The following is a 57,671-nucleotide window of genomic DNA, read 5'->3' on the forward strand; positions in this document are numbered from 1 at the left end:
CGTATTATGCGGTGGCGGGGCTTTGGATGGTTGCGGCGGGATGGTTTTGGATATGGTGGCTCACGCCGTCCCATGTCCTCGGTCTGGGGCGATATTGGATCGTGACCGGAGCCATGCTCTGGATTTGGGGGATGCAGCTGTACTTTGTTGTCGTCTTCCTGAAATCCCGCCGCTCTGATGCCCCCGATCCCGTGCCGGGACAGTGGACGTGGCGATGGTCACGACAAAAACCCCCTCGGAACCCTTTTCTGTTGTGCGCAAAACACTCGAAGCGATGCTCGCGCAAGAGTATCCGCATGACACATGGCTGGCCGATGAAGCCCCCGATGCGCAGACCCGCGCCTGGTGCGACGCCCATGGCGTGAGGATTTCGACCCGTCAGGGCATTGCGGACTATCATCGGGCCGAATGGCCACGCCGGACGCGGTGCAAAGAGGGAAATCTGGCCTTTTTCTACGACACATGGGGCTATGACACCTACGATATCGTTTGTCAGCTGGACTCAGATCATGTGCCGCAACCGGGGTATTTGCGGGAAATGTTGCGACCCTTTGCCGATCCAGAGGTCGGCTATGTCCCGCCCCGTCGATCTGTTCCGCCAATGCAAAGGAAAGTTGGGCGGCCCGCACGCGGCTTTATTCCGAGGCCGCGTTTCACGGCGTGTTCCAAGCCGGTTACACGGCGGTGTTTACCCCGATGTGCATCGGCTCGCATTATGCCGTGCGCACCATCGCCCTGATGGAGGCGGGCGGGCTTGGCCCGGAACTGGCCGAGGATCATTCCACCACCATGTTGATGGCTGTGGCGGGATGGCGCGGGGTGCATGCCATGGACGCGATTGCATTGGCGACGGTCCGGCGACCCTGCCCGATCTGGTGACACAGGAATTCCAATGGTCGCGCTCGCTGATGACGCTTTTGCTGCGCCATACGCCGTCGCATCTGCGGCAACTGCCGCTGCGTCTCAAATTTCTCTTTCTGCTGTGCCAAAGCTGGTACGCGTTTTTCACCTCTCCATGGCGATGATGTATGTCTTGCCCATTCTCGCGTGAGCTTTGACATCCGCTTTGCCGATGTCACTTATGCCGGATTTCTGGGCATTTCCTGCCCTCCGTCGCGGTCATGGTGCTCTTTGCCTATATGATGAAACGCGACCGGTTCTTCCGGCCATTGAATGCCAAAGTCCTGTCCTGGGAAAAGGCTTTTTTCGTTCTGTTGCAATGGCCATGGGTGCTCTGGGGCTGTGCGATGTCGGTCTATGACCGGCTCAGTGGAAATTCGTTGATTTCCGCATCACCCCGAAAGGCGAGGCCGCAAGCGCCACCCTGCCGGTGCGGATCATGGCCGTTTACGCCGCCCTCGCGCTCGGGCTTTGGTGCCGGTCTTGCTGGTGTCCGAGCTCAGGGAAGCCCGTGGGTTTTACCTTTTGTCGATCGTGAACGTGGTGCTCTATCTCGCGCTTTTGGCCACCATTTTCATCCGTCATCTGTTGGAAAACCGCCGTCCGGGTTTGATCCGTGAATTGGGGCTCCGCCTGCCGGGCTATGTCTCGGCGATGACCTGTATGGTCGCGCTGACCGTCTGGGGCGTGTCTTTGCGCGGGGTGGAAAGTTTTCAGGCGCTCGCTGTCGGCTTTGAACCCGCGGGCCTCACGAAAGTTGAATACGTTGTGTCCGGCGCCGGCATGGGGCGGCCCGGCGACATCCGGGTGCATTTCGGGATTATTGGGCGCAACTGAGTGCCGCATTTTAAAGGGAGGACAAAACATGAAACAGATCGGGAAAGGATTTTTTGCCGCGCTGTCGGTCGCTCTCGTGATCGCCGGGCCCGAGGCCCGCGCCGCGCCACCCGGAGAGTTGCCCTTTGGCGTCTATGACCCGGACGGGGATTTTAGCGCCGACGGGCAGGTCGTGATCGAACATCTCTTTTTGCCATGGGAAGACGTTTATCTGCCCTCGCTCAACGATGCGGATGCCTATGCGTTAAAACGGGGCCGGGCGCTTTTGGTCACGCTGGAGCCCTGGACATGGTCCCGCAGCGAACGCAACACCGCGCAATATCTGCGCCGTGGCATCGAAGACGGGCGGTATGATGCGAATATGAAAGCGGTCTGTGACGTGCTGGGCACGCTCAAAAGCCCGGTGACCCTACGCTTTGCCCATGAGATGGATGACAGCTCGGGGCAATTCATTTGGGCCGGGTGGAACCCGGACACCTATATCGCCGCCTATCGGCACATGATTGACCTGTGTCGCAAAAGTGCCCCCGCGATCACCGTCATGTGGTCACCCTTGGGTGATGAAGACATGGCAAAATACTACCCCGGTGACGACTACGCCGACCTGATCGGGTTGACGGTTTTTGGACTTCAAGCCTGGGATCAGGCCAAATATGGCCGGGATCGCAGCTTTGATGATGTCTTCATGCCCCGCTACGAACGTGCCGCCGCCTTTGGCAAACCCGTGGTGGTCGCGGAGCTCGGATATGTCGGCAAAGCGGACTATGTCAGCACCTGGGAAAACGCGGTGCGTCAGGAAAAAACCGACTATCCGAGCCTTGTCGGCATTCTCTATTTCAACCAACCCGAGGTCTATCCTTGGCCAGAAGGATTCGGCGCCCCGGATTGGCGGGTTAAGAACCAGATCCTGAAATAGGGCGGGATCGTCCCGGCCCTGTCCCCGCAGCGGCGAAAATTCGCCACCCCGGTTGATCCATTTCAAAACTATGAAAACGCGCAGGAAATATCCTGCGCGTTGTTTTTTACGCGTTGACACAGCTTTGCCCTGTTCTTGCCACGCACAGGTTTTCATTGACCTGTATGCCAATCTTTAACACTTGTGGTGGCCAATAAGGTCTGACGACGGCTTTCGCGAGTGGTCCGAGGCATAAAAAGAGGCTGAGCAAATGTCTGCGACTGTACATCTAAAACGCGCCGCGTCTGCGGCACTGATCTCTTGTGCGCTTGTCGCCGCGGCCCTCCCTGCGAGCGCCGAAAATCAAACGGAGCCGCTGCGTCCGTTCACATCGCCCGCGAAAACCTACGCTGGCAAAGGTGCGACACAGTTTGATTGGCTGAAAAGCCCGAAGACCGCGACGGACACCCGCGTCGTCCTCGCATCCGGCTCCCGTGCCCCTGGGTCTGGCAGCTGGATCTGTTCTCCGGCGGGGTTCGGCACGAAGTCCACATGCCGCATGCGTTAGGTGATCGCGGCGTACCCCCACAGGGGGAATGCTCCGCCTCTCAAGGGGCCCAACCGTTATGTTGCAATGTGCTCAATGGAAACAGACGTGCCCGTTTGTCCCGTTTGAATGGACAGATGCGCCCCTATTTTTGACGCCCGCCGCCGCATCCCCGTCAGGCCATAATGGGGTCTGTCGGCACGTTGAGCGGCATCGACGTCAAACCCAAGACCATCATCGGCAACCGTAACCCGGCGGTGGTCGGCATAGACCCTAATCTTGCTGGCTTGCGCGTGTTTGATCACGTTGGTGATCGCCTCTTGCACGATCCGTGCGATATGCAAATTGTCGGACGGGGTTCCAGAGGACCACAGCGGCTCGTCTTGGATTTGCCACTCAAAGCTGACACCGTGTTTGGCCAAAAGCCCCTCAAGCCGGGTGCGCATCATCCCCAACAGCGTGGCCAGACTGTCTTGGCTTTCGATGCTGTCCATCATCAAGGCCAGATCGCGCAGCGCATCCTCCAAGGCGGTGCGCAGGGTCGGGTCCTCGATGGATTGGCTTTCCATATAGGCCAGCGTGTTGACCAATTGGCCCCCGACCCCATCATGCAATTCCAACAAAATGCGGCTGCGCTCCTGGCTGATCGCTTGCTTCTTTCTCACCATTGCCAGCTCATTGAAACTGGTTTCAAGCTGCGCCGATTTTTCGGCAATCGTGCTGTGCAATGTCGCGGTCAGTTGGGCATGTGCCGACAGGCTGCGGATCAATTGCGACAGGATGAGCCAAAGACAGACCAGCGCGGTCAAAAGCGGCATCAGATGCAGCAAATTCATGCTACGGGCCTGCGAATGGGTCAGCACCAAAAACAGCCCGTCAAAGGCAAGTGCGAGGGCCAGAGACAGCGCCGGAAAAAAGATCAAAAAGTCGATCTTTGGCACGGAATGGCGGTGCTGCCACATGACCGCGACGGTGATGATCCCCGCCACAGCGGCGCATAAATTGACCGCAGAACACGCGGCATCGACGTAGCGCAGGGGCAAGAGAACAGCGATCAGAACACCGCCACAGATCACCCACGGCAGCACCCGCTCGCTGCGCAAAGGCGCGATGCCAAGGAAGCTGCGCACAAATTTGAGCATGAACAAAACATAGCTCGCGACAGAGAGGGAATGCAGGCTTTCAGAGATCCTATAGGTCCCCACGGTGGCATGGGTGGCAAGCAAGGCCAAAAACACACAGGCCGATAAACACGACAGAGCAATCCAAAGAAACATCCGCTCCTTGGTCTGCGCAAGCCAGACGACAAAATACCCCAAGGTGAGCAGGATCATCAGCCCCAAGGCCAACTGCGTCAGCCCCTGCGTGAGCATGAAGCGGTTGTCATAAGGCGCGCTCAGCACCTCTCGGTCGCCGAAATGAAAGGGCTGTAAATCAAGTTGTCCCGGCACAGGGCCTGACAGATCGAACATCACGGTATTTTCGCCCAGCTTCAAAAGGCTTGGCGACACCTCGACCAACAAAGGCGCCATCCAAGGATGTCTTTGATGCGGCAGCGCGTGGACCAAGGCCCCGTTCACCGTGATCTGAAGGTGATGGTTATATTTGGGAATGAAAAACGCCTGCATCTGTGTCGGCACGTCCTGCAAGGAGACCGTGAACTGCAAAACCTGATGCTCGACCCCCGGCGTGTAGCGCGCCGGCGTGGAAAATGGCAAATCCAATGGCACAGGGGCGTCACAGTCAGGCGGCGCGCAAGAGGCGACACGATCAAAGAACATCGTGTGGTCTATCGGGCGAATATCCCCAATATCCACGACAGAGAGCAGGGTCAGCATGGCAAGGATCCATGCCACGACACCGCCATAAACCCGCGCGCCCGCTCCCATCAAATCATGCCGTTCTTGGCCGCTTGCACAACGGCCTCAGTGTTGGAACTGACCTTGAGCTTGCGGTAAATCTGCGTGATGTGATTGCCGACCGTGCCGCCGGAAATGCCAAGTTGATCACCGATTTCGCGGCGTTTGTAGCCACGGGCGATGGCGCGGAGAATTTCCGTTTCCCGCGGCGTCAGCGTCTCCACCCTCCCCGTCGCCATGCCAGATGTCAGGCCCGATGTCAGGCCAGCATGATCACTCAAAAGGTTCAACACATGGCGCGCAATCGCCGGGCTGATCGGACTGCCGCCATCAATCAAGGTTTGGATATCATCACCCACTTGCCCAAGATCGCCGCCCTTCAAGATATAGCCCCGCGCCCCGGCTTGAATGGCCTCCACCACACGGGCCTCATCGCCAAAGACCGAAATGACCAGCGCATCGACCTCCCACTCAGCGGCGGCAACCGCTTTGATCGCTTCAATCCCCGACCCGTCCGGCAGACCAAGATCCACGAGAACAACCCGCGGTTTGAGATCAAAGAGCCGCTGTAACCCGTGATCCAAGGTCCAACACACATCGCCGACGACCAAACTGGCATGCGCCGCCACTGCGGTCTTCAACCGTGTCGCGATGTCTGGCCTGTCTTCGATAATCAGAACGCTATAGGGCTTCATCTGCCGATCAATCCTTGGGTGTGGTCGGGTGAAACTATCATGTTGATTTCTCTTGGCTAGGTGGGATCTAAGGGCATTGTCAGGTTGCCAGTTCTGGCATGTGGGGTCTGATGCCGGAGAGTGCAGAATCCTACTCTAAGCGCTGAGAACCCGTTTCCCGTATCCCCGACAGCATGAACTAGCGGTCGCATTGCGCGAAATCGGCCGGATCGAACGGACGCTCTTTATCATCGATTGGCTGCTGGATGCCGATATGCAACGCCGTGCCCAAATCGGCCTGAATAAGGGCGAAGCGCATCATGCGCTGAAAAACGCCCTGCGCATTGGGCGCCAAGGTGAAATCCGTGATCGAACAGCTCAAGGCCAGCACTTCCGAATGGCCGGGCTGAATCTCCTCGCCGCCATCATCATTTACTGGAACACCAAACATCTCAGTCACGCTGTCGATGGCCGCCGCCGGAATGGAATGGATTGCTCTCCCGACCTGCTGGCGCATACCCCACCTGCCTTTAGGCCGCAAACTCATGCGTTTCTGCGATGGCACGGCATGGCACGGGCGTGGCATAACATGGCACGAGAAAACTAACCCTCTGAAAATAAAGAAAAACAAAGACGGGTGCACGGAAGCCGCAACAACAACCCAAAAAGCCTTTATTTATAAAGGCTTGAGGCTAACGGGCCGCTTGCTGCGTCAGGTGTGTAGACTTCCATCCGGCACGGATGGTCTCAGGAGGGTGAAACGAAGTGCCCTCCCGCTCGAAGACGTAAGCGTTAGCTTCCCTTTTCCCGGCTTCCATCGCTGGGAATCGCGTGCTCGGATTTGTAAAAATGCGACCGCGATCCTGCTGGTCATGACGCCCGCGCTCGCGTGCGCAAACGGGTGGACCGAACTGCGCCCATTGGCCCTCGAACATCCTTCGCTCCCCTCATTCTTGCTTCACGCCCGCATCCTCCATCTGCTCCCGATCGGGCAGGTCGTGTAGGCTCTCCAATCCGAAGGCAACGAGGAACTGTTCGGTGGTGACAAAGGTGTAGGGCGCGCCCCGTCTCGGGGATCGTGGCCCTGTCCCGATCAGCCCGCGCGCGTGCAGGCGCCCGATCAGGTCGCGGCTGATCTCCTTGCCGAAGATCTCCTTGAGCCCGTCGCGCGCAATCGGTTGATGATAGGCGATCGCCGCCAGAACCGCGACGTCGAACCGGTTGAGATCCATCAGTTGATCGCCAACGTCCGCTGCGGCGCGGATCGCGGGCGCGTAGGCGGTCCGCGTCCGGAACATCCAGCCTTCCGCCACTTTGGCAACCTCGAACGCCCGCCCGTCCAGATCGGCCGACACGTCCGCGATCAAAAGATCCACTGAGACCCCCTGCCCCACCACGCGGGTCAGGTCCTCGCGGGCGACCGGCGTGGCGGAGGCAAACAGCACCGCCTCGATCCGGCGCATCCATTCGCGCCAGCGCAATTCTGGCGGCAGGTCGGACAGGTCACGATCAAACTCTTCTGCCATCTTACACCCCGTAAAGCCGGAAGGTGTCGCGGCCGGTCAGTTCGCGCACGGCACCGAGGTCGACCAGCCGGTCGCACAGCCTGCGCGCGGACCGGCCCGGCAAAGGCAAGGCCGAGGCCGCGACCGCATCGCGGTTCAGGAATATTTCGACCGCATCGTCTGCCCCTTTGGCGCGCAATTTTGGCGCAACGGCTTTGAGGCGCGCGGCCGTCCGGGTCAGCTCTAAGGACAGCCGCACCGTCTCAGAGGCCGATGCGGTCACGGCACAATGACACGCCAGCCGCAACGCCTCGCCCTGCTTGCGCAGATCGGCGCGTTTCAGACCCAAAGCCAGCAGCGGCACCAGATGCTCCCAACCGAGCGCCTGCGCCAAAGCCGCATCGGCCAGGATCAGCGCCGCCCCCTCTGCCCTCGGGACATCCGTCATGATGGTTTCCAAAACGGCGGCGGCGCGCGCAACCGGGCCGCCCTGCCCCGCGCCGTGCCCATCGAGCCAGATCGCGATTGTGTCAGGGTCAAACTCTGGCAAGGCGCGGTGGAGCGACTTGAGTGTGGCGGGCCGTTCGACCGCGCAGCGCCAGCGGTGATAGGTCTCTCCCGCCGGTCCCGGCAGGTCGCCCGGGCGCAGGAAATGGAGTGCATCTCGCAACGCCCCGGCCCGTTCGGGCCGCCCTGCGAAGCCCATACAGGCTTCGGCCGCGCGCAGCGCGAGACGATCCCGCAACAAGGCTTGGGGCACTTCCTTGTGTCCCAATACCACATGCAGGTGGTTCAGCGCCGCACCCGACAAAAACGCAACATCTTCAAAGGTTTCAGGACGCGCCGAGGTGACCCAGGCGGGCATCAGGGGTAGAGTGTCCAGATCGTCGATAGGATCATGCCGGGCAAATGTCATGCTTTGAGCCTATATCAACGCGGCGCTTTTATCCAGAAATTTCACTCCAAACCGCCGCAGCTTGCGCGATCTATATATGTCCAATAAGTTTGCATTATCAGACATAGATGGAAATGGCCGGAAACGCTGTCGTGTCGTTTTAGTTTCATGTGTCGGATGGCCGGAATTCATGAGATTCAAGCACTTCCCTGAAAAGCGAGTCGGGGTTCATGAGATTCTGTACCGGTATTTATGAGACTGGATGGTGCGGTATTTGTGAGACTGGCGCTGTCTCGCGGCTTTTTCGGCAGACTGGCGTGCGCTCTCGTCGCGCTCAGCGCGCCAGAACCGGGCCGAGATGCGTCGCCTCAACGAGAGTGGCCATGATCGGAGCGCTTCCCGGACCCGTCCCTGCCCTTCCGCGTCGCTCATGAGCTTGATTGAGATCGCCCATTTGACCGGATCCTCGATGATCCGGTCGATGCCAACCGTCAGCGCGAAGGCCTGTAACAGCGAGCCCTGCGCCAGGGCGTGGAGACCGGGGCGCACCGGCTTGGTAAGGACTGGCGCCACCTGATCGTATTCGGGAACGACGACCGTCAGCGCCTGCCGGAGGATCGGCGTGGTGAGGAAATCATGGTAGTCCCGCCGGGTCTGGAGCGACATCCGCGGTTGCTCGTCGACATTCGGCGGCGAGGCCCGGCGATGCCGCGCCGTCAGAACCTGAAGCACTTCGGGCGCTTCCAGGTCTCCCTGCCCCGCGCTGCGCGCCCAGGCATCCAGATACGCGGCACCGGCCTCGGCATGCCCTTCAAGTTTCTTAAAGCAATCCGCACCGAACCGGTCGGACAGGGTCTCGCCGGTCGCGTCCCGAAACTCCACAGCATGCACCGGGCAACTGAATCGCCACGGCAGCGCGGCGGATTTGCGATGCAGCTCTTCGGGACAGAGCGGACACGTATGCCGGTTCTTCCGCGCGATCATCATGCGCGCCGCAGACCCCAACTCCCGGAAGGTCATGGCCTGCACGGTCTCAGGCGAAAGGCCGGTCCAAGCCGCGATCAGAGCCCCCTGCCCTTCCGAAAGACGCCATTCCAGGTCGAACACGTCGTGCCCCTTCAGGCCAAGCGCTGCAACGAATTCCGAAACCGTCATGGCGTAGAACGGGGCCATGCGCGCGGCCCAGGAAGACAGTCGTTCGTCGACCTCGGGGGCGTAAACAACCGGCAGGCGCCCGCACCCCGTCACACCGGCTCTCCCAGGACCGCCTGCAACCGGTCGCCACCCAGAATATCGCGCGAGAGGATGCGTTCCTCGCCGCTTTCGATGGCGGCGATCGCCAGCTGCGACAGGATCGAAAAGATGCCCGAGGTGATGCCGCCAGTCACCTTGATGATCCGCGCGAGCGCGTGTCCGTCGATCTGGCTTTGGCGCCGAAGCGGCAGCGTGCGCGTGAGCGTGCTCATCAGCCCGTTCAGATCCTCGCCCTCCCGCCAGGGCGGCAATGCGAAGGCCTCGAAGCGACGCACCAGCTGATCATCGGTGCGCAGCGCGTTGCGGGCCTGTGCGGTGCCGACGCAAACCAGCGGGATGCGCAGCTCGTTGCCCAGAAAGCGCAGCATGTTCAGGAATCGCGCCTGTTCGCGGATCGTGCCCGCCTGCAGGCTGTGGATCTCGTCAATCACCAGCATCCCCGGGCGCAATTCGGCGAGCAGTCGCAAGGCCAGACTCTCAAGTACAGATAGTGTCGCCCGCGGCGGCTCGGGGGCTCCAATCGCCGCCAGGATCCGGCGGTAGAAGCGCGACTCGTCGGGCCCCGAGACCATCTGCACCGCAACGACCGGCATATGCAGCCGTCCACTGGCTTCGTCGAAGCTCGACGCGTGATCGCGGGTGAACTTCTCGATGATCATCGTCTTGCCCATGCCGCTGTCACCGACAATGAGCAGGTTCGGCATGCGGGCGCGCTCGGGAAACGACATCAGCGTTTCCAGCTTCTCCAAGGCCGCCTCGGCCCTGGGATAGGAGACCCAGCGGTCGGCGCGAATCCGGTGAATGCGCTCGTCGGCGCTGAGCGCGGCGATCTTGCCGGCTCCCGGGTAGAGATGCGGGAACTCAGTCATCGTCGTACCATTCCTCGACCTTGAAGCCGGGATGGCTGAGGAACGGGCTCCCCTCCCCTTCCAGCGCGGGCAAGGCATCTCGCGCGGCGTCATCCGGTGTCACGTCGATCATGCGCCGGGGTGCCAGATGCGCCCGCCGCGCCTGATGACGCCGCGTGGCCTTGGTCTGCCGTACCGCGGTGTCGACGAGGTCGCGCTGCGCCTCGATCGTCCTGAAAATCAACTCCTCGTCCACAGAATGACGTCCAGCCTCGCGCAGGGCCCGCCGCGCCGCGCGGTGCTCCCAGAGCGTGATCGCAGGCCGTGTCAGATCAGCAGGTCGGGCTTCGATGATCCCACTCTCTGTCAGCACGAAGATGCGCGAGAGATCGCGCGGATCGTATTTGAGCGTGAACTTGCGGCTTTCCCGGCCCATCAGCCAACGCAACTCGTCCGCCCAGTAGCGGATGTGGAAGAGATGCAGGCCGTCGCGCTGCAAAACCCGCTGCTCAGACGGCAGAAAATCGACCAAGAACTGGCGCAGATCGGCGGGTATACGGAGTCTGACTTCGTCCACCCGTGTTGCCCAGGCCGCCGAGGGCGTGATTTCCAACGCGCTATGCACCCGCGCGTGGTAGGAGCCGGTGATTTCCAGCGCCAGCCAGGTTTCCAGCTCGCGCAAGGTCATCACCGCCTCGGCTTCGGCATCGAGATCGCCGCGCTCGAAGATGTTCGAGAAATGCGAGCCCGGCAGCAGGTGAATCGCGCCCATCATCGTGCCGATCAGCCGCTCGATATGCCCGCCATAGCGCGGCGTGCCGGGCGGACGGTACTGCAGGTCGATCTGGTATTCGGAACAGGCAAGCTGAAAAGCCCGGGCATGGAACTCCGCGCCATTGTCCACATAAATCGCGGTCGGGATGCCCCGCGCCAGCCACTCCGTGCTGATCCCGCACGCCGTCAGCCAGTGCATTTTCTCCATCACCGCATGGGTCAGGCAGAGGGCGACGGAGAGCAGCGAGGGCGGTTCCAGGGACAAGTGGAAGCCCAGAACCATGCGGGTATTCACGTCGATCGCGACCGTCAGCGTTGGCCGACCGAGCGGGCGTCGTGTCACCGGATCTACCACTGTCACGTCAGCCTTGGTGTGGTCGATCTGGACGATATCCAGCGGATCGTTGGCGACCAGCCCCCCAGGCGTGGCCAGATAGCGCCGGTCGGCCTTGTCCTTGCCCTCTCGCCGGGCCATCAGCTTAGCCTGGTCATGTTGCTCCAGCCAGCGCCCCAGACGACGGATCGAGGGCGGTGCCAGCCCTTGAGCCCGACAATCGGCGGCGACCTCCCGCCAGAACCGCGTTCTGGTAGGTTTGCGGCGGGTGGCATAAAGCCCCTTGAAGTGGCGGGACACGATTTCTTCCACCGCCGGGTCCAGCGGCTGCATGCCAGGTTTGGGGCCCCGGGTGTCCGGCAGAAGTGCACTGGTCCGCCCGTCCTCGCGGAACTGCTTCACCAGACGAAAAAGCGTGGATCGGCTGACATTTAGCTGACGTATGGCCCAGTCGACATTGCCCTGAGTCAGCTGGGCCGGCAGCTCCGCGAGCACCCGGGCGCGAAACTCCGCCTCTTCCCAATCCTTGTCAGCTGGAAAATTATCGGACATAACTTACTCAGTGCATGGATGCCGGATAGTCTCACCAATGGTGATTCAAATCGGCGTCCAGTCTCACATACCTTGAATCGGTTTCAGAAATGCGACACAGGCAAGCTATTGAAAACACATGGAACGCAGTCTCAAGAATTCCGGCAGACCGACATCATGGGTGGATTCGCCCGAAATCGCCCCTCTCGCCCTCGAAATTTTCATTTAACCGGTGGACGGGCCTTTTGGCCAATCGGTGGACTCACCGCGAAGGAGACCAAATGTTCAACAAGATCAACGATCTTCATAAGCGAGCAGCCGCCTGTTCCAAGACATCCACTCGGTCAGCACTTCGACCACAGTCCAACGATGAACCCATAATCCAGCATTGAAACAAGAACACAACGGGATCAATACGTTAGTGTCCACTCATGGAACAAGAACGACATGCCGCAAAGCCCAAACAACACTGTCGGATTGCCGGAATTCATGAGACTGGCGCGGTCATGCGTCAACAAAATAAGGGTGCGCCCATGATCAGCACATCGCGGATGAAGCCTAAACGCTCGAAATATGGCAATCTGTACGGCTGCGATTCGGTCTCATGAACCTCGACACGTTATCCTGCCAGTCTCAAAAATTCCGGCAGACCGACAAAAACCAAATATCGGAATATAACCTACCGCGCCAGTTGCGCCGCGACGGCCTCTTTAGCTTGGGCCATGACCTTTTGCGCCTGCGCTTGTAACCCGGATTGGGCATAAATCCGAAACTCCGGTGCGTTCCCGGACGGGCGCAGATGCACAACATCACCGCTTTCGAAATCCACCCGCAGACCATCCGTCAAATCTACGCCAGAAATCGCCCCAAAAGGCGCGAAAAAGGCCGCACGCGCCGCAGACTCTTCAATCAACCAAGTCAAAAAACGGCCTGCCTTGTCCCGGTCAATCTCCTGAAGGCGATCCGCTGCGGTAAAGCAGGCCGGCAAATCGGCGCACAACGCACTGAGTGGCTTTCCAGCCTGTTTTGCGGCAAAGAGCGGCGCGATGATGGGCAACATGCAATCGCGTGTCGGCAAGGGAGAAAGTACCCCGTTCAAATGGGCCTCAAAGCCCAGAAGAAACCCGCCATTGGCCTCAAATCCCACGACCTTGGGTTCTGTGGCCTGGGCCTTTTCCATGCCCGCAATGACAAAAGGCGAGCCAATACGGGTCAAATGCACCTCTGTGAACTCTGGCAGGCGCCGCACCATGTCATTTGACGACACCGGCGTGACCACAGCTTTTGCCCCCAACACGCGCGCTGTTAACACCCCAAGCACATCCCCCGGGATCACAGCGCCCGTCGCGTCGGTCAACATTGGACGGTCCGCATCCCCATCGGTCGATGCGATCGCATCCAGACCATGCGCCTGGCACCATTCGGCCAAATCGGCACGTGTCTGCGGATCAACGGCTTCGGTGTCGACGGGAATGAACGTGTCAGAATGAGCCAGCGGCACAATCTGGGCCCCAAGCTCGGTAAAGATCGCTTCCATCGTGTCCCGCGCCACGGACGAGTGCCGATAGACCCCAATCCGCAGGCCCGACAAAGCGCCCGCGCCGAAGGCCTCGACATAGCGCTTCACATAGAGCGGTTCCGCTTGGGTGTTTTGCGTATAGCTGCCGGTCTTTCCGCTCGCGTGGCGGGCCCGCGCGGCATAGGCCGCACCGATCTTGGCCTCATCCGCCTTGGAAATTTCTCCATCGGGCAGGTAGAATTTAAGCCCGTTGCGATCCGCCGGAATATGGCTACCCGTGACCATGATCGCCGCAGCCCCCGCCCCCATCGACGACAGAGACAACGCAGGCGTTCCAAGAGCACCACAATCCACAACCGCGACACCCGCCTCCTGTGCCACACGACAAATCGTTGCGGAAATCTCTGGCGAGGACGGACGCAGATCTTGCCCCACATAGAGCCTGTCACATCCCGGCACTGTCGTCAGAAAGGCATGAACGTAATCCGCCACAAGCGTATCGGTGAGATCGGTCACAAGGCCGCGCAGACCACTGGTGCCAAAAGACGGTGCCATATATCGAAGCCTTTTCGTCAGAAGATGATGGTTCGGAAGGCGCCGTAAGAGGCGCCTTCGCTTGAAATCAATTCACCGCCGAAGCGCCGAGATTGACGATCTGCGGTGTGATTTGGCTCAGCGTCCGATTCCAACGTGTCACAGGTTTCTCAGAGACAAAAACCACATCATTGGGCCGTAATTCAAACCGTGTGGCAAGGACCATATGGGCCACGTTTTTCGCGTTCAAATGCCACGCGGTGACGGAGTCAAACTCCATCGGATCGCTGGACCCCCGCAAAACATAGATTTCGCGCGGATCAGAGGTGTTCACTTTCAACCCACCGGCCCCATCAAACAAAGCATCCGACAAGGTTGCCGTGCGGCCAAAGGGCATGGTGAAGCGCCCGGATTTGACTAGCTCCCCGGTGAGATACACATAGTCCCGCTCAACCGCATCCAACGCGTTCACGGCGGTAAAGTTGCTCCGTGCTTCGCCCAACTGGGCGCGGCGCAACGAAATCTCAGTGCTCAACGCATTCAACGCCGTCACCCGCGACGTTTGCCGGAAACTGGCCAATTGGACCTGCTGTTGGAAATAGGCGGCGGCTTGATCAAGCTCATAGGTCGTATCAACAAAGACGATATCCCCCGACTTCATCAGAATGCGCCGCATCCCTGAACTGGAGTACAACTCAGACAACGGCACCTGGTACAAAGTCCCATCGCGGTACAAACGCACCGTGACATAGTCCATGCTTGGCGCTGTGACGCCGCCTGCGTTTGCAATCACTTCGTCCAGATACAGAGGCGTCAATGTGATGGGCACATTGCCCGGATCAGACACCGCGCCGCCCACGGACACTTTTTGGGAATTGAATACCGAGATTTCGATGCTGAATGTTGGCTCAATCTGAGATTCAACAAGCTTTTGGAACAGGACGGATTCGGCCTCTTCAATTGTCAGCCCGGAAATCGAGATGCGCCCGACATTCGGGATCGCAATCGCCCCGTCATCTTGGACGGTATAGCCTTGCCGATTGTTTTGCGCCGCCAAAAGCCCGGCGAGTTCCTCGACCGAGGAGCCCGAAGGCGTGGCCAGCAACACGACATCCCCGGTCCCAATCCGATATGGTCCAGGCGTCACATCCGCAGGCAGGCGGGTTTCAATCGGAGTGGGCCGGGTTTGTGCCGTATAGGCGGGCTCAGGCAAAGCCCCCGCTCCCATCATCTGCCCCTGAAGCCCAGCGGTTTGGTTGAACACAGCAGGCAAGCTGCGGGGCGTATATGAACTGCGGTTCGCGAGCATAACGCTTTCAGAGGTCATATCCGTGATGCGCACTTTCGTCCCACCGGATGTGCCAGACACCACATGCTGCGAGGGGTAAATTGTACCACACCCCGTCAAAGTTACTGCAAACGCCAAAATGCCGAAAATGTGTCGCACGATCATAAAGCCCATACTGTTTTCGCGACCCCCTTGAGAAGTGTCGTCATGTGGTCGCACCTAGAAATTACACCTGTGCAAAGCCTAAAGGAGCGTCTTTGCGAGAGGATAGACGGTCTATGCCAAAGGCAACAACGAACAATTGCCGATTTATTGCGTGTCGCGACATTTTCGCACTATGGATGGGCAAGAAGGCGCCAAAAATTGCGAAACGAGGCGGTGCTTGTGCGGTGTTGCCTTTGGCATAGCGCCTCTTGACCAGAGCGCGCACTGATGACAGCAAAAGACCTCCCGCCATTGTTAAGGCAGAAGGGCTCCTTAGGATGCTTGGTCTGACAGAAGACTCTCGGACGCGCTCGCGATCACCGGCACATTGTCACGCCCAGACGGATCAACTCAGCGCCTTTGATCCGAAGGATATTCGTTGTGCTATAGCGCGCCTTTTGCATGTACCAATTGCGCACCGGCGAGGGGTAATGCGCCGAAATGACCTTGGACCACGCGTCAAACTCATCTTGGGACAGGCCGGGCCCGCCTCGATACGGCCCATGAAAGCCAAAAGATGTCGTCGGGCTCACACACACATTTTTGGCTCCGAGATACATCGTGCAGCTTGAAAGACAATCGCGACCGCGGATTTCCACCCGCTGGCCCAGCCGATTGATCTGTTGAATCTGGTTGTAGCGTTTGCGCACACTGCCGCCGTAGTCACTGTTCACGACAATCGTGGCACCGGGTTGTTGCGACCCCGGACGCGCCGCCTGTGCAGATGTGCCGCAAAAGAAACTCAAGGTGACAATCGCAAGCACCATCAAAAGCGGAAAACGGACACAAAACGTCACCGCAACGCCCGCATGATGCGCGCGCAGAATGTTCCAAGAAGACATGATTAATCACCCCACGTGATACAGACAGAGGGCATTCTTGCCCCTATCGCCGACCCCCATCGGCTCACTGTGGAGTTAAGCAGCCAAAGCCTAAGAAACTGTTGAGCCCGCGCTCAAAACCCCGCACGGGACACCAATTCGCCTGTGCTTTATCCTTAAAAATAGAGCGGATGTCCCAAAGGCCACCCGCTCTATTGATCGTTGTGTCAGGGGGGGAACGGAATTACCCCTTGGCCCCCTGCCCTCGCGCATAGACATCCTCATAGCGAATGATGTCATCCTCACCGACGTAAGAGCCGGTTTGGACTTCAATCAAAACCATCGGCACTTTTCCGGGGTTTTCCATCCGGTGCACCGCCCCAAGCGGGATATAAACCGACTGGTTTTCCGTGACCAAGCGCACTTCGTCATCTACCGTCACCCGTGCCGTGCCTTCCACCACAATCCAATGCTCGGAACGGTGGAAATGGCTTTGCAGGCTCAGCGCCGCGCCGGGATGCACATGGATGCGTTTCACCTGGAACCGATTGCCAACCACGAGGCTTTCAAACCACCCCCATGGCCGGTGATCTTTCGGGAAATGCGTGGCCTGCGGGGCTTGCTTTGCCTTCAGCGCCGCAACAGCCGTTTTCACATCCTGCGCCCGGCTCATATCGGCGATCAGAACCGCATCATTCATCGCGATCGCGATCACGTTCTCAAGCCCGATTCCCACGACTTCAAGCCGCTCACTGTCCGAGCGCAAAAGCGTGTTGACGCAGTCAATCGCGGTGGCCTCTCCAGAGGTCACAACCCCGGCCGCATCCGGCTCGGCCTCACGCCAAACCGCGTCCCAACCACCAAGATCCGACCAGCCGCCATTGAAGGGCACAACCGCAAGATTGTCGGCACGCTCCATCACCGCATAGTCGATGGAAATGTCATCAGCCGCTCCCCAAGGCTCCGGCGCGAGGCGCAAAAACCCGAGATCTGCCTCAGCGGCGTCAACCGCCGCGCTGACAGGCCGCATCAAATCTGGCGCGTATTGTTGAAAGGCCGCGATGATATCCGCCGCCTTGAACAGGAAAATGCCCGCATTCCACAGGTATGTTCCCGCCGCAAGCATCTCCTCGGCCCGCGCCGCCGATGGCTTTTCCACAAAGGTTTTGAGATCAATCGCCGTGCCAGAGCTGTCCGGCTTTGCCGTCAACTCAAGATAGCCATACCCGGTTTCCGCCCGATCCGGCGTGATCCCAAAGGTGACCAGCTTGCCCTCTGAGAGAGCATCAAGCCCCTTGGCCACCGCCGCATGAAAAGCCGCCGCATCCGGGACCACATGATCAGAAGGGGCCACCAACATCACCGCATCAGGATTTTTTGAGGCCAGATAAAGGGCGGCGGCCAAAACCGCCGGTCCGGTATTGCGGCCCTCTGGTTCAATCAGGATCGCGCCCGGATCAATACCAATTTCTGCCAATTGTTCCGTGACGATAAACCGAAAATCAGAGCCGGTTAAAACGACAGGTTGAGAAAACTGAACGGCCCCGTCACTGCCGCTGAGCCGCTTGGCCGAGGCCTGAAACAAAGTTTCCTCACCCACCAGCGGCACGAATTGTTTAGGGTAAGATTTTCGAGACAGCGGCCAAAGCCGCGTCCCGGATCCACCACAGAGAATAACCGGTGTTATCGATGGCATGGTTTACCTCTAGCTCCATTTAATCCAAATCTTCGCACCTCTTTCGCAGATGTGCTTAACCCTATTATGAACATTGCCTTTTCCAAAAGAACAGGGCCATTCCCCCTCCTGTGGGAAAAAGCGGTGCATGTGTTCATGATTTCAGCGAAAGGCCAAAAATAGCGACCACAATGTTTCGCACGCGAAACATTGACGCTCCAAATTTGACCGGGACAACAGACCCTAAAACCGGCCTCAGTCGGGTTGCGTCAACCAAGCCTCCAAGGCTGCAACAAATTCGGCGTCGATGCCGTCCCCGGTCAGTTCAACCCGGCCCTTCTCTTGGTCATATTCAACCACGATTTGGCGTGGTTGGGTCAGGGAGAGGGGCGCGCAAGGCTGTCGCGATGGCGGAGACGAAAGCGAGGTCACGCGTTCTAAAAGAGCGATCTCCTCTTTGGCTGTCGCGGGGCATTCCTGTGACAGACGCGTGCGGATCACCTCCACATGCGAAGGGGTCTCCTGAAGCCGGCGGACCAGTTCAAGCCCCACCCGCTCACTGATGGCCGCAGGAAACCGCAGATCCTCATCTAGGGTCTCAACAAGCGTCATAAAGCTTTTGATCTTAGAACGTTTCGCGCGCGAAACATTTGCAAAAAGAGTCTGAAGCGCCTGTTTAGGGTCTGTATAGACCCCTGCTCAAGCGCCTTGACCACAATCCGCGCCCGCTCATAAAAACTGATGTCCGCCCGGATTTCATTTTCTTCGACCATGGCGACATAGGCGTCAGACGATGTTTTCGGCTGGCGGACAATGGCCAGAACCTGATCCGCCTCAATTTCCGAAAGCGCCAAAAGACGACGCCAACCGGAAATCAAACCATAGCGGGGCGACACCCCAGTGCCGCGATCGACCACCTCGATCGGCGTTTGCTGTCCGCGCGTCAATAGGCTCGATTTCAGCGCGTCGAGATCCTCAGACTGCACATGAACCCGGTCGCGCACCAGGTGACCTTTGTCCACATCCGACAGAGCCAAAAGCTCGACAATCCGGCCCTCAGCCCGCGCCCGCGCGACGGTTTCCGTCAATTCCGTCAGCGCCGCACTCACCGCCGCCTCTCCGGCCACCTGTGCAATCGGCGGACGGGGGGCAGGGCGCGCCACGCCCAAAGGAAACATGGACTTAGTTTCAGGTGCTTTAGACTCTATTTCGGCTGGATTAGGCTCTACCCCCCCTCCCAAAGAGGTCACGTCAGGACGCGCAGGGGTCAGTCTCTTACGCTTCGCCATGGCTCATCTCCTCCGCTTCTTTTTCATCGCGTCGCCAACTGCCAAGCAAAAGCCGTTTGAAGGCGGCATAGGTCGCATCAAAGGTTTGACGGCCACGCGCATAGGTTTCGCGATTGAAGTCACGATAATCGGCCTCATAAATGCCGTTCACCTGTTCGCCAGCCTGACCGATGAGCGCGGTAAAATCCTGACGATGCGGCGAGAGGGTTTGACCCAGATAGGCCTGCATCAAAGACGCAAGTTCGCCCTGCTGCGCGCCATCATAACGGGTGATCACCGCTCGCACAGCATCCCATTCAAAAGACAACTCGTCACGACCAAGCGCGCGGGCGGCCATGTTTTCACCCTCTTCGATCGACTGAAATGTGGAATGAAGCATGTCAAAGAACCGGCCGGTTGAATCGAATTCCAAAAACGATGCCCCAAGCGGCACCAACAAGATGTCTGCCGCGGCCAAGCCATTTATCGTCAGATAGCCGAGGGCAGGGGGGGTATCGAGGAAAATGACATCATAGTCGTTCAAAACCCCGTCCGCCTCCAAGACATCGGTCAGCGCATCCCAAAGCTTCCACCCCCGCCCCTGCATCCGCCAAACCGGGATTTGGAATTCGGACCAATAGAGATTGAGCTGCGCGCCGATCAGATCAATGTTCGGCCAGTGGGTTGATTGAATGACGTCTTGGGTTTTAACCTTCAATGCCTCTGTCAGCGTCTCATCCAGCGGCACAGGCGCCTCTCCGCGGTCCATCCGAGATTGGTTGGCCTGCCGTTGATGGGTGGCATAGTGACGGGCCAAAAGCGGAAACACGGTGCCCCATTCATCTTCGACTTTTCCACCAAAAATCGAGGTCATCGATCCTTGACTATCAAGATCAATCACCAGAACCTTATAGCCATCGAGAGCGGCGGACATCGCCAAATGTGCCGCAGTCGAGGTTTTGCCAACACCACCTTTGAAATTGGCCACGGCCACGAGTTTTGCAGGCAGACCTTTCGGCCTGTAGGGCAAATACTCTTTGGTCTTTGAACCCTCTGCGGCGAAATGGGCGCGCAGACGCAAAACCTCATCAAGGGAAAACCATTTGGCCCCGGTTTCTGACTCAGAGCGACCTTGTGGCAAATCTGGATTGGACCGAAGAACGCGCCTAAAATGTGGTGTAGCCACAGGAATCAGATAGCGTGTAATCTCCCAAGTAGAAAACAGCCTAAGCTCTTTGCGCCCGGCCTCATTCATCCCCCGCGATGCAAGATCATCGCGACCTCGGGCACAGGTGCCTGCGATTTCAGCAAAGCCTTTGGTGGTGATGGGCTGGCCCAAATCCTTCAAAGCCTGATCGGGATCAATGTTGAAATAGGGTGGCTGTTCTGTGTTGTCTTTGGCCATTCTGACACCCATGTAACGCGTTTTTTTCAGAATACCCTAAAAGGTGGCATATGAAAGAAAAAACCACATGTGGAGAATCAATTCGTTGAAAAATAGGGGATTTTTAGAGCTTGCCTCGTGGGATCTCAGCCGGGGTTGAAAAAAATATATGTGTTAAAATTGAGTTATATATTAGTTAAGGATTTTAGAAAGATTTCTATCTGTATGAAAAAAAACAGAAAAATGTCAATCTTGAAAGCTGCAGTGACTCTGAACCCCCGATAGGGTGACTCTGAACCCACACTCTAGTGACTCTGAACCCCCGACAGAAAGACTGGACCAAAATAAGCGATCCACCTAAGTTGGGTGTCAATAAAACCACGAAACGAGCAGAGTTGGTATCGCCCACAAAAGAGGGGCAGTCAGGGACAGAAATGGCAGGCGCTGTGATGTCTGCGGGGGCAGGGGGGCTTTTGCCTGAACGCTATCCGCAGATTGATTTTTTTCTTTGCGACATTTTCGATGCCATCCCAAAGGATGACCTCGCCACGATGGAGCACCCGGTGTTTTCGTTGTCCACGCGCCCGGACCGGCGGATTCTATCCTATGAGCATAATGGTGCCCGGATCGAAGTGACGCCGTCGGTCAAAGGCTTGGCGACAATCCACGACAAAGACATCCTGATCTTTTGCATCAGCCAATTGATGGCGGCGCTCAACATGGGGCGTGTAGTGAGCCGGACACTGACCCTGCGGGCGCATGATCTTTTGGTGGCGACAAACCGCGAGACCAGCGGCGATTCCTATCGACGTCTGACTGAAGCCTTTGAGCGTCTCGCAGGCACCCGCATCAAGACCAACATCAGCACGGGAGAGGCGGAAGTGACCTCTGGGTTTGGGTTGATCGAGAGTTGGGAGATCGTGCGCAAAACCCGCGGCGGGCGGATGGTCAGCGTGTCGATTACATTGTCGGACTGGCTGTTTCGGGCAGTGATGTCAAAATCTGTTCTGACACTGAGCCGGGATTATTTCCGACTGCGTAAGCCGCTTGAACGGCGGATCTATGAACTGGCCCGAAAACATTGCGGCAAACAAGATCACTGGCGTGTCTCTGTGGAGGTGCTGTTGAAAAAATCCGGCTCGGCCAGCCCGCGTCGGGTGTTTCGTAAGATGATCCGCGACATGATCGCTGCCGACCACCTGCCAGATTATGAAATGGCGGAGGAGACGGGAGATATCATTCGTTTTGCATCCCGGGCGCGGGTTCTCGAGGGGGATGGGCCGACCCTTGGGCCATTGCCGGGTGCGGTGTTTGAGCGGGCACGCGATATTGCGCCGGGATGGGATGTCTATGCGCTTGAGGCGGATTGGCGCGCGTATTGGGCCGAATCTGGTCATCCGCGTTTGCATTCTGCCGAGCACGCCTTTCTTGGATTTGTCAAAATGCGGGTGGCAAAAGGGGCATTGGGCCGCCTTAAGCCGGATTGATTGCTCATTAAGTCAGCAGATCAAACCTTATTTAACTGCCTTTGAGTTTCTATAGTGCGGATACCCAAGCAATATGGTAGTTTCTGATTAATTGGCTGGTTCAGGCGATGGTTTGCCCTGAGCGCCCCCAAAATAGTAATTGTGAAGGAAAGGTCCCGTGATGAATAAGTTGGTTTTGGCTCTGAGTGCAGGGTTTGTCTTGGCTGCTGGCGCAGTCTCGGCTCAAGGTGTCACAAGCGTTGATTGTACGCTTCCAGCAAACGCAGCAGATCCGGCCTGTGTGGTGGTTCCGCCAGCGGGTGACGTGCAGAACTTTGTGCCGTTTATCGCTCCGCTGATTGCAGCCGGTGTGGCTGCGGCGGCGGCGGGCGGCGGCGGCGCGTCGACACCTTCCACCACGAACTAAGAGCTTCGCTCATTTTGAAAAGACAAAAAGCGCCGTAAACCGGCGCTTTTTTCATGCGGTCTTCCGAGTGTGCCCATGGTCGGGGCAGGGCTCAGCTTTGTAGAAACGTCACAGAGTCACCGGCAATCAGTGCCGCGCTCAGCTGTCCTGTTATATAGGCCCCTGTGTCCACGGAAATGATGCCGGGGGTCATTGTCGGGGTGTCCACGATGGTGTGCCCATGAATGATCCAGAGCCCATCAGAGCGGGGAACCGTCCCAAAATCCTTATGGCCCCAAAGCAAGTGCTGGGGCTTTTGCCGCGACATGGGGCGGGCCGGGTCCGCCCCGGCATGCACGGCGGCCAAAGTGCCACTGAGAAAATGACAGGGCAGGGCGCGCAACCAGGCCTCCATCTCTGGCGAAAAGACGCGGCGAAGCTGATCGCGCAGTGCCGTCAGGGACTGTGGGTCATGGCGCAAAGACACCCCTGAGACCCCGTATCCCGCCAAGGTTTGCAACCCTCCGTGTCGCAGCCAGATCGGGCCATTGCGGGCGGGATCGTCGAGAAATCGCAACATCATGTCTTCGTGGTTGCCCTTGAGGCAGATCGCGCCGGCATCGTCTTGCAGGCGTTTCAAGAGTGCAAGCACCTCCGGCACCTGGTCGCCCCGATCGATATAGTCTCCAAGAAACACAAGCTGTGCGTCTGGGGCCTGTGCCGCGCAGGTTTTGAGGAGGGCTTGCAGAGGCGGGAGCGCGCCATGAATGTCCCCAATGACACATATAGTTTGGGCAGTGGTGAGCGGAAGCGGCGTAAAATTGGGCACAACCTGCCGCTTATGCACGAGACGTTTAAGGATTTTTTTCACTTTACCCGGCTTGGCTTGAAGAGGACGCGTCAGGCTGTCAAATCTGTCACAGTGCCTTGCTAAATAGCATGGTCTCCTATCTCGGAATAGTGGCTTTTGCTACCTTTGCCGAAAGTCGTGGAAACAAACGGACATATGGCAGTGCATTTCAAACATCCGGTTATAGCCTGCTCAATCATCGCACTTTGTGGCGCAGCATCGGCGGAGACCCCGATTTCCACCTATGGCACGCCGGGGTTGATCGATATGCCCGTGGCCACGCCGCTTGAAGATGGGCTTTTGGTCCCAACCCTCTCTTATGGTGGGGGGACACTCAAAAACACGCTGTCCTTCCAAATCTCGCCCCGAGTCACGGGAACATTCCGATATTCAACCATCCAAGATTACGATGGCCCCGGCAAAACGCGCTATGACCGCAGTTTCGACATCAATGTTCTGTTGATGGAAGAATCTGGTGTGTGGCCCGCCATTTCGGCCGGGCTGCGTGATTTTGGCGGCACCGGGATTTATTCCTCTGAATATCTCGTGGCGACGAAACATTTTGGGGACAAACTGGCCGTGACCGGGGGGGTGGGCTGGGGCCGTTTGGCGACGCATGGGGCGTTTGAGAACCCTCTCAGTGTGATTTCCGATTATTTTGACACGCGCGGATCAGGCCCAAGCAGCATCAACGAAGTGGGTCGGCTTGAGGCGGATCAGTGGTTTCGGGGTGATGCCGCCCTCTTTGGTGGGGTGGAATATCGTTTCAATGATCGGTTTAGCCTGAGGGCTGAATATTCGTCCGATGCCTATGTAAAGGAATCTGGCAGCGCCGGTTTCGTTCAAAACACCCCAATCAATGTCGCTCTGTCCTATCAGGCCAAAAATGGCGCAAACATCAGTGCCTATGCGCTGCATGGGGCGGAGTTGGGGGTGATGGCCACTTTCCCGCTGCATCCAGAACGGCCGAAAGTTCCGAGCGGTCGAGAAGCGGCACCGGTCCCGATCATGGCGACGCCACAGCGGTCTGATTTGGGGTGGGATAGCTCTTCCACGTCGACCTCTTCCGGGGAAACTGCGCTTGCGGCGGCCTTTGCGGCGGAGGGGCTGGTGTTGGAGGGCCTCACCGTTTCGGGGGATGTCGCAACCGTTCGCATGAGCAATCAGCGTTTTGGCGCACTGCCTCAGGCGCTTGGCCGTGCCTCGCGTCTCTTGGCCAATATGATGCCCGCTGAGGTTGGCACATTCCGCCTTGTGGTCACGGAAAAGGGGATGCCGATTTCGACAACGACGATCAAACGTCGGGATCTGGTCGCGTTGGAACATGATTTGGATGGCAGCTGGAGAATGTTCGCGCGTGCGGATATTGCGGATGCGGTTGGGACAACAGTGCCCGCGTCTCGGGCCTACCCAAAGATGTCTTTTGGTCTGAAACCCTATATTCAGCCGTCGCTGTTCGACCCGGATAGCCCGTTGCGGGCCGATTTAGGGGTGGAAGCCACCGCGGCCTACACGCCTTTTTCAGGGGTGATTTTGTCAGGTGCCGTGCGTCAGCCGGTTGTTGGCAATCTCGACTCGATCACCCGGCTTTCAAATTCCAAAATTAGGCATGTTCGTTCAGACTCAGGGCTCTACGCCACCCAGGCGGATACCGAAATCAAGCACCTGACGGCAGAGTATTTCTTCCGCCCTGGCCGCAACCTCTATGGGCGTCTGACGGCTGGCTATCTTGAAACCATGTACGGGGGTGTCTCAGGCGAATTGCTTTGGTATCCCACGGACAGCCGCCTCGCGCTCGGCGCCGAAGTCAACTATGTCAAACAGCGTGATTTCGATCAGCTGTTTGGGTTTCAAGAATACGAGGTCGCGACTGGGCATCTGAGTGCCTATTACGATTTTGGCGGTGGTTATCTGGGTCAGATTGATGCCGGACGCTATCTTGCCAAAGATTGGGGCACGACAGTGTCTCTGGACCGTGAGTTTGACAACGGCTTCAAGATCGGAGCGTATTTCACGATCACCGATATTCCCTTTAACGATTTTGGCGAAGGGTCATTCGACAAAGGCGTTCGGTTGACCATTCCGGTGAACTGGCTGACGGGGGAACCCTCGAAGGAGGGCGTGTCTATGACGATTCAACCGGTGACCCGCGATGGGGGGGCACGTCTGTTCGTGCGCAATCGGCTATATGGTGTGACGCGCGATGCGCACACAAGCGAGCTTGAAGACCGTTGGGGTCGTTTCTGGCGATGAAAGGGCTTGCAATGACAGGACGTTGGATTGTGGTGGCTGCGGCTTTGATGGTCACGGCGTGTTCTGGCGCGACCTCAAATAAAGTCATGGGGGTGCTCACGGGCACCAAATTGGGTGTGTCGCGGGTGGCGAACCCCACCTTCACCGCGTTGAAACAGGCCGGAGCGCCCCAAAAAACCATTTCTGTACAGGCCCAAAACCTCGCGGCGAATTTCTATCTCTGGACCACGTCAACGGATGGGGTCGGGACCTGGTTGACCGGCAACGGAGCCACGGTTTCGATCAAAGACGGCATGATTGTTGGGACCCGCGGATTTGGTGCCGATGTGCTCGCGGCGGATGTGTCCAAGACGGCGAGCCTCGTGCGGGCTCGGCGTGAAGGCTATGCGGAACGTTTCATGACGCTCCTGTCCGGCAATGACCAAGCATATACCGTGTCTTTCCAATGTCGCGTGAGCAATCAGGGGCCTTGGGATCTTGATCTGGGCGGCGGCGCCAAGAAAAAAACGGTTCTGATGCAAGAAGATTGCCGGGGCTACGGTGAGAGCCCGCGCAATCTGTTCTGGGTCGATGCCAAGACAAATCAGATCGTTCAGTCACGGCAATGGTTGAACACGACAGTTGGCGCCCTGATCACTCGCGATGCGGGTTAAGGGTGACATGACGTTGTTCCTCTTTTATGGGCAGGTTTTAACCACTCATTTGAAGGCTTTGGAACTTGTGTTCATATGTCCGTCTAACATATGGCAGAACGCATAAGAATGTGCTTGGTTTGGGTATGTCTAGGTCAAGCACATGTCGAGAGACAACAAGGAAGCGGTCGTGATGAGTGATGAGAATCTTGAAGATGTACTGAGTTTTGCGCCGCTTTTTCAGGCGATCAAAAACGGCAAGGTGACCATCGCCGTCTGTGTCGGTGCAGCGGCATTGGTCGGCGCCTTTTATGCCTTTCAGGTTGCAACACCTGTGTACCGGGCCACGTCCACGCTGCAACTCAACGTGAAGACCAGCCAAGTCATCAGTTTTGATAATATTGTTGAAGGGTTCTCCGGGACATCCGTTGAACTGAACTCAGAGCTTCAGGTGATCCAAAGCAGGGGCTATCTGGCCGATGTCAGCCGTAAACTCGATCTGATTTCTGACCCCGAATTCAATCCATATCTGCGCGAAAAGGGGCTATTGTCCCGTTTGTTAGCAGGCCAAGATGCCGATGCCAACGCGGTTTCTGAAGCGGTGCAATTGGGGGCGGTTGTGGATGCGCTCTCCAACAAAACCAACGTCCGCAACGTCCCTGACTCGTTTATTTTTGTTGTCTCCGGGTTGAGTAAAGATCCGCAAAAAGCGGCGCTTATCTCCCAAACCGTCAGCGAAACCTACATCGAAAAACAGCGCACGTATAAAGTGGCCGCCACAGAAGAGGCCGCACTTTGGCTCTCTGATCAAGTGCAAGAGCTGCAAAAGGAACTGGAGGCGTCTGAGCAAAGACTGTCTGAGTTTAGTGCCTCGATCAGCCTGCCCGGAGAAGAGGGTCTGGATGCCCTCGAACGTCAGCTGAAAGAAACACGCAACCGGTTGACACTCAACCGCTCCGCCTTTCAGACACTGACGATTGAACAAATTCAACTGCTTGAACTCGAAGCGCTGGTCAACCCGACATACAGTCAGGTGGCTGCGCTCACGTCTGATCGCGATCTCATCCGCTTGATGCGCGAAAGCGAGGACAATTTTTCATCGCCAGAATTTGTCCGTATGCTGCAAAGAATTAAAACGTCATTGAGCCAGAATATTGCGCGTTTGGACCGCGAGTTTGTCGCGTTGACTGAATCCGAGGCGGTTCTCTCCGACAAGCTGAATCAGCAATCAACGGAACTGATCGCACAGCGGCAACTTGAACGCGAAGTGGAGGCGAACCGCCTGCTCTACGAACATTTTCTGACGCGGACGAAAGAGACCTCATCTCAGGAAGGCATACAAACCGCGGACAGCCGGGTGATTTCCAATGCCGAAGTGCCCAACTTCCCGCAATCGCCAAACCGGCCGATGATCATCATTTTCAGTGCATTTCTGGGGGGCGTTGTCAGCCTCGGCTGGCTCTTGCTTGGGGAAAGTTCTCGCCGCAATTTCCGTTCTACGGAAGAGATTGAACAGGCCACGCGCCTGCCGGTGATCGGGGCAACTCACCGGGTGCGTGCCAAATCCCGATCCGATGTTTTGGCGGTCCTGCGGGAGGAACGATCCAGTCCGTTTGCCGAGTCCATCCGAAATTTCAGATCTTCGCTTGAACTGTTGGGATCAGGGAATGCCCATAAGGTCATCATGATGTCATCCTCCTTGCCGGCCGAGGGGAAAACGACAACAAGCATTTCGCTTGCCATGAGCTATGCCCAAATGGGCAAAAAAGTCTTGCTTGTGGAATGCGATCTGAGGCGCGCCAAGTTCCAAGTCTATTTTGACTTGCCGCCGTCTGGCAGTCTCGTGGCTTTGATGCAGGGATCGGGCACGCTTGATGAGGTTGCGACCCCTTGCCCGCAAATTGGCTGTGATGTCATCACGGCCGGGCAAACCGATCAAAGCCCGGCGGATCTTTTTGCACAGACGGATTGGCAAAGCCGCATTGAAGAAATGCGGGCGGCCTACGACATTGTGATTCTGGATACGCCGCCTGTTCTGTTGGTTCCTGACGCGCGGCTTATGGCGCATTATGTGGATTACAATGTGCTCCTCGTGGAGTTTTCAAATACGCCACGTGCAGCGGTCAAACGCGCCATCGCCACCTTCAAATCCTCTGGGCATGATGTGGACGGTATTGTGTTGAGCATGATCGATTCCACAAAAGCGCACGACTATTATGGCGAAGGCTATTATTGAGCCATGGCCCTCAAGACACCCTGTTGGCTCAAAGCCGCTGGGGTGCCTTGTTCCACAACCAAACCTGATGAGTTATTGCAGGGCCCAGGTTTCGGTTTGGTCCAGATTTTCGAGAACCGTCGTTGGCAACAGCGCAAGCTTGTAGAACTTTCCGCCTACTCTTTGATTGTCATTGCTATCCGTAAAAAGGCGAAGATGCTGTGAAGCGGAAAGCGTTCCATTATAGTCACTGGCCGAATACTCTTCGAACCCATCCACTCGCCCCAAAAGCTGGCCACCGGTTGCATTCAAAGCAATGCAATAGGCGTGCAAGGCCCCTCAAATCCCGTGGAAGACTGTCGGCGAAGAGAGGACAGGGCCGTCCCATTAAACCGAAAATTAAAACCATTGGTCTTTGATCCGGCGTCCACTTGAAAACCTGCTGCACTCTCCATCGAAATCAAGGCAGAAAAATTTGACGGAAAGGTTTCGACCGTTGCTGCCATCACGAAAGAAAATGTGGCCGGAACAGGCAGGGTTGCGTGCTCTAAGGTCTGAGTGCTCCCGTCGAAATTCAACCAATGGGACGCACCGTCAGTCCGGTAAATTGGACGCGACAAAGCCACAGACTGCGTCAGGTGATATCCATTGCCAGACTTGTCGAGAACCATCCCGACAGGATCGCCATCCGTGGTCACCGGAACAGTTTGCCCCATGTCCTGAAACAGCGTTGAGAGATCCGAAACATCATACCACGCAAACGCGGACAGTGCGGTGGGGCTCCAAGGCGGAGGGGTATTGCTTGGGCGCGGATTTCTACGCCCCATCAAACCAAAACCAATTGAAAACATGATTTACCCCACGACAAACGCATGAATTCCGGTGGCTGTCGTGCCGGATGCCAAAACGCGGCGGGTGCCAACGGGGAGAATCGAAAAATCCGTCATGTTGACAGATCGCGTCTCACCACTTTGCGCGACAAACGACAGGCTGCCAGCCGTTTCCACAAACAGAGCTACAGCGACAGCCGGGAGGTCCAGCGCATCGGATGGCACAACGGGCAGAAGATCCGTCGCCGGACCATTGAGATTGGGGACGCGGGACTTAAACGGGTCTTGCATGCTGTCATCCTTTTCATCGTGTGTGATGAAAAGGCTTATAAAACGATCCCTCTAAGAGGGTCTTAGCCCAGAGTACGCTGCACCGGTGTCAGCTTTGCAACACCTGCATATAAGTGTCGAACAACGCCTTTTGATGCGCCTCAGGCGTGTAGCTGGGGACATAGGTCTTGATCCGTTCAAAAACGGGATGTGTGTCCTCGCAGAGATCCTTGATGGCCGCGGCAAAAGTCTCAGCGTCAGGTGTCTCGATCAAAAGTCCCGTGCGATCATGGTCAACCGTCTCACAGGCGGCCGTCCACCGTCCGGCAATCACCGGAACCCCCAAATGGATCGCTTCCAAAGGCACCAGCCCAAGAGGCTCCGGCCACAAGCTTGCAAACACAACACACCGCGCGGTCTTGATCAGCTCCTGCACTTCGGCAGGGGATTTCCAACCCAATATCTGCGCGCTTGGATTGGCTGCCAGAACCTGATCCCGATCTTGACCATCGCCCACAAAAACCGCCTGGACCCCCGCCATCTGGGCAGCTTGAGCGAATAGGACAGCGCCCTTTTCCGGGTTCAGCCGACCGATAAAGAGAAACCTGTCGCTGTGGCGCGGGTCCCCCTTGGGATCGGGCGACACCTCCACAGGGTTGGGCACGTGATACAATCCACACCCTGCCGACAGGTAAGGCGCCATGATATTTTTCTGAAATTCGGAAATATAGATGATGTGTTTCAGACCGCGGGGCAGGGCACCGGCGGTTTGGCTGATGGCCTGACGCACGACCCGCCACGCCTTATGACTGGCTTTGCGCACATCACATTGTGTGGTCAGGCAAGACACCCCCATGGCCCGCCGGGTACAAATTTCGTCCTTCTGGTAGTCGTAAAACCCACCATTTGGGCAGGCCAGAAAATAATCATGCATCGTAAAGACGTTTTTCAAAGCACCGCGGGCCAAAACCGGGCCAATGGCGGGCGAGATCGCTTTGACGTAGCTGTGGACATGCATGACCGTCGTGGCCGGATCCAACGTGTCCATCACCTCGGATAAGGCACGCACGGCCTCTGCGTTCCAAATTCCCTGAAGCGCCGCTTTCACCCGGCTTTTGGCATGAAGGATGTCAGACTGGTCCAAACAGACCACGGTGATGTTGGGATGTGTCAGCTCGGGCGCAACAGGGCCAACCGGCGCGAAAAACGTGACCTCTAACCCAGCTTCAGCCGCCAAACGCGCGCCATCAATCGCAACCTTTGCCCCCCGCCGTTGATACAGGCGAAATCGCTGACAACCAAAACGGATCGCAGGGGGTTCTCTAATTCGTTCACGTTGGGACCTTCATCTGTCGTTCCACTCATGCGGTGGCTGCCGTTTTTCAATCTCAAACAAACTCCCACGGTCCCGGACCAACTGCAAGGTACGGGGGTAATCGTCGCCAACCAGGTCCAAGATTCGTGCGCGGGCGACATCACTCAAGGGCGGCTTTGGCGTCTCTTTTGAATTCAGACGGTGGAACCAAGTGCGCACAAAGTTACGCAACTTACGTGGTGTGATTTGATTCACCAAAGGCTTGATGGGCAGCGTGTGATAAAACGCCAAAAGCCTTGATGCGGCTTGCGAACGTGGTGCCCGAAAGGAATTTTTAGGGCCATCTATGGCATTCGTATATGAGAGCGGTACGGAGAGAAATTCCTCTAAATCCTTCAAGATCATCGGTAAATTTTGGGTCACATCCGCAAAGTGATAAATCCGAACGTTGGCCGGGCCAAACACATCCAGATAACTTTTCACGGCATCAAAATAGAGGGATTGGCGCACAAAGGAATATTGCAACGCACTTGGCTGTTCCCCCAGGGCTTGAATTTCTTGCTGCTCAATTTCTAAAGCCTCTTCCAAGGGTTCGGGCACCGCCCCCCAACGGTTCATCATCAAATAATGTGAATAAGCGCGGGCCACGGGCTCTCGTAAAACCGCAATGATTTTGGCGTCAGGATTGGCGTCAAAAATCCGTTTGGCTGTATTTCGCCCGTGCAATTGGTTGGCAGAAGCATCGATGGCAAAGGCTTCCTCTCTCCACTCTTTAAAAAGGGCCATATAGGCGTTTTTATTATACGCCTGCTCAATCACCGGGATATTTTTCCCCGCGCTATAGGCAAAGCGGTCTGGGGCAAAAACGAAAAATTGCGGCTCCTTAATCACCGGCCCAAATATGTGGCGTGATTGTACAAGTGCGGCCTGAAGAAATGTCGTGCCGCATTTCGGGGGGCCAACAAGAAAAAGATTAGGTATATCGCGTGAGTGCAAGGCGGATCAATCCCATAATTTTTCGCGGGAATATGTTGTTCTTTCCGCTTATGTGCCCGTTGATAGTGCCAGCTTCACCACAATGAACCAAGGCATTTGTCCCGATGTCACGCTATTGCAAAAAAATGGGGCATCTGTGCCAGCCGTTTTTCCCACATGGTCTAAATTTTGGCGTTTCAATTGCGGTTAAATCATAATCTATGCAAACAGTGCGGGAGACTAAGTCAGACAGATCAGAAAATTCTGTTTTGCCATCCTCACATTGGGGCTTCCCCAACTGCCCCAATCCCTTAACCTGAGCGGGGCAGGAATCAAAAAACAGCGATCGAAAGTGTTCCCATGGTCAACATCATCCGCGAAGCGGACAAGTTTGTTTTCGTCCACATTCCAAAGTGCGGCGGCTCTTCTATCGCAATCGGGCTCACGGCAGCTTTGGATCCGCCGCTCCCGGGCGAGATCCGCTATACCGGCCTGAAACTCGACACCCGTGAAGGTCTCGGCACATATATGGACGCGCACAAACCATTGTGGATGTTGCGTGACTATTTTCCCGATGAACTTGCCGCCTATCGCAACTGTGCCTGTTTTGCCGTCGCGCGCGATCCGTTCAAAAGGTTCATTTCAGCGGTCCAACAACATATCCGTGAGTTTGGCAACTCCAACATTGCCGAAATGTCCGATGCTGAGGTCAATCAGACGCTCGATCACATCATGGATCACATCACGACACACCGGGACAATGTGGGCGGGGAATATGTCCACTTTATCCCACAATACGACTATGTTTTCCTGGACGGTGAACGCATTGTTGAACATGTGTACCCCCTTGAAAACCTCGATGCGATGGCGACCCATATTGCCACGGTGATCAAACGCTTTGGCAAACCGCTCCGCAAAGTCATGCCCTCTGGTCTCTATTGGTCCGTCAAAAGCTTTGTCATCAAATCCATGACAAAATACCTGCCGGACAACTCCCTGGATGCGTTGCACAGCGATCGGGTGCGCGCCTTTGTCAAAGAGTACTATGCAAATGACACTTGGCTTTATGACGAAGCGCGCCAGATGATCGCATCCCAAACGGCACAGGCCTCATAGCTCCAGCGGCCTGTCCGAGTGTGGCTCTGAGGCGATGCAGACCGATAGAAAACACCGGGCGCTCCAATCGACCCCAAACTGATTTAAAAATTAGCATCGCTCTCAAAGAGGCCCCTTAAAAGGATAAAACTCTCGATCAACACGGCCTTTTCTGCGTATAAAAAGCCATGCCTATCACCGGGCTCTTGGATGTGATCAAGATATGTTAGGGACGTGATGGCGACGAATATTGGGCAGCTTCTTGAAAGATCTAAATCCCGTAAAATCATCGTCGTAACGGGCCCTCCCAGAAGTGGTACAACGCCCGTGGGTGATATCATTGCCCATATGCCTGGGGCGGTGTCGATCTATGAACCTTGGGGCCCCACCGGAGATGTGCGCATCAACGAAGAGTTTCCCATCGTTGGGGCGGGATCTCTGACACAAGACGTGTTTGTGACGTGGTTGGACCATCTGAGTCGCTTAAAATTGCAGCTTGGTCAGCAAAGCCGACCATCACATAAAAAGGCGTCGCTTCTGCGCCAGATGATGTTGAAAATCGGCGGCAGTCGCAGCCTGCACTCCTATCGGCTTGCACGGTTGCAGCCCTTTGCCGACACCATCATCTGGAAAGATCCTCACGCCTTTCTCTCCCTGCCGTCTTTGCTCGATCAGGGATTGCCGGTCGTGGTAACGCTCAGATCGCCTTTCGCGGGGGCGGCCAGCTATAAACGGATGGGTTGGGTCACAAAATTAGAGCCGATCTACGCCCGCTACAAAGCGCGATATGGGGCGGATGCCATTCTTGAAGAGAGTGTAAAAATGCCGCCCTGTGCGGTGCGCAGCGCGGCCTCCGTTTGGCGGATGGGCGCCCTTTTGGTTCAGAAACATCAAACCTCCCCTCACCTTTTTATCGTCTGCTCGACAGAGCTCGAGACCAACGAAACCGCCGTTTATGAGGCGTTGTTTTCTTGGCTTGGCGTCGCGGCAGAAAAGCCCATGGCCTATCTGGCCCAGCAACAAAGCAAACGCTCCGTCGGGAAAAAAGCACCCAACGCGACCCATGACTGGACCCGCTCTCTGGCGCAGACAAATCAATATTGGAAAGAGGCGTTGACGCCAGAGGAGGTGGAGATTGTCTCGACTTTGGCTGGTGATCTAGCGCAGGAGCTATTAGGGACATCGTGAGCCCTCTATGACCCCGCGGTCTCCAAAAAAGGTTAGCCTCTTGTTCAAGAAGTCATTGTTTGTGATGGGTGTGCGGATCACGACGCTCGTTGTGAAATTCGCCCTCACATTGTTTATCGCAAGGTTTCTTGGCCTTGCGGATCTGGGGTGGTTCGGCCTTGTGTCCTCGGCCGCGATCGCCGCCGCCCCCCTGCTTGGAATGGGCACGATGCAAGTCCTGGCGCGCACCGCGGTGCGCGCCGAAAAAGGCGATCTCATCGCCCCTCTGGTCCATTATCTGGTCTATGTGGTGTGCCTCTATCTCGTCATCCTCGGCGTGCTCTTGGCGCTCTCCCTTGCCAATCCGCTCCTCGTGTTCTTGGTTTGGTGCGTGGTGCTGATGGAGCATCTGGGCACCGAAAGCTACCAACTCCTCGTCAGCCGCGCGATGCCCATATGGGCCAACCTTCTCCATTTCATTCGAGCCGGGCTCTGGGCCTTGCTCTATATCCCTCTGGCCTATGCGTTCCCTGCGCTGCGCAACATAGACGCCCTGCTGTTCTTTTGGTTTATCGGCGCCACAATTGCCTTTTTCGGCGTCATTGTCGCCCTGCGGGACTGGCCATGGCTTAAAACAGGGGTGCGTCTACGCGAGGGCATCACATCCACATTCAGGACCACACGGGCCGCGCGGCCGCTGTATATTTCCTCCGTATGTGAAACGCTCTCGGTGCAATCGGATCGGTTTATCATCACCGCCCTGCTTGGCGTCGAAGCCACCGGTATTTACGTGTTTTTCCTACAAATCGGCTCAGCCTTGGCCAATTTGCATTACTCCGGCGTGGTGCAAATGTCGCGGCCCGCGTTCGTGCGGACAGCCGCCGAAAACCCCGCCCGCCTCTCACATTTGTTTTGGTCCACCACTCGCATGGCAACCCTGTCCACCGTCTTGTTTTCGGTCGCGGCTCTGGTCGGCATAACCTATCTTTTGCCGCTCATCGGCAAAGAAGCCTTGAGCGCATGGCAAGTGATTTTCTACTTTGTGCTGGTCAATTTTAACCTCAACGTGTTTGCTGAGCTACAAAAAATGGCCATGTACTCACTGCATGCAGATCAAGCCATAATGCGCCTCACAATCATTAACTTTGTGATCGCACTTCCGGTGCTTACCTTAGTTATTTCCGTGTTTGGCCTGATTGGTGCCGGAATCTCGCTTGTTTGCATCGCAACAATCCGAGTTCTTATGCAGCTTGCATGGCTGAAAGCTTATAAAGCTACACCCTCGAAGGATTTGTAAAAGGAAAAAGTTGGTGAAAATACTTCATATACTTGCCGTAATTCTACCGCGCCCTATCAAAATTATGATATATCGCCGCACCATGCGTGCCGAAATCGAGGCGAACGTGAAAATTGGCATGTCTTACATCCATGTCAAAAAACTTGTCCTGAAAGAAGGAAGCGTAATAAAAAACTGGAGTGTGTTACGGAATCTAGAGCGGCTAGAGCTTGGTAAGAATGCACGGATTGGGAATAGGGTGTATGCAACGGCCATTCCCTTAGGATCTAAAAAACATTTCAGCCACCGAGTGGATCGCGTTCCCGCTTTGCTTATGGGAGAAGGTGCTGCACTCACTGGGAATCATTTTCTGGATTGTAATGATAAAATTACAATTGGTGACTTTTCGCTCTTTGCTGGCCGTAACACATTTATTTACACGCATGGGATTGACATTATGGATGCAAGACAAGATTGCGCACCGATCACGATCGGGAAACACTGCATGATTGCGACACGCTCTTTATTACTGAAAGGAGCAAAATTGCCTGACAACTCGGTACTTGGAGCACAGTCCGTGCTGACAAAAGCCTATCTAGACACACATACACTCTATGCAGGAAACCCCGCAAAACCCGTAAAGTGCCTTTCATCAGATGCCGCATTTTTCAAGCGAAAGAGCTGGTATGTTGAGTGATTGAATGGAATTCTTGGCCTCTTTAAAAACATCGCCGGCACAAAGTTAGAGAAGCCATGACGCGCGTCCGTTTTCAAAATTATCGACTGATGAGCTATCCAGAACGGATTGTGGCCTATCTTTGCCTTGCGGGTTTTAGCACAAAACTTGTCTTTGAACTTGGTCTGGGCCTGTGGTGGTACAAGCTCAGCACAACGACTTTGCTCATCTTTCTTGTGTTATTGGCCCTAGATCACGCCGTCTGGCTGGCAAAAGGCCAGTTCAGAGGTCTCCCGTCGGATCGTCCTATCTTGGTGCTGATTGTCTTTTGGTTTTTGTTGAACCTGCACGGTGTGCTCATCGGCAAGCTACAGGGGCAATCCATTGCGAGCATCATCAATGACTCGGTTCCGACGCTTTTGTGCCTTTTGTCCCTGATCCGATTTGGCCTCATGCCAAAAGTGGATTTCACCGCTGCCTTTCGCCGGATCAAAGGCATCATCTATGCCACCGCCATAGGCTGTGTTGTGGTGGGAACCATTGCCGTTACGCTTGGCCTGCCCTCACGCGCATCTCCCGGCACACATATTTTTGCGATGCTGGCCGCACTCCAATTCGTCGCGTTGGCCAAAGGCAAATTTAATCTGCGGTTCTGGGGCGAAACACTCATCTTCTGGTTCGTCTTTGTCGCCTCCGTCGAGGACATCAACCGCTCGACCTTGGCCTCTATTGGTGGCGTGTTTGTTATTGCCCTCATCATGCGACTGCGCTTCGACATTCGCGGGGGGCTCACCGGGCTTTTGATGGTTGCCCTGTTTCCCTTTGTTCTGCTTGCCACCGTCCCAGAGGGCAGCAAAACATATGTCCGCATCTACAACATCATAAACGGTGAGGAGGGCGGGGAATCTATTTCATTGAACTCGCGCAAACTCGAAAAACAACAGATCGGGTCACAGCTTCAGCGCAATGGGTTTACCACAGAGCTTCTCGGACTGGGCCATGGCGCCACCTATGAATATTCTGTGTATGGGAAAACAGAACTCGACCACGGTCACGCCCATTATGCCACGGCTTACATGCAATTGCGCTACGGCGCCGTTGGCACGCTCTATGTTTACGCCCTCGCCGCATCCGTTCTCTTGGGGGGGCTGATTGCCCTCAAGAACGGATCAAGTATGGCGCTGTTTATGGGTGCGCTGAATCTGACCGCCTTTGTCTATCTCTTCACTTGGGTGAATTTTTTCTTTTATTTTATGGGTCTGACCTACCTCATCTACTCCAGTGGCCTGAGGCATTGGAAAGACACAAAAGAGCGGTCAGCGCAGGTTGTCGACGAATTCGGACAACTCACGGCGAAAGCGCTCTGAGGCAAACGACTTTGCATGAGCCGCAATGGTTTCTTCCGAAAACCCTGCCGCGTTCGCCTCAAAGGCTTCGATCGCTTGCAACAGCGACGGCACCGTTTGGTCGTCAAAATGCACGCCCGTCGGCTGTGCATGTGATAGCCCTCTCACCGTTTCCGCCGTACCGCCATGCGACAGAGCAATCACCGGCGTGCCGCAAGCCTGAGCTTCGACAGGCACAATCCCGAAATCTTCCTTGGCGGCAAAAACAAACGCTTTAGCGCGCTGCATATGATCGCGCATATCCTCAAAAGACGCGTGCCCCAAAAACGTGACATTGGGCCCGGCTGCCGCACGAATGCGCGGCATTTCCGGCCCGTCACCCGACACGATCAACCGAAGATCTGGCCGCTCTTTGAACGTTTCAACGATGAGTTGGATTTGTTTGTAAGGCACCATGCGCGAGGCCGTGAAATAAAAGTCCTCGCGCGGTTTTTCGGAGATTGTAAACGCATCCGTGTCCACCGGCGGATAGATGACCGTGGCCTCGCGACGATAGGTTTTCCATATCCGCTTTTTGATGAATTCGGAGTTGGCAATCAGATGATCAATCTGTGGCGTTGAACGCATGTCCCAAAGCCGGAACTTATGCATCATCTCCCGCGCGATCTTTTGTTTCAACCAAGCGCCCGTGCCCCCGATTGAGCCGATATATTCATGGGTCAGATCCCAGGCATAGCGCGCCGGGCTGTGCATGTAGCACACATGAAGCTGATCCGGGGAGGTCAGAACCCCTTTGGACAGCGAGGCCGACGAACTCAGCACAAGATCATGATGGGTGACATCGAACTCCTCAATCGCCCGCGTGCTTTGCAAAATCAGATAGCGATAATATTTCTTCACCCCCGGCCAGTCGTTTAGTCGGCTCGTTTCAACGGGCCGCCCCAGAGACACCTGGGCCCGCTCCTCGGGTGAGAGAAAATCAAACAACGTGTAAATCGTCGCCTGCGGGTAGACCCGCACCATTTGTTCGACAACTTTCTCCGCGCCGCCAAGGACGGGGAGCCAATCGTGGACCAAGGCCACATCGAGCGTTTCATTCGTCTTGTTCGAAGAATTCATATTCGGGCCACCCTTGGTACAACTGTCGTCACTACATACGCAGTAATGCTTTTGAAGGGTCACGATTTCAACCGCTGGCCTGATGGCAGAGGGCTTTTTTCACATATGTCACAAGCCGATGTTACAAATGCATCAAAATGTGCAGGCCGCCCCACAATTCCAGACGCTTCAGACCTGAGCCCCACGTGTCACACGTCGTAATATTGCCGATACCAGCCGACAAATTTAGCCACGCCGTCTTTGACATCGGTTTTGGGCGCGTATCCGGTGAGCTTGTGCAACAGATCGGCATTGGCCCAGGTCGCGGGCACGTCACCCGCTTGCATTGGCATCAGATTACGGGTGGCTTTTTTGCCCGTGGCGGCCTCGATGGCTTCGATGAAGGCCACCAATTGCACCGCGTCAGAATTGCCAATGTTCACCACCCGGAAGGGCGCAACCGGGGACAGGCTATCACCCTCTACCACCACGCCATCTTCGGGCCGCACAGGCACCGCGTCGATCAACAGGCGGATGGCATGCACGAGATCTTCGACATAGGTGAAATCGCGCTTCATATCGCCGAAATTGTAAACGTCGATCGGTTTGTCATCCAAAATCGCCTTGGTGAATTTGAACAGCGCCATATCCGGGCGACCCCAAGGGCCGTAAACGGTGAAAAATCGGAACATGGTGATCGGCAGGCCAAACAAATGCGCGTAGGAATGCGCCATGTTCTCCGTGGATTTCTTGGTCGCGGCATAGAACGACATCTGATGGTCTGCCTTATCGGTCTCGCAATAGGGCATGTCGGTGTTGGCGCCATAGGCCGATGAGGTGGACGCCAACAGCATGTGTTTGGGCGGATAGGCCCGCGCCGCTTCCAACAGCTCAAAGGTGCCGATGATGTTGCTTTCAAGGTAAGAGCGCGGGTTCTCGATCGAATACCGCACCCCTGCCTGTGCCGCGAGGTGGATCACCACATCGGGCTTTTCTTCTTCGAACAGCGCCCGCAAAAGACCCGGCGTCTCGACCTTATCATGTACAGACCGGTAGTCCTCATAGGCCAAAAGCGTGTCTTCGCGCCGCTCTTTCAGCGCCACGTCGTAATAATCTGACAGGCAATCCAACCCGATGACGCGCAAGCCATCTTCCAAAAGGGTCCGACAGACAAAAGAGCCAATGAACCCGGCGGCGCCGGTGACGAGAGCTGTGGGCATAGGGTCTGTCCTCAATCCGCGCCAAACAGGTCGCGGGTGAAAATTTTCTCAGAAACATCTGAGATATCATCGGTGACGCGGTTGGCGACGATCACATCAGCCTCCGCTTTGAACGCCGCCAAATCATTGACCACGCGCGATCCAAAAAATTCGCTCTCCTCCATCACCGGTTCATAGACGATGACCTCGATGCCCTTGGCCTTGATCCGTTTCATGATGCCCTGGATCGAGGATTGGCGGAAATTGTCAGAACCCGCTTTCATCACCAAACGGTAAACACCCACCACTTTCGGATGCTGCGCGATGATCCGATCGGACAGGAAATCTTTGCGGGTGTGATTGGCATCCACAATGGCGCGGATGAGGTTTTGCGGCACTTCCGAGTAGTTCGCCAAGAGTTGTTTGGTGTCTTTCGGCAGGCAATAGCCGCCATAGCCAAAGCTCGGGTTGTTGTAATGTGACCCAATACGTGGGTCCAAACCGATGCCTTCAATGATCTGGCGTGAATTCATCCCACCCGCCATGGCATAGCTGTCCAATTCGTTAAAAAACGCCACCCGCATCGCGAGATAGGTGTTGGCAAACAGCTTGATCGCCTCGGCCTCATCCGCGTCCGTGAATAGGATTTCGACGTCCTTTTTGACGGCGCCCTCAAGCAGCAAATCCGCAAAGACGCGCGCGCGATCCGAACGTTCGCCCACGATGATCCGCGAGGGATGAAGGTTGTCGTACAGAGCGCGGCCTTCGCGCAGAAACTCAGGGGAGAAAATCACCTGATCCGTGTCAAATTCGTCTCTAATCCGGCTGACAAAGCCCACGGGAATGGTCGATTTCACCACGATCGTCGCCGTTTCATTGACGGCGAGCACCTGTAAAATGACCTTCTCCACGCTCGACGTGTCGAAATAATTGCTCTTGGCGTCATAGTTCGTCGGCGTCGCCACGATCACAAAATCAGCATCCGTATAGGCCGCTGTGCTATCCATTGTCGCCCGCAACTTCAGGGGCTTATGCGCCAGAAACTCTTCAAGTTCGGCATCGACGATGGGGGATTTGCGCGCATTGAGCATCTCAACCCGAGAGGGGGAAATATCCACCGCCACAACATCATGGTTTTGCGCCAACAAAACCGCGTTCGACAAACCAACATAACCGATACCGGCCACTGCGATCTTCATGGGTTAGCCTCTCTCATTTCGCCCCAAAGACACCATGCACCTTTGCCCACCTCAATGCCACGCTTTCGCGACAAACCGCATAGCCCCTTCTCAGTATCAACAACCCCTCTCCAACAAAAGCGGTGAAATACTCAAGACCTGCGGCCCGAATTGGGACTGTTCGAAATAAGCTCTCCGCTTTGGGCCTAGAACGCGATGGAATAGGCCAAGCCCACGCCAAAGCTCTCATAGTCTGACGCCCCGATCCCGTCATAAAATCCGGTCAGTGCCAGGTTTGATCCGCCGTCAAAGGCATAGCTCAGACCCAAATCCACACGGCCCCGCCATCCGTCAGAACTTGGCTCAAGGCTGCTTGCCGCGCCGGAGCCTTCACTGTGCGACCAGATCGCTGAGACCCCGCCATTGATCCGCAAATCGGCGTTTGTCAGCGGCACGTCATGCTCAAAGTCCAGCCCAAGCGCCGCCTGAGCGAGGCCAAACCTTTGCTCGGGGATGATATTGCCCAGCCCATCTTGATAGCTCAGTTGCGTGTCTGAGGTATAAGACAGATCAACATTCGGGCGCAGGGTGGTTGGGCCATACGCCATTTTTCCGGCCAATTTCGCCTGAAGCAACCACCGCTTTGTGTCAAACTGATCGGTGTACGTGCCATAGGGAGAAATGTCGTTTGAGCTCCGCCCATAGAGCGCCCGCCCCTCAAAATAGAGCGGATGATTGGGACTGCGCGCAATGACATAGGGACCGGTCAACCACCCCTGTCCCGTCACTCGCGCCGGGCCATCTGTTTGATCTGCGTAATCAAATTGCAGCATGGCCCCAACCATCATATTCGGGGACAGGGTGGCATGGCTGCCCAAAGCGCCAAAGACATAGCGCGTCTCGGCCCCCGCTTGCTCCGACCATGAGCCGGTCAAAGCCATCCAGACCGGCTGTCCGGCTGGGCTTGCGATGTCAAAATGGCCCGTGCCGCGGCTGACCTGTGCATTGAACCTGCCGCGATTTTGGCCCATCAGGAAGGGGATCAAATCCGGTTGGTTGGCCAGCAATTGCGTGGCCCGCGACTGAAGAAACGTGGCGATCTGTTCTTGGGTGTCGGCCACCGTTGTGTCAGAAATGGTCACTCTGTTGGAGGCGGTGCTGAGATTGCCCGCCGTGTCTTGTGCGGCCCCCTCCGGCACCGACGCAGACGCATCCCCTGTCCCGGTTAGGGTCACCAACGCCGTGTAGACCGCCGGCCCCCCCGTGACCGAGGCCACTGTGGCGTTTGAGAGGCTGATGTCCGAGACCTCAAAGCCGGTCACATCCTCGGAGAAGGTAAAGGTCAAAAGGGTTGTATCCCCGAACCCTGCCGTCTCTGTCGCGCCGCTGATCACAAGGCTCGGCGCGATCAAATCGGTCTCCACCTCAACCGTGGCCGCAGGGGACACATTGCCCGCCGCATCCATGACCGTGACCCGAACCGTGCCGCTGGGCTGTCCAAGGGGGGAGGTCACATCAAAGGTTCCGCTGCTCAACAGGACGGTTTGGTATGATCCATCCGGGAAGGTAATCGTGGCCGTGGCCCCCATTTCACCAGAGCCGGAAATAGAAATCGACGCACCGAAGTTGACCACCGTGGTCGCGATGATTGGCATCTCCGGCGCGGTCACATCGGTTACGGCCACCAGAAAACTGACCTGCGCCGCCGCATTGCCTGCGCTGTCGGTGGCATCCATCGTCACCGTGGTGTCGCCAATGGGGAAATCATAGGACCCGGTCAAAACAGTCGCACCAATCGCATAGGTGATCGCCGGGACCTCGCCGGAATTGTCGGTCACAGACCCCAAAGAGGTCACGTCAAATGCGGCGGTGTTCAGCCCCGCATCGGTGTCTACATTCTGGGTCGCGGGGGCGGTGATCACCGGAGCTTCGGCGTCATTCACCGTCACGGTAAAGCTCACCTGCGTCGCGGCATTGCCCGCACTGTCTTCGGCGTCGATCGTCACCGTGGTCACGCCCGATGGGAAATCATAGGGGCTGCTGATCACCGTGCTGCCGATTTTGAACACCGGCACGAGACCTGTGTCGCTGTTGTCCGACACCGTGGCCGCAAAACTCACCGAAGCGGTTGAAACACCGGCATCCGCCGCCTGCGCAATATTGGCGGGCGCAGTGATCACCGGCGCTTCGTCGTCGCTCACCGTCACGGTAAAGCTCACCTGCGTCGCGGCGTTGCCTGACGTGTCCGCCGCATCCATCGTCACCGTCGTTTCACCAATGGGGAAATCATAAGAGCCGCTCAAAACGGTCGACCCCACCTTATAGATGATCGCAGGGACCTCGCCGGAATTGTCGGACACAGACCCCAAAGCGGTCACATCCAATGCGGCGGTGTTCAGGCCTGCATCGGCATTGGCGACTTGATCCGTTGGGGCGCTCAGAACCGGCGCTTCAGTATCGAGCACCGTGATAAAGGCCGATTTTGTTTCCGTTCCGCTACAGCCATCGAGATCGTTCGCCATGAGCGAGACAGTATACGAGCCGGGTGCGGTGAACGTATGCGCCGCGGAGGAGAAACTTGTAGAGGTTACACCATCACCAAACGCCCATGCCATGCCGGTGAGAGGCGCACTGCCGATTGTGCTGGAGGTGAAAGCCACAGCGAGAGGCGCGTCGCCAGAGGTGACATCCGCCGAAAAATCCACCTTAGGTCCTAGCGCTTGTACGGCGCTGGCAATTGTACGCGTGTCGGTTGCGCCAAGGGCGGTGGTGACGGTCAAACGAACGGTGGCCGTGATATTTGAGAAACTGTGGGTCGGGTTTTGCACTGTCGAGGTCGTGCCATCACCAAAATCCCACAACCAATTCGTGATCACTCCTGTGGTGCCTGCCGTGGAGGCATCTGTGAAACTGACCGTTATCGGGCTACAGCCAAAGCCACCGGCGGAAACGATGAAATTCGCGACGGGTTTGGCGGAATCACTCACCGTCACGGTAAAGCTCACTTGGGTGGCCACATTGCCAACGCTATCCGTGGCATCCATCGTCACCGTGGTGTTCCCGATCGGGAAGGCGTAATTTCCCGTCAGAACCGTGGTGCCCACCTTATAGGTGATCGCGGGAACCTCGCCGGAATTGTCCGTGACCGACCCCAACCCGGTCACATCCAACGTCGCCGTCGAAACCCCGGCGTCTGACGGCGCGGTCTGCGTGGCCGGGGGCGTGATCACCGGGGCTGTCAGATCAATGTTCAACGCATTTGCGCTGGATTGATAGGTGGTCGTGATCCCGTCAAAAATCGACGCACAAATATAGTTGCCGTTGTTGGTTTCTGATGTGATCGAAAACGACACGCCGGACGAGAAAGCGATCGACGGCGCATCGCTGGCGTTACAGGTGGCATCGGCGCTAAAGCCATATTTCGCGATGGAAAGCTGGCCACTGTCCGGGTCCGTCGTGGTGATGGTGATCTGGTCGCTGGTGGTCGCACTGGCTGAGACATCATCGGTAAAGGACAGGCTTGGGGCGGTGTTGGTGCCTTCACTGATGTAATAGGTGTAAAACCCGGCGCTCATTGACCCTGCGGTCGACAGAAGCCGAAACGAAAAGCCCATAAAATTTTCGTCGGCATAGGGAAGCTGTGCGCCGTCTTGTACGAAATCTGCGATATTCGCCTCTGTCGTTCCAAGGCAATTTGCAAGGTAGAGAAGGGTAATCGCGGGGCCAGAAGAAATCCCCGGTGTAGCGCCCGCCGTGACGTAGTTGCCCCCCGCATAGCCATAGGACCCAAGACCATCAACGAAGACAGCGGCCGTTATCCCGCTGTCTTCGGTTGTGGTTGCCGTGACATTGCAGGACCCGATCATGGGTGTTGAGCGATACTTGGTGTCACCGCCTCCAACAAAGGCCGAGGCCCCCTGAGATCCCAAGACAAAAGCCAAAATCGCCATCACAGCGCAGCGGATCGCCGTTCCGCGCCAACCTGCACCGAGACGATGGCGGATGCCATTTGTTTTGAGTGTCATGACATCCATCCTTAAAATTAACGCTTTCGCTCCTGCATAGCCGACTTCACCTGTCACTCTATGTGTGAATCCACACATGTGGCGCAAAAAGCACACATGAATGATCCGCGCCAAACCGCGCCTAAATCCTTATTTTTAATGCGCAAAAATACTCAAATGCCCTCGTTTGAGCGAAAAGATTTGCGCCGATTTTTGACGTCCGCCGCCGCATCCCCATCAGAAATTGGTGCCACGTTAAGCCCTGCTCCCTGCCGCATGCCTTTCAACCGTTTACTGGACAAATCCCGTTGATCAGACCGCGCCAAATTCGGCCGCGCATTTTCCCACAGGATGTGATATGATCAACGCTGTCACGATCCATTCCAATGGTCTTTCCGGGCGCTTCCGAAAGACCAAAATCATCAGCACGTCATCTGTTGTGCTGACTTGAGTGTATTTGGGAGGGTGATCATGACGGCAATCCATTTGGACTTATCATGGGGCAAAGCCACGCGAGAGTGGCGGGGTCTGAGGCACGGCTGCGCAGGGGTTGTGATGGCCCTTTGTTGCGCCTCTGCGGGCTTTGCCCAGCAAGCCTCACCGCCGGTCAGCGAAACGGCCATGCAACTGATCTATGGGGCCGATGGGGTCGCCCAAGATATTCCCGCAGGTCTGGCCATGCTCAAGGACGCATCCGCAGACGGCGACCTCGCAGCACAGCGGACCCTGGGTGAACAACTGATCGGTGGCTGGGTGACACAGCGCGACAGCGACGCGGGTCTCCCCCTTTTGAGGGCGGCTGCACAGGCCGGAGACACCAAGGCGCAACTCTCTCTCGGGACGTTCCTCTTGTATGGGATTGGCGTGCCAAAAGACATGCGCGCGGCGCGCGATCTCTTTGAACAGATGGCCGACCGCGGCGATCCGACCGGGCTACAGCTCTACGGCGAGGCGCTGATGTGGAGTTTGAAAGACCCAAATGCGGCCCAAACCTATCTCATCCGTGCGGGCGAGATGGGACGGGGCGCGGCTTGGGCCATTCTCGCCGAAGGGGCCATGTATGGTTATCTTGGCGATGGGAAAACCTCGCGTGCCAAATTCGACGGCTTTGCCAAACGCGCGCGGGCCACGGGCAATGAACGGATCGAAGTGCTCGACGCGACGCGGCAAATGTGGGGGATTTCCATGCGCGCGAACGGTCCGGCAACGCTTGCCAAACTGGAAACGGCAGCAGATGCCGGCAATACCGAAGCCGCCCGGTTCCTGATTGCTCTGGTGCGCGACGGCAACGGGATGAACATCCGCAAGGACACGCCCCACGCCATGGAGCTGCTCCAACGCTACGCGGATCTGTTGAGCCCACAGGAGCAGTGGCGCTTTGAGTTCACAATCGCGGCGGCCAAAACCCGTCAGTTGCACAACTATTCAGGACTTCAAGACCGCTTTATGGCCGCGCCGGGACCGCTGGATGCGGCATTTGGCAGTGATCTCTATAAGGCCAACCCGAATTTCGCGATCTACCTGTTGCAGGCCCGCATGAAACAGGACGGTCTCTACCCTGGCAAGTTGGACGGTTTGGCCGGCACAGCGACGGTGCAGGGCCTGTCACAGGTCTGCCGCGTCACCTTGGATCGGGCGGATTGCGCCGAAACAGCTCTGCGCCCGGACGTGGTCGGGGCCTTAATCGCCGATAGAAATTCCTGACCGAATGGTAAGACCGATTCGGACCTTTTTATGTCTTTCGAGGGCTCGGCGCATTTTGGAAAGGCATGGGGATATGGGATTTTTCACGCGATGGCGCCCTCTGTTCGCGCGATTGCAGCGCAGCAGGGGGCATTCGAAAACTGGTAAATAAAATGTTAAAACAAGACACTCCAAGATTGCCGCGATGCAGAACAAAAAGGCGGCAACACGACCAAGGCGCCGCGCCGGTGACCTGTCCAAATAGACAGGTGTCGCGATGTCTGATTTCGTATTCTAATTTTACCATGAGAGGACCGACCCTGTCTGAGCAGTGAGGTAGCTGTCCCTCGACATGAACGTCTTATGCACCTTCTACGTCAGCTAATACGTTCATTTTTTTGATCTTATACGATTTCGAGATGCAGCCTCGCGTCATGCGCAGGCTTGGGAGCCGTTTGCTTTTTTGATGTGCTCGCATCTCAAAGGGGGGGAACTATGACGAAGGCTTGCACATACACGCCCGCATTTGCGGGCGTGCCCGCTGGGGCATCAGCATCACCATCACAGTCACCATCACAGTCAAACAATTCACGTACTATTTTGATTGCCGGAGGGGCCGGATTTATCGGCTCGAACCTGTCGCGACGGCTGATTGCGCGGGGCGATCGGGTGATCTGTCTCGACAATCTGCAAACCGGACGCAGCGAGAATATCGCGGCGCTGATCCAACATCCGAATTTCGCCTTTATCCTGCATGACGTGGTCACGCCATTCCGTCTGCGCGGTCCCATCGACCAGATTTACAATCTCGCCTGTCCGGCTTCGCCACCAAAATACCAAAACGATCCGTTGCATACATTCAAGACCTGTATTTTCGGAGGCATGAACCTCTTGGCCCTGGCCCGCGAAAAAGGGGCCCGAATTTTGCAAAGCTCGACCTCCGAGGTCTATGGTGATCCCGATTGCGCGATGCAATCCGAGACCTATCGCGGGCTGGTCAACACCGTGGGCCCGAGATCGTGCTACGACGAAGGCAAACGCGCCGCCGAGACGTTGTTTTACGAGACCCATCGCCAGGACGGGGTCGATGTCCGCATCGCGCGCATTTTCAACACCTATGGGCCGCGGATGGACCCGAAAGACGGGCGTGTGGTGTCGAATTTCGTCGTACAGGCGCTCAGTGGTGTTCCGATCACCATCTATGGCGAAGGCCTGCAAACCCGGTCCTTCTGTTTCATCAACGATCTGCTCGACGGGTTGATGGCCCTGATGGAGGCCGACACCGATCTCGACACGGTGAATGACCCTGTCAATCTCGGAAATCCCGGTGAGTTCACAATGCTCGAACTCGCGCAACTCGTCCTTCAGATGACAGAGTCGAGATCAAGATTGACCTTTCGGGACCTCCCCAAAGATGACCCACGCCAACGCCGCCCCGATATCACACGGGCCAAGGCCTTGCTCGACTGGGCGCCAAAAATCGCGCTGGCGGAGGGGCTCCTCCCAACCATCGCCTATTTCGGCAAGGAGTTGAGCCAGATGCAAACCGCGCAACTCGGTGCCACTCAGAACCTGCAGTCGGCGGGGGGGTATCTACAATGACCCTGCCGCAACGCATCATGGTCACGGGCGGCGCAGGCTATATCGGGTCACATTGCTGCAAAGCCCTGTCACAACATGGGATCGAACCCGTCACCTTTGACAACCTGTCACGCGGCCACCGCGCGGCCGTGAAATGGGGGCCACTCGAAGTCGCCGATCTGCGCGACAGGGGCGCGGTGGTGCGCGCCCTGACACGGCATAAAATTGACGCCGTCATCCATTTTGCGGCGCTGGCCTATGTCGGTGAGAGCATGGTGATGCCGACGCTCTATTATGACAACAATCTCGATGGCATGACCTCGCTTCTCGGGGCCATGGCCGGAGTCGGTGTGACCAAAATCGTCTTTTCATCGAGTTGCGCCACCTACGGCGTGCCCGATGCCCTGCCGATCAACGAGATGTCGCCACAAGTCCCGATCAACCCCTATGGCCGCAGCAAGTTGTTTTGCGAATGGATGTTGCGCGATGCGGCGGCGGCAAGTGATCTGCGCTATGTCGCGCTGCGGTATTTCAACGCGGCAGGGGCGGACCATGATGGCGAGATCGGCGAGGATCACACCCCCGAAACCCATCTCATCCCGCTGGCGCTTCAGGCCGCCTACGGGACAGGTCCGGCGCTCAAAGTGTTCGGGACGGATTACCCAACCCCCGATGGCACCTGCATCCGCGATTATATCCATGTCGAGGATCTGGCCCGCGCTCATTTGCGTGCGCTCGCCTATCTGGACGAGGGCAGAGACAGTCTTGCCGTCAATCTCGGGACCGGACGGGGCGCTTCGGTGCGCGATGTCATTGCCGCCGTGGAAAAGGTCACCGGACGCAAAGTGCCGGTTGTCTATGAGGATCGGCGGGCCGGTGATCCCGCGGAATTGACCGCCGATCCACGGCTTGCCGCCACACGCCTGGGATTTCGGGCCAAACACCGCAGGCTTGACCGGATGGTCGCTGATGCCGCCCCGTGGTTTGCCCCCGAACAGGAGGCGATCGTGAGATGACCAAATCCATGCCGCGCCACCCCGCAACGCAGCCGCGTCCCTATCTGGTGCCGATCCTGACCGGACGGCGCGCGGTTTCGTATTATGCGGTGGCGGGGCTTTGGATGGTTGCGGCGGGATGGTTTTGGATATGGTGGCTCACGCCGTCCCATGTCCTCGGTCTGGGGCGATATTGGATCGTGACCGGAGCCATGCTCTGGATTTGGGGGATGCAGCTGTACTTTGTTGTCGTCTTCCTGAAATCCCGCCGCTCTGATGCCCCCGATCCCGTGCCGGGACAGTGGGACGTGGCGATGGTCACGACAAAAACCCCCTCGGAACCCTTTTCTGTTGTGCGCAAAACACTCGAAGCGATGCTCGCGCAAGAGTATCCGCATGACACATGGCTGGCCGATGAAGCCCCCGATGCGCAGACCCGCGCCTGGTGCGACGCCCATGGCGTGAGGATTTCGACCCGTCAGGGCATTGCGGACTATCATCGGGCCGAATGGCCACGCCGGACGCGGTGCAAAGAGGGAAATCTGGCCTTTTTCTACGACACATGGGGCTATGACACCTACGATATCGTTTGTCAGCTGGACTCAGATCATGTGCCGCAACCGGGGTATTTGCGGGAAATGTTGCGACCCTTTGCCGATCCAGAGGTCGGCTATGTCTCCGCCCCGTCGATCTGTTCCGCCAATGCAAAGGAAAGTTGGGCGGCCCGCACGCGGCTTTATTCCGAGGCCGCGTTTCACGGCGTGTTCCAAGCCGGTTACACGGCGGTGTTTACCCCGATGTGCATCGGCTCGCATTATGCCGTGCGCACCATCGCCCTGATGGAGGCGGGCGGGCTTGGCCCGGAACTGGCCGAGGATCATTCCACCACCATGTTGATGGCTGTGGCGGGATGGCGCGGGGTGCATGCCATGGACGCGATTGCCATTGGCGACGGTCCGGCGACCCTGCCCGATCTGGTGACACAGGAATTCCAATGGTCGCGCTCGCTGATGACGCTTTTGCTGCGCCATACGCCGTCGCATCTGCGGCAACTGCCGCTGCGTCTCAAATTTCTCTTTCTGCTGTGCCAAAGCTGGTACGCGTTTTTCACCCTCTCCATGGCGATGATGTATGTCTTGCCCATTCTCGCGGTGAGCTTTGACATCCGCTTTGCCGATGTCACTTATGCCGGATTTCTGGGGCATTTCCTGCCCTCCGTCGCGGTCATGGTGCTCTTTGCCTATATGATGAAACGCGACCGGTTCTTCCGGCCATTGAATGCCAAAGTCCTGTCCTGGGAAAAGGCTTTTTTCGTTCTGTTGCAATGGCCATGGGTGCTCTGGGGCTGTGCGATGTCGGTCTATGACCGGCTCAGTGGGAAATTCGTTGATTTCCGCATCACCCCGAAAGGCGAGGCCGCAAGCGCCACCCTGCCGGTGCGGATCATGGCCGTTTACGCCGCCCTCGCGCTCGGGGCTTTGGTGCCGGTCTTGCTGGTGTCCGAGCTCAGGGAAGCCCGTGGGTTTTACCTTTTGTCGATCGTGAACGTGGTGCTCTATCTCGCGCTTTTGGCCACCATTTTCATCCGTCATCTGTTGGAAAACCGCCGTCCGGGTTTGATCCGTGAATTGGGGCTCCGCCTGCCGGGCTATGTCTCGGCGATGACCTGTATGGTCGCGCTGACCGTCTGGGGCGTGTCTTTGCGCGGGGTGGAAAGTTTTCAGGCGCTCGCTGTCGGCTTTGAACCCGCGGGCCTCACGAAAGTTGAATACGTTGTGTCCGGCGCCGGCATGGGGCGGCCCGGCGACATCCGGGTGCATTTCGGGATTATTGGGCGCAACTGAGTGCCGCATTTTAAAGGGAGGACAAAACATGAAACAGATCGGGAAAGGATTTTTTGCCGCGCTGTCGGTCGCTCTCGTGATCGCCGGGCCCGAGGCCCGCGCCGCGCCACCCGGAGAGTTGCCCTTTGGCGTCTATGACCCGGACGGGGATTTTAGCGCCGACGGGCAGGTCGTGATCGAACATCTCTTTTTGCCATGGGAAGACGTTTATCTGCCCTCGCTCAACGATGCGGATGCCTATGCGTTAAAACGGGGCCGGGCGCTTTTGGTCACGCTGGAGCCCTGGACATGGTCCCGCAGCGAACGCAACACCGCGCAATATCTGCGCCGTGGCATCGAAGACGGGCGGTATGATGCGAATATGAAAGCGGTCTGTGACGTGCTGGGCACGCTCAAAAGCCCGGTGACCCTACGCTTTGCCCATGAGATGGATGACAGCTCGGGGCAATTCATTTGGGCCGGGTGGAACCCGGACACCTATATCGCCGCCTATCGGCACATGATTGACCTGTGTCGCAAAAGTGCCCCCGCGATCACCGTCATGTGGTCACCCTTGGGTGATGAAGACATGGCAAAATACTACCCCGGTGACGACTACGCCGACCTGATCGGGTTGACGGTTTTTGGACTTCAAGCCTGGGATCAGGCCAAATATGGCCGGGATCGCAGCTTTGATGATGTCTTCATGCCCCGCTACGAACGTGCCGCCGCCTTTGGCAAACCCGTGGTGGTCGCGGAGCTCGGATATGTCGGCAAAGCGGACTATGTCAGCACCTGGGAAAACGCGGTGCGTCAGGAAAAAACCGACTATCCGAGCCTTGTCGGCATTCTCTATTTCAACCAACCCGAGGTCTATCCTTGGCCAGAAGGATTCGGCGCCCCGGATTGGCGGGTTAAGAACCAGATCCTGAAATAGGGCGGGATCGTCCCGGCCCTGTCCCCGCAGCGGCGAAAATTCGCCACCCCGGTTGATCCATTTCAAAACTATGAAAACGCGCAGGAAATATCCTGCGCGTTGTTTTTTACGCGTTGACACAGCTTTGCCCTGTTCTTGCCACGCACAGGTTTTCATTGACCTGTATGCCAATCTTTAACACTTGTGGTGGCCAATAAGGTCTGACGACGGCTTTCGCGAGTGGTCCGAGGCATAAAAAGAGGCTGAGCAAATGTCTGCGACTGTACATCTAAAACGCGCCGCGTCTGCGGCACTGATCTCTTGTGCGCTTGTCGCCGCGGCCCTCCCTGCGAGCGCCGAAAATCAAACGGAGCCGCTGCGTCCGTTCACATCGCCCGCGAAAACCTACGCTGGCAAAGGTGCGACACAGTTTGATTGGCTGAAAAGCCCGAAGACCGCGACGGACACCCGCGTCGTCCTCGCATCCGGCTCCCGTGCCCCTGGGTCTGGCAGCTGGATCTGTTCTCCGGCGGGGTTCGGCACGAAGTCCACATGCCGCATGCGTTAGGTGATCGCGGCGTACCCCCACAGGGGGAATGCTCCGCCTCTCAAGGGGCCCAACCGTTATGTTGCAATGTGCTCAATGGAAACAGACGTGCCCGTTTGTCCCGTTTGAATGGACAGATGCGCCCCTATTTTTGACGCCCGCCGCCGCATCCCCGTCAGGCCATAATGGGGTCTGTCGGCACGTTGAGCGGCATCGACGTCAAACCCAAGACCATCATCGGCAACCGTAACCCGGCGGTGGTCGGCATAGACCCTAATCTTGCTGGCTTGCGCGTGTTTGATCACGTTGGTGATCGCCTCTTGCACGATCCGTGCGATATGCAAATTGTCGGACGGGGTTCCAGAGGACCACAGCGGCTCGTCTTGGATTTGCCACTCAAAGCTGACACCGTGTTTGGCCAAAAGCCCCTCAAGCCGGGTGCGCATCATCCCCAACAGCGTGGCCAGACTGTCTTGGCTTTCGATGCTGTCCATCATCAAGGCCAGATCGCGCAGCGCATCCTCCAAGGCGGTGCGCAGGGTCGGGTCCTCGATGGATTGGCTTTCCATATAGGCCAGCGTGTTGACCAATTGGCCCCCGACCCCATCATGCAATTCCAACAAAATGCGGCTGCGCTCCTGGCTGATCGCTTGCTTCTTTCTCACCATTGCCAGCTCATTGAAACTGGTTTCAAGCTGCGCCGATTTTTCGGCAATCGTGCTGTGCAATGTCGCGGTCAGTTGGGCATGTGCCGACAGGCTGCGGATCAATTGCGACAGGATGAGCCAAAGACAGACCAGCGCGGTCAAAAGCGGCATCAGATGCAGCAAATTCATGCTACGGGCCTGCGAATGGGTCAGCACCAAAAACAGCCCGTCAAAGGCAAGTGCGAGGGCCAGAGACAGCGCCGGAAAAAAGATCAAAAAGTCGATCTTTGGCACGGAATGGCGGTGCTGCCACATGACCGCGACGGTGATGATCCCCGCCACAGCGGCGCATAAATTGACCGCAGAACACGCGGCATCGACGTAGCGCAGGGGCAAGAGAACAGCGATCAGAACACCGCCACAGATCACCCACGGCAGCACCCGCTCGCTGCGCAAAGGCGCGATGCCAAGGAAGCTGCGCACAAATTTGAGCATGAACAAAACATAGCTCGCGACAGAGAGGGAATGCAGGCTTTCAGAGATCCTATAGGTCCCCACGGTGGCATGGGTGGCAAGCAAGGCCAAAAACACACAGGCCGATAAACACGACAGAGCAATCCAAAGAAACATCCGCTCCTTGGTCTGCGCAAGCCAGACGACAAAATACCCCAAGGTGAGCAGGATCATCAGCCCCAAGGCCAACTGCGTCAGCCCCTGCGTGAGCATGAAGCGGTTGTCATAAGGCGCGCTCAGCACCTCTCGGTCGCCGAAATGAAAGGGCTGTAAATCAAGTTGTCCCGGCACAGGGCCTGACAGATCGAACATCACGGTATTTTCGCCCAGCTTCAAAAGGCTTGGCGACACCTCGACCAACAAAGGCGCCATCCAAGGATGTCTTTGATGCGGCAGCGCGTGGACCAAGGCCCCGTTCACCGTGATCTGAAGGTGATGGTTATATTTGGGAATGAAAAACGCCTGCATCTGTGTCGGCACGTCCTGCAAGGAGACCGTGAACTGCAAAACCTGATGCTCGACCCCCGGCGTGTAGCGCGCCGGCGTGGAAAATGGCAAATCCAATGGCACAGGGGCGTCACAGTCAGGCGGCGCGCAAGAGGCGACACGATCAAAGAACATCGTGTGGTCTATCGGGCGAATATCCCCAATATCCACGACAGAGAGCAGGGTCAGCATGGCAAGGATCCATGCCACGACACCGCCATAAACCCGCGCGCCCGCTCCCATCAAATCATGCCGTTCTTGGCCGCTTGCACAACGGCCTCAGTGTTGGAACTGACCTTGAGCTTGCGGTAAATCTGCGTGATGTGATTGCCGACCGTGCCGCCGGAAATGCCAAGTTGATCACCGATTTCGCGGCGTTTGTAGCCACGGGCGATGGCGCGGAGAATTTCCGTTTCCCGCGGCGTCAGCGTCTCCACCCTCCCCGTCGCCATGCCAGATGTCAGGCCCGATGTCAGGCCAGCATGATCACTCAAAAGGTTCAACACATGGCGCGCAATCGCCGGGCTGATCGGACTGCCGCCATCAATCAAGGTTTGGATATCATCACCCACTTGCCCAAGATCGCCGCCCTTCAAGATATAGCCCCGCGCCCCGGCTTGAATGGCCTCCACCACACGGGCCTCATCGCCAAAGACCGAAATGACCAGCGCATCGACCTCCCACTCAGCGGCGGCAACCGCTTTGATCGCTTCAATCCCCGACCCGTCCGGCAGACCAAGATCCACGAGAACAACCCGCGGTTTGAGATCAAAGAGCCGCTGTAACCCGTGATCCAAGGTCCAACACACATCGCCGACGACCAAACTGGCATGCGCCGCCACTGCGGTCTTCAACCGTGTCGCGATGTCTGGCCTGTCTTCGATAATCAGAACGCTATAGGGCTTCATCTGCCGATCAATCCTTGGGTGTGGTCGGGTGAAACTATCATGTTGATTTCTCTTGGCTAGGTGGGATCTAAGGGCATTGTCAGGTTGCCAGTTCTGGCATGTGGGGTCTGATGCCGGAGAGTGCAGAATCCTACTCTAAGCGCTGAGAACCCGTTTCCCGTATCCCCGACAGCATGAACTAGCGGTCGCATTGCGCGAAATCGGCCGGATCGAACGGACGCTCTTTATCATCGATTGGCTGCTGGATGCCGATATGCAACGCCGTGCCCAAATCGGCCTGAATAAGGGCGAAGCGCATCATGCGCTGAAAAACGCCCTGCGCATTGGGCGCCAAGGTGAAATCCGTGATCGAACAGCTCAAGGCCAGCACTTCCGAATGGCCGGGCTGAATCTCCTCGCCGCCATCATCATTTACTGGAACACCAAACATCTCAGTCACGCTGTCGATGGCCGCCGCCGGAATGGAATGGATTGCTCTCCCGACCTGCTGGCGCATACCCCACCTGCCTTTAGGCCGCAAACTCATGCGTTTCTGCGATGGCACGGCATGGCACGGGCGTGGCATAACATGGCACGAGAAAACTAACCCTCTGAAAATAAAGAAAAACAAAGACGGGTGCACGGAAGCCGCAACAACAACCCAAAAAGCCTTTATTTATAAAGGCTTGAGGCTAACGGGCCGCTTGCTGCGTCAGGTGTGTAGACTTCCATCCGGCACGGATGGTCTCAGGAGGGTGAAACGAAGTGCCCTCCCGCTCGAAGACGTAAGCGTTAGCTTCCCTTTTCCCGGCTTCCATCGCTGGGAATCGCGTGCTCGGATTTGTAAAAATGCGACCGCGATCCTGCTGGTCATGACGCCCGCGCTCGCGTGCGCAAACGGGTGGACCGAACTGCGCCCATTGGCCCTCGAACATCCTTCGCTCCCCTCATTCTTGCTTCACGCCCGCATCCTCCATCTGCTCCCGATCGGGCAGGTCGTGTAGGCTCTCCAATCCGAAGGCAACGAGGAACTGTTCGGTGGTGACAAAGGTGTAGGGCGCGCCCCGTCTCGGGGATCGTGGCCCTGTCCCGATCAGCCCGCGCGCGTGCAGGCGCCCGATCAGGTCGCGGCTGATCTCCTTGCCGAAGATCTCCTTGAGCCCGTCGCGCGCAATCGGTTGATGATAGGCGATCGCCGCCAGAACCGCGACGTCGAACCGGTTGAGATCCATCAGTTGATCGCCAACGTCCGCTGCGGCGCGGATCGCGGGCGCGTAGGCGGTCCGCGTCCGGAACATCCAGCCTTCCGCCACTTTGGCAACCTCGAACGCCCGCCCGTCCAGATCGGCCGACACGTCCGCGATCAAAAGATCCACTGAGACCCCCTGCCCCACCACGCGGGTCAGGTCCTCGCGGGCGACCGGCGTGGCGGAGGCAAACAGCACCGCCTCGATCCGGCGCATCCATTCGCGCCAGCGCAATTCTGGCGGCAGGTCGGACAGGTCACGATCAAACTCTTCTGCCATCTTACACCCCGTAAAGCCGGAAGGTGTCGCGGCCGGTCAGTTCGCGCACGGCACCGAGGTCGACCAGCCGGTCGCACAGCCTGCGCGCGGACCGGCCCGGCAAAGGCAAGGCCGAGGCCGCGACCGCATCGCGGTTCAGGAATATTTCGACCGCATCGTCTGCCCCTTTGGCGCGCAATTTTGGCGCAACGGCTTTGAGGCGCGCGGCCGTCCGGGTCAGCTCTAAGGACAGCCGCACCGTCTCAGAGGCCGATGCGGTCACGGCACAATGACACGCCAGCCGCAACGCCTCGCCCTGCTTGCGCAGATCGGCGCGTTTCAGACCCAAAGCCAGCAGCGGCACCAGATGCTCCCAACCGAGCGCCTGCGCCAAAGCCGCATCGGCCAGGATCAGCGCCGCCCCCTCTGCCCTCGGGACATCCGTCATGATGGTTTCCAAAACGGCGGCGGCGCGCGCAACCGGGCCGCCCTGCCCCGCGCCGTGCCCATCGAGCCAGATCGCGATTGTGTCAGGGTCAAACTCTGGCAAGGCGCGGTGGAGCGACTTGAGTGTGGCGGGCCGTTCGACCGCGCAGCGCCAGCGGTGATAGGTCTCTCCCGCCGGTCCCGGCAGGTCGCCCGGGCGCAGGAAATGGAGTGCATCTCGCAACGCCCCGGCCCGTTCGGGCCGCCCTGCGAAGCCCATACAGGCTTCGGCCGCGCGCAGCGCGAGACGATCCCGCAACAAGGCTTGGGGCACTTCCTTGTGTCCCAATACCACATGCAGGTGGTTCAGCGCCGCACCCGACAAAAACGCAACATCTTCAAAGGTTTCAGGACGCGCCGAGGTGACCCAGGCGGGCATCAGGGGTAGAGTGTCCAGATCGTCGATAGGATCATGCCGGGCAAATGTCATGCTTTGAGCCTATATCAACGCGGCGCTTTTATCCAGAAATTTCACTCCAAACCGCCGCAGCTTGCGCGATCTATATATGTCCAATAAGTTTGCATTATCAGACATAGATGGAAATGGCCGGAAACGCTGTCGTGTCGTTTTAGTTTCATGTGTCGGATGGCCGGAATTCATGAGATTCAAGCACTTCCCTGAAAAGCGAGTCGGGGTTCATGAGATTCTGTACCGGTATTTATGAGACTGGATGGTGCGGTATTTGTGAGACTGGCGCTGTCTCGCGGCTTTTTCGGCAGACTGGCGTGCGCTCTCGTCGCGCTCAGCGCGCCAGAACCGGGCCGAGATGCGTCGCCTCAACGAGAGTGGCCATGATCGGAGCGC

General features: G+C 57.2%; 48 protein-coding genes and 2 pseudogenes (1 of these 50 running past the window's edge). 22 read left to right on the top strand and 28 right to left on the bottom strand.

Annotated elements, in window-relative coordinates:
- The first annotated feature begins 489 nt into the window (after positions 1–489).
- The 3 genes from DA792_RS23360 (at position 490) to DA792_RS21265 (ending at position 2,653) form a co-directional block, all read left to right on the top strand.
- A complete protein-coding gene (locus tag DA792_RS23360; protein ID WP_368074517.1) occupies positions 490–879 on the top strand; it encodes a glycosyltransferase in 390 nt (129 codons plus the stop codon).
- A gap of 510 nt (positions 880–1,389) precedes the next feature.
- Positions 1,390–1,737, top strand: coding sequence for a hypothetical protein (locus tag DA792_RS22955; RefSeq protein ID WP_254679754.1), 348 nt, complete (start codon positions 1,390–1,392; stop codon positions 1,735–1,737).
- 28 nt (positions 1,738–1,765) lie between these two features.
- Positions 1,766–2,653 (top strand): glycoside hydrolase family 26 protein, encoded by an 888-nt coding sequence (locus tag DA792_RS21265; RefSeq protein WP_107722817.1) that lies wholly within the window; start codon positions 1,766–1,768, stop codon positions 2,651–2,653.
- A 603-nt stretch (positions 2,654–3,256) separates the two neighbouring features.
- Here DA792_RS21265 and DA792_RS21275 read toward each other — a convergent pair.
- Positions 3,257–5,017, bottom strand: a complete 1,761-nt coding sequence (locus tag DA792_RS21275) for a sensor histidine kinase (protein WP_217621096.1) — start codon at positions 5,015–5,017, stop codon at positions 3,257–3,259.
- Between the two features lie 50 nt (positions 5,018–5,067).
- Complete coding sequence (locus DA792_RS21280; protein ID WP_107722820.1) at positions 5,068–5,733, bottom strand: LuxR C-terminal-related transcriptional regulator; 666 nt, start codon at positions 5,731–5,733, stop codon at positions 5,068–5,070.
- Between the two features lie 142 nt (positions 5,734–5,875).
- Between DA792_RS21280 and DA792_RS21285 the strand changes: the two are divergent.
- Positions 5,876–6,319: pseudogene (locus DA792_RS21285) on the top strand (Tn3 family transposase); the annotation flags it as partial.
- Positions 6,320–6,659: 340 nt separating this feature from the next.
- Here DA792_RS21285 and scpB (DA792_RS21295) read toward each other — a convergent pair.
- The 12 genes from scpB (DA792_RS21295) to DA792_RS21355 all read right to left on the bottom strand — a co-directional run bounded on the left by scpB (DA792_RS21295) (position 6,660) and on the right by DA792_RS21355 (position 20,567).
- Positions 6,660–7,238, bottom strand: coding sequence for an SMC-Scp complex subunit ScpB (gene scpB, locus DA792_RS21295; protein ID WP_107717395.1), 579 nt, complete (start codon positions 7,236–7,238; stop codon positions 6,660–6,662).
- 1 nt (position 7,239) lies between these two features.
- Positions 7,240–8,133, bottom strand: coding sequence for a DUF1403 family protein (locus DA792_RS21300; protein WP_107717393.1), 894 nt, complete (start codon positions 8,131–8,133; stop codon positions 7,240–7,242).
- Positions 8,134–8,340: 207 nt separating this feature from the next.
- Positions 8,341–9,285: a TniQ family protein gene (locus DA792_RS21305; protein WP_245708054.1), complete on the bottom strand. Its 945-nt coding sequence runs from the start codon at positions 9,283–9,285 to the stop codon at positions 8,341–8,343.
- 71 nt (positions 9,286–9,356) lie between these two features.
- Entirely contained in the window at positions 9,357–10,235 is an 879-nt protein-coding gene (locus tag DA792_RS21310; RefSeq protein WP_074646627.1) for a TniB family NTP-binding protein, read from the bottom strand.
- On the bottom strand, positions 10,228–11,874 hold the full coding sequence (locus DA792_RS21315; protein WP_074646626.1) for a Mu transposase C-terminal domain-containing protein: 1,647 nt from the start codon (positions 11,872–11,874) through the stop codon (positions 10,228–10,230). The genes DA792_RS21310 and DA792_RS21315 overlap by 8 nt, the downstream gene beginning before the upstream one ends.
- Positions 11,875–12,532: 658 nt before the next feature.
- On the bottom strand, positions 12,533–13,927 hold the full coding sequence (locus DA792_RS21320; RefSeq protein ID WP_107722821.1) for a phosphomannomutase: 1,395 nt from the start codon (positions 13,925–13,927) through the stop codon (positions 12,533–12,535).
- A 67-nt stretch (positions 13,928–13,994) separates the two neighbouring features.
- Positions 13,995–15,368, bottom strand: coding sequence for a polysaccharide biosynthesis/export family protein (locus DA792_RS21325; protein WP_254679755.1), 1,374 nt, complete (start codon positions 15,366–15,368; stop codon positions 13,995–13,997).
- 347 nt (positions 15,369–15,715) lie between these two features.
- Positions 15,716–16,240, bottom strand: a complete 525-nt coding sequence (locus tag DA792_RS21335) for a hypothetical protein (RefSeq protein ID WP_107722823.1) — start codon at positions 16,238–16,240, stop codon at positions 15,716–15,718.
- Between the two features lie 223 nt (positions 16,241–16,463).
- Positions 16,464–17,915, bottom strand: coding sequence for a mannose-1-phosphate guanylyltransferase/mannose-6-phosphate isomerase (locus DA792_RS21340; protein WP_107722824.1), 1,452 nt, complete (start codon positions 17,913–17,915; stop codon positions 16,464–16,466).
- Positions 17,916–18,149: 234 nt separating this feature from the next.
- Entirely contained in the window at positions 18,150–18,506 is a 357-nt protein-coding gene (locus DA792_RS21345) for a hypothetical protein (RefSeq protein WP_107722825.1), read from the bottom strand.
- Entirely contained in the window at positions 18,503–19,072 is a 570-nt protein-coding gene (locus DA792_RS21350; protein ID WP_159075354.1) for a ParB/RepB/Spo0J family partition protein, read from the bottom strand. The genes DA792_RS21345 and DA792_RS21350 overlap by 4 nt, the downstream gene beginning before the upstream one ends.
- A 97-nt stretch (positions 19,073–19,169) precedes the next feature.
- Positions 19,170–20,567 (bottom strand): AAA family ATPase, encoded by a 1,398-nt coding sequence (locus tag DA792_RS21355; RefSeq protein WP_199908214.1) that lies wholly within the window; start codon positions 20,565–20,567, stop codon positions 19,170–19,172.
- A gap of 413 nt (positions 20,568–20,980) precedes the next feature.
- Here DA792_RS21355 and DA792_RS21360 point away from each other — a divergent pair, with 413 nt between their 5' ends.
- Positions 20,981–22,033, top strand: coding sequence for a replication initiator protein A (locus DA792_RS21360; protein WP_107722828.1), 1,053 nt, complete (start codon positions 20,981–20,983; stop codon positions 22,031–22,033).
- A 160-nt stretch (positions 22,034–22,193) separates the two neighbouring features.
- A complete protein-coding gene (locus tag DA792_RS21365; RefSeq protein WP_107722829.1) occupies positions 22,194–22,439 on the top strand; it encodes a hypothetical protein in 246 nt (81 codons plus the stop codon).
- Positions 22,440–22,530: 91 nt separating this feature from the next.
- On the opposite strand, the gene DA792_RS21370 is transcribed toward DA792_RS21365, so the two are convergent.
- Entirely contained in the window at positions 22,531–23,289 is a 759-nt protein-coding gene (locus tag DA792_RS21370; protein WP_254679756.1) for a metallophosphoesterase family protein, read from the bottom strand.
- 135 nt (positions 23,290–23,424) lie between these two features.
- Here DA792_RS21370 and DA792_RS21375 point away from each other — a divergent pair, with 135 nt between their 5' ends.
- The 4 genes from DA792_RS21375 (at position 23,425) to DA792_RS21390 (ending at position 28,593) form a co-directional block, all read left to right on the top strand.
- Positions 23,425–25,521 carry a YjbH domain-containing protein gene (locus tag DA792_RS21375; RefSeq protein ID WP_107722830.1) on the top strand — a complete coding sequence of 699 codons (2,097 nt, stop codon included), beginning with the start codon at positions 23,425–23,427 and terminating at the stop codon, positions 25,519–25,521.
- An 11-nt stretch (positions 25,522–25,532) separates the two neighbouring features.
- Entirely contained in the window at positions 25,533–26,174 is a 642-nt protein-coding gene (locus DA792_RS21380; protein ID WP_159075355.1) for a YjbF family lipoprotein, read from the top strand.
- Positions 26,175–26,346: 172 nt separating this feature from the next.
- Complete coding sequence (locus tag DA792_RS21385) at positions 26,347–28,389, top strand: GumC family protein (RefSeq protein ID WP_159075356.1); 2,043 nt, start codon at positions 26,347–26,349, stop codon at positions 28,387–28,389.
- A gap of 3 nt (positions 28,390–28,392) precedes the next feature.
- Entirely contained in the window at positions 28,393–28,593 is a 201-nt protein-coding gene (locus DA792_RS21390) for a hypothetical protein (RefSeq protein ID WP_107722833.1), read from the top strand.
- An 83-nt stretch (positions 28,594–28,676) separates the two neighbouring features.
- Here the strand turns inward: DA792_RS21390 and DA792_RS21395 are convergent, their stop codons facing one another.
- The 4 genes from DA792_RS21395 to DA792_RS21410 all read right to left on the bottom strand — a co-directional run bounded on the left by DA792_RS21395 (position 28,677) and on the right by DA792_RS21410 (position 31,779).
- Positions 28,677–29,084 (bottom strand): hypothetical protein, encoded by a 408-nt coding sequence (locus DA792_RS21395; RefSeq protein WP_159075357.1) that lies wholly within the window; start codon positions 29,082–29,084, stop codon positions 28,677–28,679.
- Between the two features lie 138 nt (positions 29,085–29,222).
- Positions 29,223–29,489 carry a spike base protein, RCAP_Rcc01079 family gene (locus DA792_RS21400; RefSeq protein ID WP_107722835.1) on the bottom strand — a complete coding sequence of 89 codons (267 nt, stop codon included), beginning with the start codon at positions 29,487–29,489 and terminating at the stop codon, positions 29,223–29,225.
- 88 nt (positions 29,490–29,577) lie between these two features.
- Complete coding sequence (locus DA792_RS21405) at positions 29,578–30,705, bottom strand: glycosyltransferase family 4 protein (RefSeq protein WP_107722836.1); 1,128 nt, start codon at positions 30,703–30,705, stop codon at positions 29,578–29,580.
- Between the two features lie 108 nt (positions 30,706–30,813).
- Positions 30,814–31,779 carry a sulfotransferase domain-containing protein gene (locus tag DA792_RS21410; protein ID WP_107722837.1) on the bottom strand — a complete coding sequence of 322 codons (966 nt, stop codon included), beginning with the start codon at positions 31,777–31,779 and terminating at the stop codon, positions 30,814–30,816.
- A gap of 339 nt (positions 31,780–32,118) precedes the next feature.
- Here DA792_RS21410 and DA792_RS21415 point away from each other — a divergent pair, with 339 nt between their 5' ends.
- The 5 genes from DA792_RS21415 (at position 32,119) to DA792_RS21440 (ending at position 37,339) form a co-directional block, all read left to right on the top strand.
- Positions 32,119–32,874, top strand: coding sequence for a sulfotransferase family 2 domain-containing protein (locus DA792_RS21415; RefSeq protein WP_107722838.1), 756 nt, complete (start codon positions 32,119–32,121; stop codon positions 32,872–32,874).
- 306 nt (positions 32,875–33,180) lie between these two features.
- Complete coding sequence (locus DA792_RS21425; protein ID WP_107722840.1) at positions 33,181–34,041, top strand: hypothetical protein; 861 nt, start codon at positions 33,181–33,183, stop codon at positions 34,039–34,041.
- A gap of 40 nt (positions 34,042–34,081) precedes the next feature.
- Positions 34,082–35,317 (top strand): lipopolysaccharide biosynthesis protein, encoded by a 1,236-nt coding sequence (locus tag DA792_RS21430; protein WP_159075358.1) that lies wholly within the window; start codon positions 34,082–34,084, stop codon positions 35,315–35,317.
- 13 nt (positions 35,318–35,330) lie between these two features.
- Positions 35,331–35,993, top strand: coding sequence for an acyltransferase (locus DA792_RS21435; protein WP_107722842.1), 663 nt, complete (start codon positions 35,331–35,333; stop codon positions 35,991–35,993).
- A gap of 56 nt (positions 35,994–36,049) precedes the next feature.
- The gene (locus tag DA792_RS21440) at positions 36,050–37,339 is read left to right on the top strand and encodes a hypothetical protein (protein ID WP_107722843.1); all 1,290 of its coding nucleotides are present in this window, start codon (positions 36,050–36,052) and stop codon (positions 37,337–37,339) included.
- Here DA792_RS21440 and DA792_RS21445 read toward each other — a convergent pair.
- The 4 genes from DA792_RS21445 to DA792_RS21460 form a co-directional block, all read right to left on the bottom strand.
- Positions 37,289–38,437 carry a glycosyltransferase gene (locus tag DA792_RS21445; protein WP_107722844.1) on the bottom strand — a complete coding sequence of 383 codons (1,149 nt, stop codon included), beginning with the start codon at positions 38,435–38,437 and terminating at the stop codon, positions 37,289–37,291. The two genes, DA792_RS21440 and DA792_RS21445, sit on opposite strands and share 51 nt — an antisense overlap.
- Positions 38,438–38,625: 188 nt before the next feature.
- Positions 38,626–39,636 carry an NAD-dependent epimerase/dehydratase family protein gene (locus DA792_RS21450; protein ID WP_107722845.1) on the bottom strand — a complete coding sequence of 337 codons (1,011 nt, stop codon included), beginning with the start codon at positions 39,634–39,636 and terminating at the stop codon, positions 38,626–38,628.
- Positions 39,637–39,647: 11 nt separating this feature from the next.
- Positions 39,648–40,814: a nucleotide sugar dehydrogenase gene (locus DA792_RS21455; protein ID WP_107722846.1), complete on the bottom strand. Its 1,167-nt coding sequence runs from the start codon at positions 40,812–40,814 to the stop codon at positions 39,648–39,650.
- A 185-nt stretch (positions 40,815–40,999) separates the two neighbouring features.
- On the bottom strand, positions 41,000–44,818 hold the full coding sequence (locus DA792_RS21460; protein ID WP_159075359.1) for an HYR domain-containing protein: 3,819 nt from the start codon (positions 44,816–44,818) through the stop codon (positions 41,000–41,002).
- A 96-nt stretch (positions 44,819–44,914) separates the two neighbouring features.
- Between DA792_RS21460 and DA792_RS22530 the strand changes: the two genes are divergently transcribed.
- The 6 genes from DA792_RS22530 (at position 44,915) to DA792_RS21485 (ending at position 51,816) form a co-directional block, all read left to right on the top strand.
- A complete protein-coding gene (locus DA792_RS22530) occupies positions 44,915–45,109 on the top strand; it encodes a hypothetical protein (protein WP_217621095.1) in 195 nt (64 codons plus the stop codon).
- A gap of 243 nt (positions 45,110–45,352) precedes the next feature.
- A complete protein-coding gene (locus DA792_RS21465) occupies positions 45,353–46,501 on the top strand; it encodes a tetratricopeptide repeat protein (protein WP_159075360.1) in 1,149 nt (382 codons plus the stop codon).
- A 474-nt stretch (positions 46,502–46,975) separates the two neighbouring features.
- Positions 46,976–48,082, top strand: coding sequence for a UDP-glucuronic acid decarboxylase family protein (locus DA792_RS21470; protein ID WP_107722849.1), 1,107 nt, complete (start codon positions 46,976–46,978; stop codon positions 48,080–48,082).
- A gap of 2 nt (positions 48,083–48,084) precedes the next feature.
- A complete protein-coding gene (gene galE / locus DA792_RS21475) occupies positions 48,085–49,077 on the top strand; it encodes a UDP-glucose 4-epimerase GalE (protein WP_199908215.1) in 993 nt (330 codons plus the stop codon).
- Positions 49,074–50,900, top strand: a complete 1,827-nt coding sequence (locus tag DA792_RS21480) for a glycosyltransferase family 2 protein (protein WP_107722851.1) — start codon at positions 49,074–49,076, stop codon at positions 50,898–50,900. Before galE ends, DA792_RS21480 begins: the two co-directional genes overlap by 4 nt.
- 28 nt (positions 50,901–50,928) lie before the next feature.
- Positions 50,929–51,816, top strand: a complete 888-nt coding sequence (locus tag DA792_RS21485; protein ID WP_107722817.1) for a glycoside hydrolase family 26 protein — start codon at positions 50,929–50,931, stop codon at positions 51,814–51,816.
- A 603-nt stretch (positions 51,817–52,419) separates the two neighbouring features.
- Here the strand turns inward: DA792_RS21485 and DA792_RS21495 are convergent.
- Entirely contained in the window at positions 52,420–54,180 is a 1,761-nt protein-coding gene (locus DA792_RS21495) for a sensor histidine kinase (protein WP_217621096.1), read from the bottom strand.
- Between the two features lie 50 nt (positions 54,181–54,230).
- Positions 54,231–54,896 (bottom strand): LuxR C-terminal-related transcriptional regulator, encoded by a 666-nt coding sequence (locus DA792_RS21500; RefSeq protein WP_107722820.1) that lies wholly within the window; start codon positions 54,894–54,896, stop codon positions 54,231–54,233.
- A gap of 142 nt (positions 54,897–55,038) precedes the next feature.
- Between DA792_RS21500 and DA792_RS21505 the strand changes: the two are divergent.
- A pseudogene (locus DA792_RS21505) lies at positions 55,039–55,482 on the top strand (Tn3 family transposase); the annotation flags it as partial.
- Between the two features lie 340 nt (positions 55,483–55,822).
- On the opposite strand, the gene scpB (DA792_RS21515) reads toward DA792_RS21505, so the two are convergent.
- The 3 genes from scpB (DA792_RS21515) to DA792_RS21525 all read right to left on the bottom strand — a co-directional run.
- Positions 55,823–56,401, bottom strand: a complete 579-nt coding sequence (gene scpB, locus DA792_RS21515; RefSeq protein ID WP_107717395.1) for an SMC-Scp complex subunit ScpB — start codon at positions 56,399–56,401, stop codon at positions 55,823–55,825.
- Between the two features lies 1 nt (position 56,402).
- On the bottom strand, positions 56,403–57,296 hold the full coding sequence (locus DA792_RS21520) for a DUF1403 family protein (protein WP_107717393.1): 894 nt from the start codon (positions 57,294–57,296) through the stop codon (positions 56,403–56,405).
- A gap of 207 nt (positions 57,297–57,503) precedes the next feature.
- A protein-coding gene (locus DA792_RS21525; protein WP_245708054.1) for a TniQ family protein crosses the window boundary here: on the bottom strand, positions 57,504–57,671 show its final stretch. 777 nt of this gene lie beyond the right edge of the window; only the last 168 of its 945 coding nucleotides appear in the window; the start codon falls outside the window, past its right edge; the stop codon is at positions 57,504–57,506.

It is taken from the genome of Celeribacter baekdonensis, assembly GCF_003047105.1.
Taxonomy (GTDB): domain Bacteria; phylum Pseudomonadota; class Alphaproteobacteria; order Rhodobacterales; family Rhodobacteraceae; genus Celeribacter; species Celeribacter baekdonensis_B.

Coding starts and splice junctions, on each gene's coding strand:
- DA792_RS21440 (WP_107722843.1), top strand. CDS start 36,050: ATGACGCGCGTCCGTTTTCAAAATTATCGACTGATGAGCTATCCAGAA.
- DA792_RS21340 (WP_107722824.1), bottom strand. CDS start 17,915: ATGCCATCGATAACACCGGTTATTCTCTGTGGTGGATCCGGGACGCGG.
- DA792_RS21450 (WP_107722845.1), bottom strand. CDS start 39,636: ATGCCCACAGCTCTCGTCACCGGCGCCGCCGGGTTCATTGGCTCTTTT.
- scpB (WP_107717395.1), bottom strand. CDS start 56,401: ATGGCAGAAGAGTTTGATCGTGACCTGTCCGACCTGCCGCCAGAATTG.
- DA792_RS21320 (WP_107722821.1), bottom strand. CDS start 13,927: ATGGCACCGTCTTTTGGCACCAGTGGTCTGCGCGGCCTTGTGACCGAT.
- DA792_RS21465 (WP_159075360.1), top strand. CDS start 45,353: ATGGCCCTTTGTTGCGCCTCTGCGGGCTTTGCCCAGCAAGCCTCACCG.
- DA792_RS21350 (WP_159075354.1), bottom strand. CDS start 19,072: ATGTTTCCTTTGGGCGTGGCGCGCCCTGCCCCCCGTCCGCCGATTGCA.
- DA792_RS21460 (WP_159075359.1), bottom strand. CDS start 44,818: ATGACACTCAAAACAAATGGCATCCGCCATCGTCTCGGTGCAGGTTGG.
- DA792_RS21310 (WP_074646627.1), bottom strand. CDS start 10,235: ATGACTGAGTTCCCGCATCTCTACCCGGGAGCCGGCAAGATCGCCGCG.
- scpB (WP_107717395.1), bottom strand. CDS start 7,238: ATGGCAGAAGAGTTTGATCGTGACCTGTCCGACCTGCCGCCAGAATTG.
- DA792_RS21305 (WP_245708054.1), bottom strand. CDS start 9,285: ATGGCCCCGTTCTACGCCATGACGGTTTCGGAATTCGTTGCAGCGCTT.
- DA792_RS21375 (WP_107722830.1), top strand. CDS start 23,425: ATGGCAGTGCATTTCAAACATCCGGTTATAGCCTGCTCAATCATCGCA.
- DA792_RS21520 (WP_107717393.1), bottom strand. CDS start 57,296: ATGACATTTGCCCGGCATGATCCTATCGACGATCTGGACACTCTACCC.
- DA792_RS21455 (WP_107722846.1), bottom strand. CDS start 40,814: ATGAAGATCGCAGTGGCCGGTATCGGTTATGTTGGTTTGTCGAACGCG.
- DA792_RS21445 (WP_107722844.1), bottom strand. CDS start 38,437: ATGAATTCTTCGAACAAGACGAATGAAACGCTCGATGTGGCCTTGGTC.
- DA792_RS21395 (WP_159075357.1), bottom strand. CDS start 29,084: ATGGGGCAAACTGTTCCGGTGACCACGGATGGCGATCCTGTCGGGATG.
- DA792_RS21325 (WP_254679755.1), bottom strand. CDS start 15,368: ATGGGCTTTATGATCGTGCGACACATTTTCGGCATTTTGGCGTTTGCA.
- DA792_RS21385 (WP_159075356.1), top strand. CDS start 26,347: ATGAGTGATGAGAATCTTGAAGATGTACTGAGTTTTGCGCCGCTTTTT.
- DA792_RS21365 (WP_107722829.1), top strand. CDS start 22,194: ATGAATAAGTTGGTTTTGGCTCTGAGTGCAGGGTTTGTCTTGGCTGCT.
- DA792_RS21500 (WP_107722820.1), bottom strand. CDS start 54,896: ATGAAGCCCTATAGCGTTCTGATTATCGAAGACAGGCCAGACATCGCG.
- DA792_RS21300 (WP_107717393.1), bottom strand. CDS start 8,133: ATGACATTTGCCCGGCATGATCCTATCGACGATCTGGACACTCTACCC.
- DA792_RS21335 (WP_107722823.1), bottom strand. CDS start 16,240: ATGTCTTCTTGGAACATTCTGCGCGCGCATCATGCGGGCGTTGCGGTG.
- DA792_RS21415 (WP_107722838.1), top strand. CDS start 32,119: ATGGTCAACATCATCCGCGAAGCGGACAAGTTTGTTTTCGTCCACATT.
- DA792_RS21390 (WP_107722833.1), top strand. CDS start 28,393: ATGGCCCTCAAGACACCCTGTTGGCTCAAAGCCGCTGGGGTGCCTTGT.
- DA792_RS21315 (WP_074646626.1), bottom strand. CDS start 11,874: ATGTCCGATAATTTTCCAGCTGACAAGGATTGGGAAGAGGCGGAGTTT.
- DA792_RS21345 (WP_107722825.1), bottom strand. CDS start 18,506: ATGACGCTTGTTGAGACCCTAGATGAGGATCTGCGGTTTCCTGCGGCC.
- DA792_RS21495 (WP_217621096.1), bottom strand. CDS start 54,180: ATGCTGACCCTGCTCTCTGTCGTGGATATTGGGGATATTCGCCCGATA.
- DA792_RS21275 (WP_217621096.1), bottom strand. CDS start 5,017: ATGCTGACCCTGCTCTCTGTCGTGGATATTGGGGATATTCGCCCGATA.
- DA792_RS21280 (WP_107722820.1), bottom strand. CDS start 5,733: ATGAAGCCCTATAGCGTTCTGATTATCGAAGACAGGCCAGACATCGCG.
- DA792_RS21380 (WP_159075355.1), top strand. CDS start 25,533: ATGACAGGACGTTGGATTGTGGTGGCTGCGGCTTTGATGGTCACGGCG.
- DA792_RS22530 (WP_217621095.1), top strand. CDS start 44,915: ATGAATGATCCGCGCCAAACCGCGCCTAAATCCTTATTTTTAATGCGC.
- DA792_RS21470 (WP_107722849.1), top strand. CDS start 46,976: ATGACGAAGGCTTGCACATACACGCCCGCATTTGCGGGCGTGCCCGCT.
- DA792_RS21480 (WP_107722851.1), top strand. CDS start 49,074: ATGACCAAATCCATGCCGCGCCACCCCGCAACGCAGCCGCGTCCCTAT.
- DA792_RS21355 (WP_199908214.1), bottom strand. CDS start 20,567: ATGGCCAAAGACAACACAGAACAGCCACCCTATTTCAACATTGATCCC.
- DA792_RS21360 (WP_107722828.1), top strand. CDS start 20,981: ATGGCAGGCGCTGTGATGTCTGCGGGGGCAGGGGGGCTTTTGCCTGAA.
- DA792_RS21265 (WP_107722817.1), top strand. CDS start 1,766: ATGAAACAGATCGGGAAAGGATTTTTTGCCGCGCTGTCGGTCGCTCTC.
- DA792_RS21485 (WP_107722817.1), top strand. CDS start 50,929: ATGAAACAGATCGGGAAAGGATTTTTTGCCGCGCTGTCGGTCGCTCTC.
- DA792_RS21400 (WP_107722835.1), bottom strand. CDS start 29,489: ATGCAAGACCCGTTTAAGTCCCGCGTCCCCAATCTCAATGGTCCGGCG.